This window comes from Sphingomonas melonis DAPP-PG 224 (assembly GCF_000379045.1).
Taxonomy (GTDB): domain Bacteria; phylum Pseudomonadota; class Alphaproteobacteria; order Sphingomonadales; family Sphingomonadaceae; genus Sphingomonas; species Sphingomonas aquatilis.
Genome location: NZ_KB900605.1, coordinates 566,643 through 618,741, shown reverse-complemented (window position 1 = coordinate 618,741; position 52,099 = coordinate 566,643). Strand labels below are relative to the sequence as shown.

65 protein-coding genes and 1 tRNA gene (2 of these 66 only partly in view) are annotated in these 52,099 nt (G+C 67.3%); 39 read left to right on the top strand and 27 right to left on the bottom strand.

The window, feature by feature from the left end:
• The 4 genes in view from SPHME3_RS0103060 to SPHME3_RS0103045 are tightly spaced (at most 31 nt apart) and all read right to left on the bottom strand, a layout consistent with a single transcriptional unit that may run on beyond the window.
• On the bottom strand, positions 1–387 hold the 5' portion of the coding sequence (locus SPHME3_RS0103060) for a PH domain-containing protein (RefSeq protein ID WP_017977317.1). Its footprint begins 78 nt before the window's first position; the window shows 387 of its 465 coding nt (coding positions 1–387); it begins with the start codon at positions 385–387; its stop codon lies beyond the left edge, outside the window.
• Positions 388–418: 31 nt separating this feature from the next.
• Positions 419–1,786, bottom strand: a complete 1,368-nt coding sequence (pgmG, locus tag SPHME3_RS0103055; RefSeq protein WP_017977318.1) for a phosphoglucomutase/phosphomannomutase PgmG — start codon at positions 1,784–1,786, stop codon at positions 419–421.
• The gene (locus SPHME3_RS0103050; protein ID WP_017977319.1) at positions 1,783–2,046 is read right to left on the bottom strand and encodes a J domain-containing protein; all 264 of its coding nucleotides are present in this window, start codon (positions 2,044–2,046) and stop codon (positions 1,783–1,785) included. Before SPHME3_RS0103050 ends, pgmG begins: the two co-directional genes overlap by 4 nt.
• Positions 2,043–2,876: a division plane positioning ATPase MipZ gene (locus SPHME3_RS0103045; protein ID WP_017977320.1), complete on the bottom strand. Its 834-nt coding sequence runs from the start codon at positions 2,874–2,876 to the stop codon at positions 2,043–2,045. The genes SPHME3_RS0103050 and SPHME3_RS0103045 overlap by 4 nt, the downstream gene beginning before the upstream one ends.
• Positions 2,877–2,964: 88 nt before the next feature.
• Between SPHME3_RS0103045 and panC the strand changes: the two genes are divergently transcribed.
• Entirely contained in the window at positions 2,965–3,810 is an 846-nt protein-coding gene (gene panC / locus SPHME3_RS0103040; protein ID WP_024310422.1) for a pantoate--beta-alanine ligase, read from the top strand.
• Between the two features lie 79 nt (positions 3,811–3,889).
• Positions 3,890–4,186: an SEL1-like repeat protein gene (locus SPHME3_RS0103035; protein ID WP_018250550.1), complete on the top strand. Its 297-nt coding sequence runs from the start codon at positions 3,890–3,892 to the stop codon at positions 4,184–4,186.
• 272 nt (positions 4,187–4,458) lie between these two features.
• Here SPHME3_RS0103035 and topA read toward each other — a convergent pair whose 3' ends face one another.
• A complete protein-coding gene (topA, locus tag SPHME3_RS0103030) occupies positions 4,459–7,032 on the bottom strand; it encodes a type I DNA topoisomerase (RefSeq protein ID WP_018250549.1) in 2,574 nt (857 codons plus the stop codon).
• Between the two features lie 116 nt (positions 7,033–7,148).
• Here topA and SPHME3_RS0103025 point away from each other — a divergent pair, with 116 nt between their 5' ends.
• A complete protein-coding gene (locus SPHME3_RS0103025) occupies positions 7,149–7,796 on the top strand; it encodes a TMEM175 family protein (protein WP_017977324.1) in 648 nt (215 codons plus the stop codon).
• A 23-nt stretch (positions 7,797–7,819) separates the two neighbouring features.
• On the opposite strand, the gene SPHME3_RS0103020 is transcribed toward SPHME3_RS0103025, so the two are convergent.
• From SPHME3_RS0103020 to plsY, 4 genes are read right to left on the bottom strand one after another with little or no spacing between them, the layout of a single operon-like run.
• Positions 7,820–8,152, bottom strand: coding sequence for a type II toxin-antitoxin system RelE/ParE family toxin (locus SPHME3_RS0103020; protein ID WP_017977325.1), 333 nt, complete (start codon positions 8,150–8,152; stop codon positions 7,820–7,822).
• 5 nt (positions 8,153–8,157) lie between these two features.
• A complete protein-coding gene (locus tag SPHME3_RS0103015; RefSeq protein ID WP_017977326.1) occupies positions 8,158–8,424 on the bottom strand; it encodes a type II toxin-antitoxin system Phd/YefM family antitoxin in 267 nt (88 codons plus the stop codon).
• A gap of 42 nt (positions 8,425–8,466) precedes the next feature.
• On the bottom strand, positions 8,467–9,546 hold the full coding sequence (dprA, locus tag SPHME3_RS0103010; protein ID WP_017977327.1) for a DNA-processing protein DprA: 1,080 nt from the start codon (positions 9,544–9,546) through the stop codon (positions 8,467–8,469).
• Between the two features lie 2 nt (positions 9,547–9,548).
• The gene (gene plsY, locus SPHME3_RS0103005) at positions 9,549–10,160 is read right to left on the bottom strand and encodes a glycerol-3-phosphate 1-O-acyltransferase PlsY (protein WP_017977328.1); all 612 of its coding nucleotides are present in this window, start codon (positions 10,158–10,160) and stop codon (positions 9,549–9,551) included.
• 122 nt (positions 10,161–10,282) lie between these two features.
• Between plsY and murI the strand changes: the two genes are divergently transcribed.
• Both murI and hemA read left to right on the top strand, forming a co-directional pair.
• Positions 10,283–11,077, top strand: coding sequence for a glutamate racemase (murI, locus tag SPHME3_RS0103000; protein WP_017977329.1), 795 nt, complete (start codon positions 10,283–10,285; stop codon positions 11,075–11,077).
• Positions 11,078–11,326: 249 nt separating this feature from the next.
• Positions 11,327–12,568: a 5-aminolevulinate synthase gene (gene hemA / locus SPHME3_RS0102995; protein ID WP_017977330.1), complete on the top strand. Its 1,242-nt coding sequence runs from the start codon at positions 11,327–11,329 to the stop codon at positions 12,566–12,568.
• A gap of 131 nt (positions 12,569–12,699) precedes the next feature.
• On the opposite strand, the gene SPHME3_RS0102990 is transcribed toward hemA, so the two are convergent.
• The gene (locus SPHME3_RS0102990) at positions 12,700–13,218 is read right to left on the bottom strand and encodes a DUF3429 domain-containing protein (protein WP_017977331.1); all 519 of its coding nucleotides are present in this window, start codon (positions 13,216–13,218) and stop codon (positions 12,700–12,702) included.
• A gap of 207 nt (positions 13,219–13,425) precedes the next feature.
• Between SPHME3_RS0102990 and rpiB the strand changes: the two genes are divergently transcribed.
• The 5 genes from rpiB to SPHME3_RS0102965 are packed head-to-tail and all read left to right on the top strand — an operon-like array spanning position 13,426 to position 16,582.
• A complete protein-coding gene (gene rpiB / locus SPHME3_RS0102985) occupies positions 13,426–13,860 on the top strand; it encodes a ribose 5-phosphate isomerase B (RefSeq protein ID WP_017977332.1) in 435 nt (144 codons plus the stop codon).
• Positions 13,861–13,864: 4 nt separating this feature from the next.
• The gene (gene glyA / locus SPHME3_RS0102980; RefSeq protein ID WP_017977333.1) at positions 13,865–15,175 is read left to right on the top strand and encodes a serine hydroxymethyltransferase; all 1,311 of its coding nucleotides are present in this window, start codon (positions 13,865–13,867) and stop codon (positions 15,173–15,175) included.
• 3 nt (positions 15,176–15,178) lie between these two features.
• A complete protein-coding gene (locus tag SPHME3_RS21265; RefSeq protein ID WP_017977334.1) occupies positions 15,179–15,355 on the top strand; it encodes a small multi-drug export protein in 177 nt (58 codons plus the stop codon).
• A gap of 19 nt (positions 15,356–15,374) precedes the next feature.
• Positions 15,375–15,851, top strand: coding sequence for a transcriptional regulator NrdR (gene nrdR / locus SPHME3_RS0102970; RefSeq protein WP_017977335.1), 477 nt, complete (start codon positions 15,375–15,377; stop codon positions 15,849–15,851).
• A complete protein-coding gene (locus SPHME3_RS0102965; protein ID WP_017977336.1) occupies positions 15,848–16,582 on the top strand; it encodes an RNA methyltransferase in 735 nt (244 codons plus the stop codon). Before nrdR ends, SPHME3_RS0102965 begins: the two co-directional genes overlap by 4 nt.
• A 517-nt stretch (positions 16,583–17,099) precedes the next feature.
• Here SPHME3_RS0102965 and SPHME3_RS0102960 read toward each other — a convergent pair.
• Positions 17,100–17,429, bottom strand: a complete 330-nt coding sequence (locus SPHME3_RS0102960; RefSeq protein ID WP_018250547.1) for a chorismate mutase — start codon at positions 17,427–17,429, stop codon at positions 17,100–17,102.
• A gap of 105 nt (positions 17,430–17,534) precedes the next feature.
• Between SPHME3_RS0102960 and SPHME3_RS19950 the strand changes: the two genes are divergently transcribed.
• The 6 genes from SPHME3_RS19950 to aguB all read left to right on the top strand — a co-directional run bounded on the left by SPHME3_RS19950 (position 17,535) and on the right by aguB (position 22,828).
• A complete protein-coding gene (locus SPHME3_RS19950; protein WP_018250546.1) occupies positions 17,535–17,771 on the top strand; it encodes a hypothetical protein in 237 nt (78 codons plus the stop codon).
• Positions 17,772–17,979: 208 nt separating this feature from the next.
• Positions 17,980–18,594 carry a 30S ribosomal protein S4 gene (gene rpsD, locus SPHME3_RS0102950; RefSeq protein ID WP_017977340.1) on the top strand — a complete coding sequence of 205 codons (615 nt, stop codon included), beginning with the start codon at positions 17,980–17,982 and terminating at the stop codon, positions 18,592–18,594.
• A 395-nt stretch (positions 18,595–18,989) separates the two neighbouring features.
• The gene (locus SPHME3_RS0102945) at positions 18,990–20,636 is read left to right on the top strand and encodes a M28 family metallopeptidase (RefSeq protein WP_017977341.1); all 1,647 of its coding nucleotides are present in this window, start codon (positions 18,990–18,992) and stop codon (positions 20,634–20,636) included.
• Positions 20,633–21,604 (top strand): agmatine deiminase family protein, encoded by a 972-nt coding sequence (locus SPHME3_RS0102940; RefSeq protein ID WP_017977342.1) that lies wholly within the window; start codon positions 20,633–20,635, stop codon positions 21,602–21,604. Before SPHME3_RS0102945 ends, SPHME3_RS0102940 begins: the two co-directional genes overlap by 4 nt.
• A 4-nt stretch (positions 21,605–21,608) precedes the next feature.
• Positions 21,609–21,959 carry a DUF3147 family protein gene (locus tag SPHME3_RS0102935; protein WP_017977343.1) on the top strand — a complete coding sequence of 117 codons (351 nt, stop codon included), beginning with the start codon at positions 21,609–21,611 and terminating at the stop codon, positions 21,957–21,959.
• An 8-nt stretch (positions 21,960–21,967) separates the two neighbouring features.
• A complete protein-coding gene (gene aguB / locus SPHME3_RS0102930) occupies positions 21,968–22,828 on the top strand; it encodes an N-carbamoylputrescine amidase (RefSeq protein WP_018250545.1) in 861 nt (286 codons plus the stop codon).
• On the opposite strand, the gene SPHME3_RS0102925 is transcribed toward aguB, so the two are convergent.
• Entirely contained in the window at positions 22,816–23,514 is a 699-nt protein-coding gene (locus SPHME3_RS0102925; protein WP_018250544.1) for a uracil-DNA glycosylase, read from the bottom strand. The two genes, aguB and SPHME3_RS0102925, sit on opposite strands and share 13 nt — an antisense overlap.
• 22 nt (positions 23,515–23,536) lie before the next feature.
• Here SPHME3_RS0102925 and folK point away from each other — a divergent pair, with 22 nt between their 5' ends.
• The 3 genes from folK (at position 23,537) to SPHME3_RS0102910 (ending at position 24,555) form a co-directional block, all read left to right on the top strand.
• Positions 23,537–24,013 (top strand): 2-amino-4-hydroxy-6-hydroxymethyldihydropteridine diphosphokinase, encoded by a 477-nt coding sequence (gene folK, locus SPHME3_RS0102920; RefSeq protein ID WP_017977346.1) that lies wholly within the window; start codon positions 23,537–23,539, stop codon positions 24,011–24,013.
• Positions 24,014–24,033: 20 nt separating this feature from the next.
• Positions 24,034–24,109: transfer RNA gene (locus SPHME3_RS0102915), tRNA-Lys, on the top strand.
• 182 nt (positions 24,110–24,291) lie between these two features.
• Positions 24,292–24,555, top strand: coding sequence for a hypothetical protein (locus tag SPHME3_RS0102910; RefSeq protein WP_017977347.1), 264 nt, complete (start codon positions 24,292–24,294; stop codon positions 24,553–24,555).
• A gap of 5 nt (positions 24,556–24,560) precedes the next feature.
• Here SPHME3_RS0102910 and SPHME3_RS0102905 read toward each other — a convergent pair whose 3' ends face one another.
• A complete protein-coding gene (locus SPHME3_RS0102905) occupies positions 24,561–24,746 on the bottom strand; it encodes a hypothetical protein (RefSeq protein ID WP_017977348.1) in 186 nt (61 codons plus the stop codon).
• Positions 24,747–25,031: 285 nt separating this feature from the next.
• Here SPHME3_RS0102905 and SPHME3_RS0102900 point away from each other — a divergent pair, with 285 nt between their 5' ends.
• Positions 25,032–25,259: a hypothetical protein gene (locus SPHME3_RS0102900; RefSeq protein ID WP_020486340.1), complete on the top strand. Its 228-nt coding sequence runs from the start codon at positions 25,032–25,034 to the stop codon at positions 25,257–25,259.
• A 57-nt stretch (positions 25,260–25,316) separates the two neighbouring features.
• On the opposite strand, the gene SPHME3_RS21665 is transcribed toward SPHME3_RS0102900, so the two are convergent.
• Positions 25,317–25,451, bottom strand: coding sequence for a hypothetical protein (locus tag SPHME3_RS21665; RefSeq protein WP_017977350.1), 135 nt, complete (start codon positions 25,449–25,451; stop codon positions 25,317–25,319).
• Positions 25,452–25,525: 74 nt separating this feature from the next.
• Between SPHME3_RS21665 and SPHME3_RS0102890 the strand changes: the two genes are divergently transcribed.
• A complete protein-coding gene (locus tag SPHME3_RS0102890; RefSeq protein ID WP_020486341.1) occupies positions 25,526–25,981 on the top strand; it encodes a hypothetical protein in 456 nt (151 codons plus the stop codon).
• Positions 25,982–26,099: 118 nt separating this feature from the next.
• On the opposite strand, the gene SPHME3_RS0102885 is transcribed toward SPHME3_RS0102890, so the two are convergent.
• Both SPHME3_RS0102885 and SPHME3_RS0102880 read right to left on the bottom strand, forming a co-directional pair.
• Entirely contained in the window at positions 26,100–28,442 is a 2,343-nt protein-coding gene (locus SPHME3_RS0102885) for a bifunctional diguanylate cyclase/phosphodiesterase (protein ID WP_017977352.1), read from the bottom strand.
• Between the two features lie 231 nt (positions 28,443–28,673).
• Positions 28,674–28,874: a hypothetical protein gene (locus SPHME3_RS0102880; protein ID WP_017977353.1), complete on the bottom strand. Its 201-nt coding sequence runs from the start codon at positions 28,872–28,874 to the stop codon at positions 28,674–28,676.
• A gap of 212 nt (positions 28,875–29,086) precedes the next feature.
• On the opposite strand from SPHME3_RS0102880, the gene SPHME3_RS0102875 reads away from it, so the two are divergent.
• The 3 genes from SPHME3_RS0102875 to SPHME3_RS0102865 all read left to right on the top strand — a co-directional run bounded on the left by SPHME3_RS0102875 (position 29,087) and on the right by SPHME3_RS0102865 (position 30,888).
• The gene (locus SPHME3_RS0102875) at positions 29,087–29,488 is read left to right on the top strand and encodes a hypothetical protein (RefSeq protein ID WP_017977354.1); all 402 of its coding nucleotides are present in this window, start codon (positions 29,087–29,089) and stop codon (positions 29,486–29,488) included.
• Entirely contained in the window at positions 29,485–30,627 is a 1,143-nt protein-coding gene (locus tag SPHME3_RS0102870) for a glutathionylspermidine synthase family protein (RefSeq protein ID WP_017977355.1), read from the top strand. The genes SPHME3_RS0102875 and SPHME3_RS0102870 overlap by 4 nt, the downstream gene beginning before the upstream one ends.
• A 78-nt stretch (positions 30,628–30,705) precedes the next feature.
• Positions 30,706–30,888, top strand: a complete 183-nt coding sequence (locus SPHME3_RS0102865) for a hypothetical protein (protein ID WP_017977356.1) — start codon at positions 30,706–30,708, stop codon at positions 30,886–30,888.
• A 6-nt stretch (positions 30,889–30,894) separates the two neighbouring features.
• Here the strand turns inward: SPHME3_RS0102865 and SPHME3_RS0102860 are convergent, their stop codons facing one another.
• The gene (locus SPHME3_RS0102860; RefSeq protein ID WP_231372490.1) at positions 30,895–31,161 is read right to left on the bottom strand and encodes a hypothetical protein; all 267 of its coding nucleotides are present in this window, start codon (positions 31,159–31,161) and stop codon (positions 30,895–30,897) included.
• Between the two features lie 230 nt (positions 31,162–31,391).
• Here SPHME3_RS0102860 and SPHME3_RS0102850 point away from each other — a divergent pair, with 230 nt between their 5' ends.
• Positions 31,392–32,057, top strand: coding sequence for a phosphatase PAP2 family protein (locus SPHME3_RS0102850; protein ID WP_231291963.1), 666 nt, complete (start codon positions 31,392–31,394; stop codon positions 32,055–32,057).
• A gap of 267 nt (positions 32,058–32,324) precedes the next feature.
• Here SPHME3_RS0102850 and galE read toward each other — a convergent pair whose 3' ends face one another.
• On the bottom strand, positions 32,325–33,323 hold the full coding sequence (galE, locus tag SPHME3_RS0102845) for a UDP-glucose 4-epimerase GalE (protein WP_018250542.1): 999 nt from the start codon (positions 33,321–33,323) through the stop codon (positions 32,325–32,327).
• Between the two features lie 67 nt (positions 33,324–33,390).
• On the opposite strand from galE, the gene msrA reads away from it, so the two are divergent.
• The gene (gene msrA, locus SPHME3_RS0102840) at positions 33,391–33,927 is read left to right on the top strand and encodes a peptide-methionine (S)-S-oxide reductase MsrA (protein WP_017977361.1); all 537 of its coding nucleotides are present in this window, start codon (positions 33,391–33,393) and stop codon (positions 33,925–33,927) included.
• Positions 33,928–34,086: 159 nt separating this feature from the next.
• On the opposite strand, the gene SPHME3_RS0102835 is transcribed toward msrA, so the two are convergent.
• From SPHME3_RS0102835 to SPHME3_RS0102800, 8 genes are all read right to left on the bottom strand, one after another.
• A complete protein-coding gene (locus SPHME3_RS0102835) occupies positions 34,087–34,866 on the bottom strand; it encodes a sigma-70 family RNA polymerase sigma factor (RefSeq protein WP_017977362.1) in 780 nt (259 codons plus the stop codon).
• Positions 34,863–36,935, bottom strand: coding sequence for a flagellar biosynthesis protein FlhA (gene flhA / locus SPHME3_RS0102830; protein WP_017977363.1), 2,073 nt, complete (start codon positions 36,933–36,935; stop codon positions 34,863–34,865). Before flhA ends, SPHME3_RS0102835 begins: the two co-directional genes overlap by 4 nt.
• Position 36,936: 1 nt before the next feature.
• Positions 36,937–37,800 (bottom strand): hypothetical protein, encoded by an 864-nt coding sequence (locus tag SPHME3_RS0102825; protein ID WP_017977364.1) that lies wholly within the window; start codon positions 37,798–37,800, stop codon positions 36,937–36,939.
• Positions 37,801–38,029: 229 nt separating this feature from the next.
• The gene (locus tag SPHME3_RS0102820; RefSeq protein WP_018250541.1) at positions 38,030–38,344 is read right to left on the bottom strand and encodes a hypothetical protein; all 315 of its coding nucleotides are present in this window, start codon (positions 38,342–38,344) and stop codon (positions 38,030–38,032) included.
• Entirely contained in the window at positions 38,331–38,642 is a 312-nt protein-coding gene (flgM, locus tag SPHME3_RS0102815) for a flagellar biosynthesis anti-sigma factor FlgM (RefSeq protein WP_017977366.1), read from the bottom strand. Before flgM ends, SPHME3_RS0102820 begins: the two co-directional genes overlap by 14 nt.
• A gap of 96 nt (positions 38,643–38,738) precedes the next feature.
• A complete protein-coding gene (locus SPHME3_RS0102810; protein WP_017977367.1) occupies positions 38,739–39,257 on the bottom strand; it encodes a flagella basal body P-ring formation protein FlgA in 519 nt (172 codons plus the stop codon).
• The gene (locus tag SPHME3_RS0102805; protein ID WP_024310424.1) at positions 39,254–39,820 is read right to left on the bottom strand and encodes a hypothetical protein; all 567 of its coding nucleotides are present in this window, start codon (positions 39,818–39,820) and stop codon (positions 39,254–39,256) included. Before SPHME3_RS0102805 ends, SPHME3_RS0102810 begins: the two co-directional genes overlap by 4 nt.
• Entirely contained in the window at positions 39,817–40,461 is a 645-nt protein-coding gene (locus tag SPHME3_RS0102800; protein WP_017977369.1) for a motility protein A, read from the bottom strand. Before SPHME3_RS0102800 ends, SPHME3_RS0102805 begins: the two co-directional genes overlap by 4 nt.
• Positions 40,462–40,917: 456 nt before the next feature.
• Here SPHME3_RS0102800 and flgB point away from each other — a divergent pair, with 456 nt between their 5' ends.
• The 13 genes from flgB to SPHME3_RS0102735 all read left to right on the top strand — a co-directional run bounded on the left by flgB (position 40,918) and on the right by SPHME3_RS0102735 (position 51,741).
• Positions 40,918–41,265 carry a flagellar basal body rod protein FlgB gene (flgB, locus tag SPHME3_RS0102795; protein ID WP_024310425.1) on the top strand — a complete coding sequence of 116 codons (348 nt, stop codon included), beginning with the start codon at positions 40,918–40,920 and terminating at the stop codon, positions 41,263–41,265.
• Between the two features lie 4 nt (positions 41,266–41,269).
• Positions 41,270–41,677, top strand: a complete 408-nt coding sequence (gene flgC / locus SPHME3_RS0102790) for a flagellar basal body rod protein FlgC (protein ID WP_017977371.1) — start codon at positions 41,270–41,272, stop codon at positions 41,675–41,677.
• 3 nt (positions 41,678–41,680) lie between these two features.
• Positions 41,681–42,409 carry a flagellar hook assembly protein FlgD gene (locus SPHME3_RS0102785; protein WP_017977372.1) on the top strand — a complete coding sequence of 243 codons (729 nt, stop codon included), beginning with the start codon at positions 41,681–41,683 and terminating at the stop codon, positions 42,407–42,409.
• Between the two features lie 36 nt (positions 42,410–42,445).
• Positions 42,446–43,714, top strand: coding sequence for a flagellar hook protein FlgE (locus SPHME3_RS0102780; RefSeq protein WP_017977373.1), 1,269 nt, complete (start codon positions 42,446–42,448; stop codon positions 43,712–43,714).
• Positions 43,715–43,743: 29 nt separating this feature from the next.
• Positions 43,744–44,496, top strand: a complete 753-nt coding sequence (locus SPHME3_RS0102775) for a flagellar basal body rod protein FlgF (RefSeq protein WP_017977374.1) — start codon at positions 43,744–43,746, stop codon at positions 44,494–44,496.
• 12 nt (positions 44,497–44,508) lie between these two features.
• Positions 44,509–45,297 (top strand): flagellar basal-body rod protein FlgG, encoded by a 789-nt coding sequence (gene flgG / locus SPHME3_RS0102770; protein ID WP_024310426.1) that lies wholly within the window; start codon positions 44,509–44,511, stop codon positions 45,295–45,297.
• Between the two features lies 1 nt (position 45,298).
• Positions 45,299–46,036, top strand: coding sequence for a flagellar basal body L-ring protein FlgH (locus SPHME3_RS0102765; RefSeq protein ID WP_017977376.1), 738 nt, complete (start codon positions 45,299–45,301; stop codon positions 46,034–46,036).
• Between the two features lie 48 nt (positions 46,037–46,084).
• Entirely contained in the window at positions 46,085–47,185 is a 1,101-nt protein-coding gene (locus SPHME3_RS0102760; RefSeq protein ID WP_017977377.1) for a flagellar basal body P-ring protein FlgI, read from the top strand.
• Positions 47,182–47,514 (top strand): rod-binding protein, encoded by a 333-nt coding sequence (locus SPHME3_RS0102755; RefSeq protein ID WP_017977378.1) that lies wholly within the window; start codon positions 47,182–47,184, stop codon positions 47,512–47,514. Before SPHME3_RS0102760 ends, SPHME3_RS0102755 begins: the two co-directional genes overlap by 4 nt.
• Positions 47,511–48,854, top strand: a complete 1,344-nt coding sequence (gene flgK / locus SPHME3_RS0102750; RefSeq protein ID WP_017977379.1) for a flagellar hook-associated protein FlgK — start codon at positions 47,511–47,513, stop codon at positions 48,852–48,854. The genes SPHME3_RS0102755 and flgK overlap by 4 nt, the downstream gene beginning before the upstream one ends.
• Positions 48,855–48,862: 8 nt before the next feature.
• Positions 48,863–49,765 carry a flagellar hook-associated protein FlgL gene (gene flgL / locus SPHME3_RS0102745; protein ID WP_017977380.1) on the top strand — a complete coding sequence of 301 codons (903 nt, stop codon included), beginning with the start codon at positions 48,863–48,865 and terminating at the stop codon, positions 49,763–49,765.
• Positions 49,766–49,968: 203 nt separating this feature from the next.
• Complete coding sequence (motA, locus tag SPHME3_RS0102740; protein ID WP_020486342.1) at positions 49,969–50,832, top strand: flagellar motor stator protein MotA; 864 nt, start codon at positions 49,969–49,971, stop codon at positions 50,830–50,832.
• Between the two features lie 6 nt (positions 50,833–50,838).
• Positions 50,839–51,741 (top strand): flagellar motor protein MotB, encoded by a 903-nt coding sequence (locus SPHME3_RS0102735; protein WP_017977382.1) that lies wholly within the window; start codon positions 50,839–50,841, stop codon positions 51,739–51,741.
• A gap of 115 nt (positions 51,742–51,856) precedes the next feature.
• Here the strand turns inward: SPHME3_RS0102735 and SPHME3_RS0102730 are convergent, their stop codons facing one another.
• On the bottom strand, positions 51,857–52,099 hold the 3' portion of the coding sequence (locus tag SPHME3_RS0102730) for a MucR family transcriptional regulator (RefSeq protein ID WP_017977383.1). It continues 249 nt past the right edge of the window; 243 of the gene's 492 nt are visible here — the last part of the coding sequence; its start codon lies off the right edge, out of view — the gene reads right to left on this strand; it ends in the stop codon at positions 51,857–51,859.

The following is a 52,099-nucleotide window of genomic DNA, read 5'->3' as shown; positions in this document are numbered from 1 at the left end:
GCCTTCGCGGCGTTCGCGGGCGGCGGGGATGTCGCGCAGGACGAACTGCATATTCTGCGTCGTCCGGTCCGACGAGGTGATGGTGATCGTGCCGATATCCGCGATCTGATTGATGACCGAGAAGTCGACGCGCACGTCCTTGATCCGGTAGAGTTCGATCTCGTCGATCGATTTCATGACGAGGCCGCGCTTCACGATCAGCCGCTGGTCGGTGATCTCATAGGCGGCGGACATGTTCTGCAACCAGCGGACCGCGATGATGACGAGGCCGACGCCGATCGCGCAGCTGAGGATCGTCAGCCAGCCGGTGAAGCTGCCGAGCAGCCAGCGATTGGTGCTCGAGCGGAAGCTGTCGACGGCGCGTTCGGCACTGTAGGACCCAGACATGACACCGACCCTATCGGGCACGGCATGTCTGTCAATCGCGGGCGATGCCGCAGGCGGCCAGGTGCGCATCGACCTCGGCGAGCAAGGCGTCGAGCGCCGCCTGGGAGCGGGCTTCGGCGCGCAGCGTCAGCATGTCCTGCGTGTTCGAGGCGCGCAGCAGCCACCAGCCCGCGGCCGTCGTGACGCGGACGCCGTCGATCGCGACGACGGGCGTGCGGGTCGCCTCGACCCGCGCACGCACCGCATCGATCACCCCGGCCTTGCGCGCCGGATCGATGGCGAAGCGCAGGTCGGGCGTGCTGACGAACGGCGGCATCGCGTCGTGCAACGTGGTGAGCGACTGGCCAGAGCCATGCACTGCGCCGATCAGCTGCACCGCGGCGTACAGCGCGTCGTCGAAGCCGTACCACTCGTGCCCGAAGAAGATGTGGCCCGACAATTCGCCCGCGATCGGCGCGGCGTGGGCGAGCATCGCTTCCTTCATTGGGCTGTGGCCGGTCGCACCCATCACTGCGATGCCGCCCAGTTCTGCGATACGATCGAAGACGTAGGCCGAGGATTTGACGTCGGCGACGACGGTGGCGCCGGGACAGGCGGCCAGGACGGGCGCGATCAGCAGGCCGAGCAGCTGGTCGCCCCACAGCACGCGGCCCTTGCCGTCGACCGCGCCGATCCGGTCGCCGTCGCCGTCGAAGGCGATGCCGAAGTCGAGGCCCTTCTCCCGCACCAGCGCCTTGAGGTCGGCGAGATTGGCTTCCTCGGTCGGGTCGGGGTGATGGTTGGGGAAGCGGCCGTCGACGAGGGTGTGGAGCAGATGATGCTCGCCGGGCAGCTGCGCGACGAGCCGCTCCACCGCGGGGCCGGCGGCGCCGTTGCCGCAATCCCAGCCGATGCGGAACGCGCCGCCGGCATAGCCCGCGAGCAGGCGCGCGACATAAGCGGGAAGGACGTCGTGGTGGGTGACGCTGCCGGTGCCCTCGCTCCACGCGCCGGTGGCGGCGAGGCGGGCGAGATCGACCACATCCGCGCCGTAGAAGGAGCGGTGGCCCAGCACCATCTTGAAGCCATTGTCGTCGCGCGGATTGTGGCTGCCCGTCACATGGATGCCGGCGTCGACGCCCAGCGTCGCTTCGGCGAAATACAGCATCGGCGTGGGGCCGAGGCCGATGCGCACGACGTCGACGCCGCCTGCCACGAGGCCGGCGACCAGCGCGGTTTCGAGGTCGGGCGAGGACAGGCGCCCGTCGCGCCCTACGGCAACACGCGTGCCGCCCGCGGCGCGGATGCGGGTGGCGAAGCTGCGGCCGATCGCGGTCGCGTCGGCGGGGGCGAGGTTGCGCCCCACGGTGCCGCGAATGTCATATTCCCGCAGGATCGTGGGCGAGAGGACATGGCTCATGCGGGGCGGCGCAGGCCCTCGATCAGCAAGTCACGCGCCGCGTTGATCTCACGCGTCGCCGATTCCGACCCGCCGCGATCGGGGTGGAATTCGGCGAGCAGGCGGCGGTGCGCGGCGCGGATCTCCGCCTCGTCCGCCTCTGCCGCGACGCCCAGGATGCGGCGCGCGCGCTGCTGCGGGCTGACCGCGGGGCGCTTCGGCTTTCGGCCCAGATAGTGCCATGCGAGCCAGATCAGCCCGATGACGATCAGCCATTTCATGCGGCGATATCGGGGGTCGGCTCGGCGGCCTGCGACTCGGACGGCTGAGAGTCGGAGGGCTGGGCGGGTTCAGGCAATTGCAGCGCCGCCATCATCTCGCGCAATTCCTGGCGCGAGGCGACATGGCCCAGGCCCATCGCGCCGAATTCCTTGGCATCGATCATGGTGAGGCCGGTCGGGAACAGCTCGCGATAGATGACGCGTTCGCCCAGGCCCGGAATGATGCGGAAGCCGACGCGCTTCGACAGCTGGGTCAGCGCATCCGATACCCGGCGCATGTTGCGCGCCTCGATATGCTGCAGGCGGTTGCGCAGCACGACCCAGTCGATCTGCGTGCCATCGGCACGGGCGCGCTGCTTGCGCGCGTCCCAGATCAGCTCCGAATAGAAGCTGGGCTTGGTGACGTTGAACGTCTCGGGATCGACCTGGCCGATCAGGTCGAAATCGACGAAGCTGTCGTTCATCGGCGTGACGAGCGTGTTGGACAGCGCCGCCGCGGTGCGCGCGAAATAATCGTCGCGGCCGGGGGTGTCGACGATCAGGAAGTCGGCGCCTTCGGACAGGCGATGCCACTTTTCCTCGAAGACGTCCTCGTTCGTGCCGTCGTGCGTGTCGTGGACGGGCATGGGCAGCGCGCTGCCCTTGCGCTGCATCGTCGCGGCGCGATTGTCGAGGTAGCGGCCGACGGTGCGCTGCCGGTGATCGAGGTCGAAACAGGCGACCTTGGCGCCCTTCGCGGCGAGCGCGATGGCGACGTGGACCGCCGTCGTCGACTTGCCGGTGCCGCCCTTTTCATTGGCGAAGACGATGACATGAGGCCCTGCGGGCACGGCTTTTTCCCCAAATCCATTCTTCCGGGTTGCCCGGTTGCTGCCCTCTTCATAGAAGCCGCGCGCTCATTGTTCGAGGGGGTAAACGGTGCAGACAGTTCGAGACCTGGCCGGCTTGCGCGACGCGGTCGCCGCATTCCGCGCCGAAGGGGCGACCATCGCGCTGGTGCCGACGATGGGCGCGCTGCACGCGGGCCATATGGCGCTGATCGAGGCGGCGCGGCGCCCGGGCACGAAGGTGATCGCATCGATCTTCGTCAACCCCAAGCAATTCGGCCCGAACGAAGACCTTGCCCGCTATCCCCGGCGCGAGGCGGCGGACGCGCGGCTGCTCGCCGACCATGGCTGCGACCTGTTGTGGGCGCCGCCGGTCGAGGTGATGTACCCCGAAGGCTTTGCGACGAACGTCAGCGTCACCGGCGTCAGCGACGGGCTGGACGGCGCGGCGCGGCCGGGGCATTTCGATGGCGTCGCGACCGTCGTCACCAAGCTGTTCAATCAGACGCGCGCCGACATCGCTTATTTCGGCGAGAAGGATTTCCAGCAGCTCGCCGTGATCCGCCGCTTCGTCGTGGACCTCGACATGGCCATCGAGATCGTCGGCGTGCCGACGCAGCGCGACGATGACGGCCTCGCGCTGTCGTCGCGCAACATCTACCTCGACGAGGAGCAGCGCGCGAAGGCCATCGCTCTGCCGCGCGCGCTGGGCGTCGCGGCGCGCGGCATCGCGCGCGGCGACGATCCCGAAGGCGCGCTGGCCGAGGCGCGCGGCGCGCTGGTCGCGGCGGGGTTCGAGGTCGATTATGTCGCGCTGGCCGATGCTGAAACGCTGGCCGAATCGCCGGCGGCGGACCGGCCGCGGCGGCTGCTCGCGGCGGCGCGGATGGGGACGACGCGGCTGATCGACAATGTCGCGGTCGAGGCAACGCCCTGACGGATATGGTGTTTTTCGCGTTAACCATTTCGTAGCGGTCGGCGCGCCATGGTGGCCCCATGAAAAATAGGGGCGATCCATGGCTAACAGTCTCAAGAGTGCGCAGTTTCTTTTAGAAAGCCGCATCGCCGACGCGATGCGCGGCCGGCCCGAGGCGCTGTTCGACCTCGGCGTGTGCTATCAGACCGGGACCGCGGGGGCGGGGATCGATCTGATCGAGGCGCACAAATGGTTCAATCTCGCCGCCGTGGCGGGCCTTGAGGACGCGGTGGATGCCCGCGCCGACGTGGCCGAGGACATGACCGCGCGCGAGATCGCCGAAGCGCAGCGCCAGGCGCGCGCCTGGCTGATGATGACGCAGCGCCGGGCGGCGTAAGCGACGGTCTTCTCCGTCGCGGACGGCCTTTTCCATCGTCATCCCGGCGCAGGCCGGGATCCATGGACGCGCCGCCGCCGATGGTTCGCGCATCACAGGCCTCCCGCCGCCATGGATCCCGGCGTTCGCCGGGATGACGAGGGGAGGACGGTGCTCTTTCCACTACCGTCATTCCCGCGAAGGCGGGAATCCAGAACCTCTGACCTTTTAGCAAGAAGCGTGACGGTAGCGCATCTGGATTCCCGCCTGCGCGGGAATGACGAACGTGCGGATCAGTCCGCCTTCTTCTTCGCCGGCGCCTTTTTCGCGGCCGGTTTCTTGGCGGCTGCATCCTTCGCCGCCGGCTTCTTCGCCGCGGCTTTCTTGGCCGGCGCCTTCTTCTTTTTCGCCGGGGCCGCCGCCGCGCGGGCATCGATCAGCGAGGCGGCTTCCTCCAGCGTCAGCGCCTCGGGCGTGATCGACTTGGGCAGCGTCGCGTTCGTCTCGCCGTCGGTGACATAGGGGCCGTAGCGCCCTTCCATTAGCTTGATCTCCGCCTCGGTGCGCGGATGCTTGCCGAGCTCCTTGAGCGGCGCCCGCGCGGCGCCACGCGCCGGACGGCCACCGCCGGCTGCCGCTTCGGCGAGCTTGACCACCGCGGCGTTCATTCCCGTTTCGAACACGTCGGCGGTCGATTGCAGCCGTGCGTACTTGCCGCTGTGCGCCAGATAGGGGCCGTAACGGCCGATCGAGGCGGTGATCGGCTCGCCTGTCTCCGGGTGATTGCCGATCGTACGCGGCAGGCTCAAAAGCTTCAGCGCCCATTCCAGGTCGAGCTCGCCCGGCAGGTCCTTGGGGATCGAGGCGCGCTTGGCGTCCTTGCCCTCGCCGAGCTGGATGTACGGCCCGAACCGCCCCGACTTGCGCTCGACCTCCAGCCCCGTGACCGGGTCCTTGCCCAGGCCCTCGGGACCGCTGTCCTCGCCCGCCTCGGCGCCGGCCTGCGCGAAGCGGCGGGTGTATTTGCACTCCGGATAGTTGGAGCAGGCGATGAACGCGCCGAACCGGCCGCCGCGCAGCGCGAGCTTGCCTGCCTCGCACTTGGGGCAGAGCCTGGGATCGCTGCCGTCCGCCTTGTCGGGGAACAGATAGGGCGCGAGGAACTGGTCGAGCTCCGCGGTGATCGCCGAGGGCTGTTGCTCCATCACCTCGCTGGTGCGCGGCTTGAAGTCGCGCCAGAAGGCTTCCAGCACCGCCTGCCATTGCGCACGGCCGCCGGACACGTCGTCCAGCTCTTCCTCCAGCTCGGCGGTGTAATCGAAGCCGACGTACTTTTCGAAGAAGCGTTCGAGGAACGCCGTCACCAACCGCCCCGATTCCTCGGCGAAGAAGCGGTTCTTCTCGACGCGGACGTAATTGCGGTCCTTCAGCGTCTTGATGATCGAGGCATAGGTCGACGGGCGGCCGATGCCGAGCTCTTCCATCCGCTTCACCAGCGAGGCTTCGGAGAAGCGCGGCGGCGGCTGGGTGAAATGCTGTTCGGCGGCGACGTCCTTCTTGGCCGGCGCATCGCCGTCGCGCAGGCGTGGCAGGCGGCGCGCTTCCTCGTCCTGGCTGTCGTCCTGCCCTTCCTCGTACAGCGCGAGGAAGCCGGGGAAGAGCACGACCTGGCCGGTCGCGCGCAGCACGTTGCGCCCCGTGCCGTCCGCCATCTCGACCGTGGTGCGCTCCATGCGCGCCGAGGCCATCTGGCTGGCGAGCGCGCGCTTCCAAATGAGGTCGTACAGGCGCGCGTGATCGCCGCCGCCGACGCGGTCCTTGCTGAAGTCGGTCGGGCGGATCGCCTCGTGCGCTTCCTGCGCGTTCTTCGCCTTGGTCTGGTACTGGCGCGGCGAATCGGGGACGTAGCCGCCGTCGTAACGCTCGGCGATCGCCTTGCGCGCGGCCGAAATGGCGCTGCCGTCCATCTGCACGCCGTCGGTCCGCATGTAGGTGATCGCGCCATCCTCATACAGGCCCTGCGCGATCCGCATCGTATGGTCGGCCGAGAAGCCGAGCTTGCGCGCCGCCTCCTGCTGCAACGTCGAGGTGGTGAAGGGCGGCGGCGGGTTGCGCGTCGCCGGCTTGGTCTCGACCGACTGGACCGAGAAGCGCCCTGCCTCGACTGCGGCCTTCGCCTTCTCCGCGTCGCCTTGATTGCCGATCGACAGGCGGTCGAGCTTCTTGCCGTCCCACTGGACGAGGCGCGCGGTGAAGGGCGTGCCGTCCTGTTCCATGCTTGCGGTGACCGACCAATATTCCTGCGCGCGGAACGCCTCGATCTCGCGCTCGCGATCGACGATCAGGCGCAGCGCGACCGACTGGACACGGCCCGCCGATTTGGCGCCGGGCAGCTTGCGCCACAGCACCGGCGACAGCGTGAAGCCGACCAGATAGTCGAGCGCGCGACGGGCGCGATACGCGTCGATCAAATCGGTATCGAGCTCGCGCGGGTTCGCCATCGCGGTGGTCACCGCCGCCTTGGTGATCGCGTTGAACGTCACGCGCTGGACGTCCTTGGGCAGCGCCTTGCGGCCCTTGAGCACCTCCTGCACGTGCCAGCTGATCGCCTCGCCCTCGCGATCGGGGTCGGTCGCCAGGATCAGGCGGTCGGCGGTCTTCGACAGATCGGCGATGGCTTTGAGCTGCTTCGTCTTGTCCGCGTAATTCTCCCACTCCATCGCGAAGCCCTCGTCGGGATTCACCGACCCGTCCTTCGCCGGCAGGTCGCGGACGTGGCCGTAGGAGGCGAGCACCCGGTAATCCGAGCCGAGGTATTTTTCGATGGTCTTCGCTTTGGCGGGCGATTCGACGATGACGAGCTGCATGGCGGCGATTACGGTCCTTACGTGTACGCGCGAGGGTGGAAAGCCGCCGGGGCGACTGTCAACAGGGGGATGACACCGATGTGGGGATCGACGGGCGTCGAGGACAAGGCGTGGACATGAGCAGCGCAGGCGTCGACCATCGCCGCGCGCACCGGGCGCGCGTGCAGCTGGAACGGATGACCTTCTTTTCGGACGCGATCTTCGCGATCGCGATGACGCTGCTCGTGGTCGAGGTGAAGCTGCCCGCGCTGCACCATCCGACCGGGCCGGAACTGGGACAGGCGCTGTGGGTGCTGCTGCCCAATTATGTGGGCTTCCTCGTCAGCTTTCTGGTGCTGGGCCGCTTCTGGATCATCCATCACGACGTGATGGGGTTGCTCCGCGCCGCCAGCCCTCGACTGGTGATGGCGAACCTGCTGCTGCTGCTCGGCGTCGCCTTCATGCCGTTCCCGACTGCGATCATCAGCGAATATGTGAATTTGCGCGTCGGCATCGGCTTCTACACAGGCTGGCTGATCCTGCTGGGGCTGCTCAACCGCCATCTGATCCAGGTCATCGCCCGCTCGCCCGATCTACTCGACGACGACATCGGGGCGCATGAGATCACGCCGCTGCTGCACCGCAGCTGGATCCCCGTCATGATCGGCGTCTGCGCCTTCGCCGCCGGCATGGTGACCTGGGTCGCGGCCCTGGTCGTGCTCGTGGTGGTGAGCCCGATCATCAGCATCGTCGTCGGCCGCTGGGCGGCACGGGCGGGCGGCTGAATCGAAGCGGTCGGTCTGTCCCCCTAGCGGGCGAGCAGTCGCCGTTCGAGCAACGTCGCCATGTCGCGCCGCCCGTCCGCGATCACGACGACGAAGACGGTCGTCTCGATCGGCCGATAGATGATCCGATAGGGTGCGCTGACGATCTGGCGATAGTCGCGCATGCCGATCGTCTGCAGTTCGGGCGGCACGGCGCCGCGATCCGGGAAGTGGCGCAGCGCGTCGATCCGCCCGACCAATGTGTCGAGTAACGCGTCCGCCGCGGCCCGTCCGCCATGCGCCAGCCGATAGCCGTGGATGTGCCGTAGATCCTGTTCCGCACCGCGCGTCAGGCGGACGGCGAAGGGCGCCGTCATCGCGATCAGCCGGCGCGGATCGCGGCGGCGACGTCCTCCAGCGCGCGGGTGTCGCCATGTTCGATGTCGATCGTTCCAAGCGCGAGCAGCTTGAGTAACGCCAACGTCTCTCGCGTTTCGTCATAGGACGCGACGTCCTGAAGGACCGCCTTCACTTCGCCGTTCTGCGTGATCGCAAGAGGTTCGCGGGTTGCGGCAAGCTCAGTCAGCACGTCGGCCGCGTGCGCCTTGACGTAGCTGATCGGTTTGACCCGTTCCGCAAAGCCCATCATTGCCTCCAAACCAAATACGGACCGAATATGGTTCGTCTCGATTCAAAGGGCAAGGCTGACGCGGCCGCCGGCGTGGCGTTCCAGCCGGCCGGCGAGTTCCAGTTCGAGCAACACGGTCTGGAGGATCGCGGGGGCGATGCCGCTTTGGCGGATCAGTTCGTCGACCGTCACTGGGACCGGGCCTAACAACGCGGTTACGCGGCGGCGATCGGTGTCGTCGGCGTCCGCGGGGGGCGGGCTGCCATAGCTGGAGGAGGGCGTGCGGACGCTGCGCGGGTCGATCGGGCGCAATTGTTCGAGGACGTCGGCGGCGGTCTGGATCAGCGTCGCGCCGTCGCGGATCAGCAGATTACAACCTTGCGCGCGGGGATCGAGCGGGCTGCCGGGGACGGCCATGACCTCGCGCCCCGCCTCGCCCGCCAGTCGCGCGGTGATGAGCGAGCCCGAGCGGGGCGCCGCCTCCACCACCACCGTACCGAGCGACAGGCCGGCGATGATGCGGTTGCGCGAGGGGAAGTTGCGCGCGAGCGGCTGCGTGCCGGGCGGCTGTTCGGCGACCAGCAGCGCGCGGGCCGCGACCTCTTCCTGTAAGTCCCGGTTTTCCGGCGGGAAGGTGACGTCGATACCGCTGGCGATGACGCCGATGGTGCGGGGAAGCGCGCCGACGTGCGCGGCGGTGTCGATGCCGCGCGCGAGGCCGGAAACGACCGTCGCCCCTTCGGCGGCGAGATCGTGCGCGAGGCTGCGGGCGAAGCGGCAGGCGGCGGCCGAGGCGTTGCGCGCGCCCACGATCGCGACGCACAGGCGGCTGGCCAGGGTCAGGTCGCCGCGGACGATCAGCGCGGGCGGCGCGGTGTCGATCTCGGCGAGCAGCGGCGGATAGTCGACATCGTCGAGGAAGACGTGGCGCGCGCCGAGTTTGGCCGTCGTCCCCAGCTCCCGTTCGACCAGTCCCGCGTCGGCGACCCGCGGCGCGTTGCCGCCACCGCGCCGGGCGAGCGTCGGCAGCATGTCGAGCGCGGCTTCGGGCGTGCCGAAGCGGGCGATCAACTGGCGATAGGTGACGGGGCCGACCCCCGCGGTTCGGATCAGGCGAAGGCGCGCGAGATCGCGCTCGGCCACGTTCAGTCGTCCTGCGGGCCGTCTGCCGCGGCGCGCTTGCCGCCGCCGATGCGCGGTTCGGTGCCGTTGGCGATCCGCTCGATATTCTCGCGATGCTTCCACAGCACGATGGCGGCGAGCGCGAGCAGCAGCATGACGAGATCGAACCGGCCGAAGATCGCGCCGCTGACCGGCGCGCTGATCGCCGCGGCCATGCCCGCGACCGACGAGATGCGCACCGTGGCGAGCATTCCCAGCCAGACGACGGCATAGACCAGCCCCATCGGCCAGTGCAGCGCCAGTACGATCCCCATCAGCGTCGCGACGCCCTTGCCACCACGGAAACGCAGCCAGACCGGATAGCAATGGCCGACGAAGGCGGCGGCCGCGGCGACCATCTGTTCGCCCGGGAACAGCCAGCTGACGAGCCAGACGGCGGCGGCGCCCTTCAGCAGGTCGAGCAGCAGCGTCGCCGCGGCGAGGCCCTTGCGTCCGGTCCGCAGCACGTTGGTCGCGCCGATATTGCCCGATCCGATCGTGCGCAGGTCGCCCGCGCCGCCGAGCCGCGTCAGGATCACCCCGAACGGAATCGAGCCCAGCAGATAGCCGAGCACCAGCGCCGCGGTCGGTGCCATCCAGAGGATTTCTGTCTGCAAGTGTGCCCCTTCGTGACTGGCCCCATCATAGCGGCATCGGACCGGCTTGGCCAAGGGGGGCGGACTTGCGGCGAGCGGTGCGGCGGCTATGCACGCGGGCGATGGATATGCGTCCGATCCTGTTCTTCGATTCCGGTGTCGGCGGCCTGTCGGTGGTCGCACCGACGCAGGCACTGCTGCCGTTCGCACCGATCGTCTATGCGGCCGATTCGGCGGGCTTCCCCTATGGCACGAAGAGCGAGGCCGAGATCGCGGCGCGGGTGCCGGCGCTGCTCGGGCGGCTGGTCGAACGCTATCGCCCGCGGCTGGTGGTGATCGCGTGCAACACAGCCTCGACGATCGCGCTGCCGGTGGTGCGCGCGGCGCTCGACGTGCCGGTGGTGGGGACGGTGCCGGCGATCAAGCCCGCCGCTGCGATGAGCGCGACGCGCGTCATCGGCGTGCTCGGGACGCAGGCGACGGTGCGGCAGGCCTATGTCGACGATCTGGCGGCGCGCTTTGCCGGCGATTGCACGGTGTTGCGCCATGGATCGGCGGCGCTGGTCGAGCTGGCGGAGGAAAAACTGGCCGGGAAGGCACCCGCGTCTGAGCGGTTCGCGGCGGCGCTCGCCGGGCTGATCGAGCAGCCGGGGGGCGAGCGAATCGACGTGATCGTCAACGCCTGCACGCACTTCCCGCTGGTCGAGGCGGAGCTGGCGGCGGTGGCACCTGCGGGCGTGCGCTTCATCGATGGCGGGCCGGGAATCGCGCGGCGGATCGCGGCGCTGTCCGACGGGCAGGACTGGCCGGCGGGGGCGCCGATGCATCGCGCGGTGTTCACGCGGCTGGGCGCGGCGGAGCGGGCGCTGGAGCCGGCGTTGGCGCGGTACGGGATTGGGGTGGTGGAGGCGTTGTAAGGGTTGCGCTCGCCCCATTCCCTCCGTCACCCCGGACTTGGTCCGGGGTCCACTCTGCGGCGAGGGGGACGGCTGGAGGCCTGGAGCATCCCCCCGCGGCCCGGTGTACCCCGGAACACGTCCGGGGTGACGGGGGATTTTGAGGCGGGGCGGCCGCCCACCCCTTGGACAAAATGCCCAACCCTTCGATCACCCTGACCTGTTTTATCCGCTGGCAACACCGCCGCGCGCGCGATACACGAGCATCCCATGAACAGCGACGGCACGGACACGCGCGTGGACTATTCGCGCGTTTTCACCCAGGCGATCGACCGCCTTCATGCCGAGGGACGCTACCGCGTCTTCATCGACATCCTCCGCAACAAGGGGATGTTCCCCAATGCGCGCTGTTTCGCGGGGCATAATGGCCCCAAGCCGATCACGGTCTGGTGTTCGAACGACTATCTGGCGATGGGCCAGCATCCCGATGTGATCGCCGCGATGGAAGAGGCGCTGCACGACGTCGGTGCCGGATCGGGCGGCACGCGCAACATCGGCGGCAACACGCATTATCACGTCGATCTGGAGGGCGAGCTCGCCGACCTGCACGGCAAGGAAGGCGCATTGCTGTTCACCAGCGGCTATGTGTCGAACGAGGCGACGTTGTCGACGCTCGCCAAGATCCTGCCCGGCTGCGTGATCTTTTCGGACGAACTGAACCACGCCTCGATGATCGCCGGCATTCGCAACGCCGGCTGCGAGAAGCGGATCTTCCGCCATAACGACCTCGCGCACCTCGAAGAGCTGCTGGCGGCCGAAGACCCGGCGGTGCCGAAGCTGATCGCGTTCGAGAGCGTCTATTCGATGGAAGCCGACATCGCGCCGATCGCCGCGATCTGCGACCTCGCCGACAAATATAACGCGTTGACCTATCTCGACGAAGTGCATGCGGTCGGCATGTACGGCGCGCGCGGCGGCGGCATTTCCGAGGCTGAAGGCGTCGCGCACCGGCTGACGATCATCGAGGGCACGCTCGGCAAGGCGTTCGGCGTGATGGGCGGCTATATCGCTGCGGACCAGACGATCATCGACGTCATCCGCTCTTACGCGCCGGGCTTCATCTTCACCACCAGCCTGTCGCCGGTGCTGGTCGCGGGCGTGCTGGCGAGCGTGCGCCACCTGAAGGCCTCCAGCGTCGAGCGCGAGGGGCAGCAGGCATCGGCGGCGCTACTCAAGACGATGCTGAGCGAGGCCGGTTTGCCGGTGATGCTGGGCGACACGCATATCGTGCCGGTGCTGGTCGGCGACCCGGTGAAGGCGAAGCGGATCAGCGACATCCTGCTCGCCGAATATGGCGTGTACGTCCAACCGATCAATTATCCGACCGTCCCACGCGGCACCGAGCGCCTGCGCTTCACGCCGGGCCCGAGCCATACGCCCGAGATGATGCGGGAGCTGACCGACGCCTTGGTCGAGATCTGGGGCCGGCTCGAACTGCGCAAGGCCGCTTGAGGCGCCTCCCAATTCGACAATCCCGTAGACCCAGCGAAGGCTGAGGCCTCTATCGGCTCCTGACGGTCTCGATCACGCAAAGATCCCAGCCTTCGCTGGGATGACCTAGGGTTCGACGAAGGGGATAGCGCTCAGGCCGCCAATACCCCGCACAGGGCACCGATGATGATTGAGAGGCTGCCCAGGCCCAGCGACAGCGGCACGCGTAACGCCATCCAGCCGCTGGGCGTGATCCCCTGTGCGGTGAGCCGGCGGTCGATCAGCAGCGTCAGCAGCACCGCCACGCCCAACAGGACGAGCGCCAGCGCCAGCGAGATAACGCCGCCGACCGACAGCAGGATCAGGCCGGCCGCGACGATCGAGGGCGCGACCGCCAGACAGGCGATCTCGCCCTGCCGCACGCCGGCGCACATCGCGAAACCCCACCAGATGCCGCCGAGGAAGCTGAGGATCAGCGCGGCATAGCCGAAGGCGAACATACCACCCGTTTGCGTCGTCTGGTCGAAGGCGCAGGTGGCGGCGGCGGCGATCTGCGGCAGCAGGCCGGCATAGCCGAGGATCATCGCCGATTCGCCGACGGTGCCGATCATGCCCGGGCTGGCGGCATCGCTGCCGATCGCCTCGGCGCTGGCGGAGTGGCGCTCAGGCATCGGATCGCCAGCGGGATCGCAGGTGGACGAAGCGGCTGCTCGGGGTGCGATCTTGATGCATGTTGTCCAAGCGCGTGACCGGCGCGGGCGTTCCCACGCGCCATCGTGTCCTGATGCCTTTCCCCGCATCGGCTGTGGCATTTGCGTGACGGTGGCGCTAAGGCGCCGCGCATCGCTTCCTCATCACAGCCGGGACGCCGCTTCGCCTTGCGCATTGCCTTCGCCTCCGATCACGCCGCCGTCGCGCTGAAGGCGCTGCTGGTCGAGCACGCCGCCACGCTGGGTCACGAGGTGGTTGACCTGGGTCCGGAGACCGACGCGCGCGTCGACTATCCCGATTACGGCTACAAGCTGGCCGATGCGGTCGCGCGCGGCGAAGCGGCGTTGGGCGTGGCGCTGTGCGGATCGGGGATCGGCATCTCGATCGCGGTCAATCGCAACCCGGCGTGCCGCTGCGCGCTGGTCACCGAACCGCTCGCCGCCGCGCTCGCGCGCAACCACAACGACGCCAACGTCATCGCGATGGGCGCCCGGCTGATCGGGCCGGACCTTGCGAAGGCGTGCCTCGAAGCCTTTCTCGCCGCTCCGTTCGAGGGCGGTCGTCACCAGGCCCGTGTCGACAAACTGTCGCAGAAGGATTGATCCCATGAGCACCCAGCCGAACGATCTCAGTGACATCCGCTCCAGCGGCTTCTTCACGCAAGGGTTGGCGGATGCCGATCCCGCCGTGTTCGGCGGCGTGGCCCACGAACTCACCCGCGAACAGACGCAGATCGAGCTGATCGCGTCGGAAAACATCGTGTCGAAGGCGGTGCTCGAGGCGCAGGGGTCGGTCTTCACCAACAAATATGCCGAGGGCTATCCGGGCAAGCGCTATTACCAGGGCTGCGCGCCGTCGGACGAGGTCGAGAGCCTCGCGATCGAGCGTGCCAAGCAGATCTTCGGCTGCGGTTTCGTCAACGTGCAGCCGCATTCGGGCGCGCAGGCGAACGGCGCGGTGATGCTGGCGCTGGTCAAGCCGGGCGAGACGATCCTGGGCATGAGCCTGGATGCCGGCGGCCACCTGACGCACGGCGCCAAGGCGGCGATGAGCGGCAAGTGGTTCAACGCGGTCCAATACGGCGTCGACCCCGACACGCATCTGATCGACTATGACGCGGTCGAGGCCCTCGCGGTCGAGCATCAGCCGAAACTCATCATCGCGGGCGGCTCGGCCTATCCGCGCGTCATCGACTTCGCCCGCTTCCGCGCGATTGCGGACAAGGTCGGCGCGTATTTCATGGTCGACATGGCGCACTTCGCCGGCATCGTCGCCGCCGGCCTGCACCCGACGCCGTTCGGCCATGCTCATGTCGTCACCACCACGACGCACAAGACGCTGCGCGGCCCCCGCGGCGGCATGATCATGACCGACGACGAGGCCATTGCGAAGAAGATCAATTCGGCGGTCTTCCCCGGCCTGCAGGGTGGCCCGCTGATGCACGTCATCGCCGCCAAGGCGGTCGCCTTCGGCGAGGCGCTGCGCCCCGAATACAAGAGCTACATCGCTGCGGTGGTCGAGAACGCCAAGGTGCTCGCCGCCACGCTGAAGGAGCGCGGCGCCGACGTGATCGCGGGCGGCACCGATACGCACCTCGCGCTCATTGACCTGCGCCCGCTCGGCATCACCGGCAAGGACGCGGACGAGGCGCTGGAGCGCGCGGGCATCACCTGTAACAAGAACGGCATCCCCAACGATCCGCTGCCGCCGATGAAGACCAGCGGCATCCGCGTCGGCTCGCCCGCCGGCACCACGCGCGGCTTCGGCCCGGCGGAGTTCCGCGAGATCGGCAACATGGTCGCCGACGTCCTCGACGGTCTTGCAAAGAAGGGCGAACACGGGGACCCCGACGTCGAGGCGAACGTTCGGGACCGTGTGCGCAACCTCTGCGCGCGCTTCCCCATCTACGAAGGATAACAGATGTCGAAGATCGACGAGGTGCAGAGCACCGTGAAGAACACGCCCGGCCTGGGCAAGAAGATGGCCAAATACGGTGCGATCGGCGCCGTGGTGGCGATTCCCGTGCCGTTCGTCGGCCCGGTGCTGGGTGCGCTGGTCGGCGCCGGCGTCGCCTACGCCCGCCGCAACAAGATCTGAAGGACGCGTTCGACTATTTATGCGTTGCCCGTTCTGCGGCCATGAAGACAGCCAGGTAAAGGACAGCCGCCCCACCGAAGACGGGGCGGCGATCCGGCGCCGGCGCCAGTGCGAAGGGTGCGCCGCGCGTTTCACGACGTTCGAGCGCATCCAGCTACGCGACCTGTGGGTCGTGAAGAGCGCGGGCGACGGCGGGTCGCGCCGCGAGCCGTTCGAGCGCGAGAAGCTGCAACGCTCGATCGCGATCGCGACGCGCAAGCGGCCGATCGAACCGGTGCGCATCGAAAAGCTGATCAGCGGGATCCAGCGCCAGCTGGAAACGCTGGGCGAGAGCGAAGTGTCGTCGAAGCGGATCGGCGAACTGGTGATGGAGGGGCTGAAGGGCCTCGATTCGGTCGCCTATATCCGCTTCGCCAGCGTCTATCGCGACTTCAGCGAGGCGCGCGATTTCGAGGAGTTCGCCGGGTCGGTCGAACAGGCAGGACGCGGCGCATGAGCGACACCAATCTCCCCGCGATCGTTCTGGTCCGCCCGCAGCTTGGCGAGAATATCGGCAAGGCCGCGCGCGCGATGCTCAACTTCGGGCTGACCGACATGCGCCTCGTCGCCCCGCGCGACGGCTGGCCCAACCCCAAGGCGGGTCCGGCGGCGAGCGGCGCCGACCTCGTGCTAGAACGCGCGCGCGTCTACGAGACGGTTCAGGACGCGATCGCGGATTGCGCCCACGTCTATGCGACGACGGTGAGGAAGCGCGGCATCACCAAGCCGGTGGTGACGCCCGAAGTCGCCGCGAAGGCCATCCACGGCGCGGGCGAACGCTCGGCCATCCTGTTCGGGCCGGAGCGGTCGGGGCTGGAAACCGACGACGTGGCGCTCGCCCGCACGATCATCACCGTGCCGATCAATCCCGAATTCGGCAGCCTCAACCTCGCGCAGGCGGTCATCCTGGTCGCCTACGAATGGTCGAAGGGCGTCAGCCTCGCGCAGCCGTCGCTGACCGAGATCGACGCCCCGGCACCGCAGACCGAACTGGACGGCATGATCGCGCAGCTCGACGACATGCTGGAACGGGCGAACTTCTTCTTCCCGCCCGACCGCGTGCCCGCGACGCGGCGGACGCTCAGGACGCTGCTCACCAAGCCCGGCTGGTCGTCGCAGGAAGTGCGCACACTGCGCGGTGTCCTGTCGGCGCTGGATGGCGCCAAGGAACGGCGCAGCGAGCGATAGGGCGGCGGTCGGTCGGCCTCCCTCTCTGCTCGTCATCCCCGCGAAGGCGGGGATCCAGACACGCTACCCTCGCAGAAGGAACCGGAAGGCCAGCCCGCCTGCATTGCCGCCAACGCGGAAACGACGCCCGATGGTCGGGATGGGGCGTCGCCCCAATCTCCCCGTCACCCCGGACTCGTTCCGGGGTCCACTCTGCGGCGAGGGGGGAGTCTGGAGGCTCGAACGTTGCCCCAGCGGCCCAGTGGACCCCGGACCAAGTCCGGGGTGACAAAGAGTGTGGGAGCCGTCCTTCCTCCAGCTGCGCCGCGCGTGTTGGATCGAAAGCCGCGCCTTGCCATCAAAACTGCAGGTCAAGTCACTGTAAGAAAAAGACGATCCGAGGCCGCGCTTTTCCCCACTGTCCTACACGCCACGCCATAGTCTAGGGGCCGCAACACGCGATATGCCGATGTACGGCGATGGCGCACTCTCTGTCAGTGGTGCAAGCACCGAAACGATAGACCCCGAACGTGTCCGTTCAGGTGCCCATATTGTCCATGTTCGCCGCGCGCGCGTCGAACTGCGTCAGCTCATAGGCGATCGAGGCTTCGACCAGCTGTTCCCACAGATCCGCGATCACGTCGCCGGGCAACCCCGCCGCCTCCGCCGCCGCACGGGCGTTGGCGATCACCTGTGCCTTGCGGCCTTCGTCGCGCACCGCACCGCGCTCCGGCTTGATGCGGGCGGCGGCGTCCATATAGGCGAAGCGGCGGGCGAGTAGCGCGACCAGCTCGCGATCGACCTGGTCGACGCCCGCGCGGACCTCGGTCATGGTGGTGCAATCGGGGCCGGGCAGGGTCGTCGTCATGCGCGCTTCTGTAGCGGGGCTACGGGACTTGTCGAGCATCGGCGCTTTCCCAAGCGGCGGAATTGCGTCATGACTTCTGCCTCTTTTGCCCCGGAGGCTTTGCCCATGTCCCTGATCGCCCTCGCCTTGATTGCCACGGCGGCGCAAACGCCAGACCCGGCGCCGACGCCCGCGGCGGACAAGCCGATCTGCCGCCGCGAGCTGCCGATCGGGTCGTACCTGCCCGTGCGCACCTGCCACACCAAGGCGCAATGGGCGCAGATCGACGAAGCGAACGGTCGTGCCGCCAGCGACGCACGTCGCGCCAACGATGCGCGCAGCGGCACGATCCCCAATCGCTGATCCCGACCGCCGACGGACGCCCGCGCCTCCACCCGCGATTGACAGCGCGCCGCCCCTCGGCTAGGCGCGCGCCTTCGCAACAGCCCCCGCACCCCGGTGAAGCGGTGGGCCTGCCTTCCTTCGGGATCAGCAGCGCGAAACCGGGATCAGCCCCGATCGTGATTCGTCGCGCTCGGGATCACGTCGTTACAGTTGCCAAGGAACTATCATGTCGAAGCGCCATAGCGCCAAGCACAAGCTCGACCGTCGTCTCGGCGAGAACATCTGGGGCCGTCCGAAGTCGCCGGTCAACAAGCGTGAATACGGCCCGGGCCAGCACGGCCAGCGCCGCAAGGGCAAGGTGTCGGACTACGGCATCCAGCTGCGCGCCAAGCAGAAGCTCAAGGGCTATTACGGCGACGTCACGGAAAAGCAGTTCCGTGCGTGCTACCATGAAGCCGCCCGCATGAAGGGCGACACCAGCCAGAACCTGATCGGCCTGCTCGAGCAGCGTCTCGACATGATCGTCTATCGCGCCAAGTATGCGCCGACGATCTTCGCGGCGCGCCAGCTGGTCAGCCACGGCCACGTCCGCGTCAACGGCGTGAAGTGCAACGTCGCGTCGCGTCGCTGCTTCGTCGGCGACGAGATCACGCTGGGCACCAAGGCCAAGGAAATGGCGCTGGTGCTCGAGGCGCAGAACCTCGCCGAGCGTGAAATCCCCGATTACGTCGCGCCGGACGGCAACGCCAAGGTGACCTTCGTCCGCGTGCCGACGCTGGACGAGGTGCCCTATCCGGTGAAGATGGAGCCGAACCTGGTCGTCGAGTTCTACTCGCGTTAAGTCGAGCGTCAGCGAGACCGGCCGGTGGGGCTAACAGCCCCGTCCGACGACGCGGGATTAATTCCCGCGTCGGTCGGGAGGCACAAAAAGGGCGGTCCCGCGGGGCCGCCCTTTTTCGTTGGCGACGACTCCCCTCGTCACCCCGGCCGAAGAGCCGGGGTCCCGCTTCTTCCCACGTTGCGCCAAAAAAGCGGGACCCCGGTCAAGCCCGGGGTGACGAACCAGAAGGTGGGCCGGGTCACGGCGTGCGCCGCCTATCTCCCCCTCCACCATTCGGCTGATGCCGAACGGTCCCCCTCCCCCTGGCGGGGGAGGAATGCGCCATCCGCCCCCGTGGACAAGCCGCGCCCCCCACGCCACAAGGCGCAGCAACGCTGACCTTGCCGGAGCTTCCCTTGCGCCGCTTTTTCCTGCCCGCCCTACTCGCTGCCGTCGCGACCCCGGCCATCGCCCAGACCGCGCCCGACATCTCCGTCGACACGATGAAGGCGGTCACCAAGACGCTCTCGTCCGATGCGTTCGAAGGCCGCGCGCCCGGCAGTGCGGGCGAGACCAAGACGCTCGCCTACCTGCAACAGCAGTTCGCCAAGGCGGGGCTGAAGCCGGGCAACAAGGGCCAATGGCTGCAGGACGTGCCACTGGTCGAAATCACCGCAAAGAACGTCACGCCGCTAACGATCACCGGCGGCAAGACGCCGCTCAGCTTCGCCTACGGCCCGGACATGGTGGTCGGCACCTATCGCGTCACGCCGCATATCGACGTGACGAACAGCGACGTCGTCTTCGCCGGCTATGGCATCGTTGCGCCGGAGAAGGGTTGGAACGATTATGCCGGGCTGGACGTGAAGGGGAAGACCGTCGTCGTCCTGATCAACGATCCCGACTGGCAGACGCCGGAGGCCAAGGGTCTCTTCAACGGCCGCGCGATGACCTATTACGGGCGGTGGACGTACAAATATGAAGAGGCCGCGCGACAGGGCGCCGCTGCGGTCCTGATCGTCCACCAGACCGAACCCGCCGCCTACGGCTGGAACGTCGTGCGCTCCAGCAATACCGGCGCCGAACATGTCGCCGACGCCGCCGACGGGCACATGACGGACAGTGCCGCGCATGGCTGGATCCAGCTCGACGCGGCGCGCAAGCTGTTCGCCAGCGCGGGCAAGGACTTCGACGCGCTCGCCGCCGCGGCGAAGGTGAAGGGCTTCAAGCCCGTCGACCTGGGGCTGAAGGCGTCGGTCAGCTTCGACAACACGATCGCCAAGCAGGTATCGCACAATGTCGTCGGCATCCTGCCCGGCCGCGAGGCGCCCGACGAATATGTGCTGCTGTCGGCGCATTGGGATCATTTGGGCCGCTGCACGCCGGTGAACGGCGACGACATCTGCAACGGCGCGGTCGACAATGCCGATGGCGTCGCGGCGCTGGTGGCGCTGGCGCAGGCCAATGCCAAGGCGGGGCCGGCGCGCCGATCGATGGTGTTCGTCGCGCTGACCGCTGAGGAATCGGGGCTGCTCGGCTCGGCCTATTATGGCGAGAACCCGGTCTATCCGCTGGCGAAGACGGTGGGCGGCGCCAACATGGATGCGCTCGCCATGTACGGGCCGGCCAAGGACGTGATCGTGATCGGGCCGGGCAAGTCGGAGCTCGACAATTATCTGAACGCCGCGCTGAAGCGGCAGGGCCGGCATGCGACCCCTGAGCCGACGCCGGAAAAGGGCTTCTACTACCGCTCCGACCATTTCAGCCTCGCGAAGCATGGCGTGCCGATGGTCTATTTCGAAACGGGGCAGGACCTCGTGAAGGGCGGACTTGCCGCCGGCCGCGCCGCCGCCAAGGATTATGAGGAGCACCGCTACCACGCGCCGTCCGACGAATATGATCCGAACTGGGACTGGAGCGGGGTGCAGCAGGACGTCGCGCTCTATTATATGCTGAGCCGCGATCTCGCGGAGAGCCGCGCCTGGCCGAACTGGCTGCCCGGCGATGAATTCCGCAGCATCCGCGACAAGAGCCGTGCCACCGTAACCGGAGTAGCCAAGTGACGACTATCGCCCCGCCGCCCGCCGAATGGGCGCCGCATTCGGCCGTGTGGATCGGCTTCCCGAGCCACGCCGACCTGTGGGTCGAGGATCTGGAGCCGGCGCGCGAGGAGGTCGTTGCCTTCGCCCGTGCCGTCCACGCCGAGGGGCGGGGCGAGAAGGTAATCCTGGTCGCCGCCGATGCCGAAGCGGGCGACACCGCCATGACCATGGCCCCCTTTGCCGAGGTGGTGGTCGAACCGTTCGGCGACATCTGGCTGCGCGACACCGCGCCGATCCTGCTGAACAGCGAAGAGGCGCGCGACTTCGACTTTAACGGCTGGGGCGGCAAATACGATCTGGAGGGCGACGACACGATCGGGCTACGGCTCGGCAAGTCGATCGGGGCGAAGGTCGGCTATTGCAACTGGGTGCTGGAAGGCGGCGCGATCGACGGTGACGGTGCCGGCACGGTGGTGACGACCGAACAATGCCTGCTCAATCCCAATCGCAACCCGACGATGACCAAGGCCGATATCGAGCGCCGGCTGCGCGAGGATCTGGGCTATACGCGTGTCGTCTGGCTGGGTGACGGCCTGCTGAACGACCATACCGATGGCCATGTCGACAACCTCGCCCGCTTCGTCGGCGAAGGGCGCGTCGCTTTGCCCAAGGCGGCGGAGAACGACCCCAATTGGCAGGTCTTCCAGCATGCCGAGCGCGATGCACGCGCCGCGGGGCTGGAGGTGGTGCTGATCCCGTCGCCCGGCCGCGTGCTGCGCGACGAAGAGGTCGTGCCGGCGAGCTACATGAACTTCTACATCGGCAATGCCGCGGTGGTCGTGCCGCTGTACGGTAGCGAGAACGATGCCGCGGCGGTGGCCGCGATCCAGGCGATCTTCCCCGACCGCGAGGTGGTGGGCCTGCACGCAGACCATATCCTGACCGGCGGCGGCAGCTTCCACTGCATCAGCCAGCAGATCCCGGCCTGATCGCATGGCGGCTCTGCTGGTCCGGGCCGGCGTGTCGGGTATCATCGTCGCACTCGTGGCGCTGATCGCGCGGCGCAGCCCGGCGGCGGGCGCTCTCGTGGCGTCGCTGCCGCTCGTCTCTGTGCTCGGCATGATCTGGCTGTGGCACGATACGGGTGACCCCGTTCGACTGGCGGACCATGCGCAGGCGACGCTGTGGTATGTGCTGCCCTCGCTGCCGATGTTCCTCGTGATCCCGGCGTTGCTGCGGCACGGTGTCGGCTTCTGGCCCGCGCTCGCCAGCGGTTGCGCTGTCACCGTTGCGCTCTATCTCGCCACCGTTGCGGTCGCCGCGCGATTCGGCGTCACCCTGTAGGAACCGTCATGACCGAGATCACCGTCGCTGCGCTGCAGCTTGCCTTTTCGAACGACATCGACGCGAACATCGCCAATGTGTCGCGCCTGGTGCGTGAGGCGGCGGGGCAGGGCGCGAGCGTGATCCTGCCGCCGGAATTGTTCGAGGGCGAATATTTCTGCCGCGTCGAGGACGAGGGCCTGTTCGCCAACGCCGCCCCCGTCGGCGAGCATAAGGCGGTGCTCGCCATGCAGGCGCTGGCCGAAGCGCTGAAGGTGACGATCCCGACCAGCTTCTTCGAGGCGGACGGGCCGCATTATTACAACAGCCTCGCGATGATCGGCCCCGATGGCGAAGTGCAGGGCGTCTATCGCAAGAGCCACATTCCCGACGGTCCGGGTTACGAGGAGAAGTTCTACTTCCGCCCCGGCAATACCGGGTTCAAGGTGTGGCCGGCGCCGCAGACCGCGCCCGGCTGGACGCTGGGCGTCGGCGTGTGCTGGGACCAATGGTATCCCGAAACCGCGCGCGCGATGATGCTGATGGGGGCCGAACTGCTGTTCTACCCGACCGCGATCGGCAGCGAGCCGCATGATACCAGCCTGGACACCGCGCGGCTGTGGCGACGTGCGATGGTGGGCCATGCGGTCAGTAACGTCGTGCCGATCGTTGCCTCCAACCGCGTCGGTGTGGAGCATGACCAGACCTTCTACGGCACCAGCTTTATTGCCGATGAGCGCGGCGACATCCTTGCCGAGCTGGACCGCGAGGAGGAGGGCGTGATCGTCGCGACGCTCGACCTTGCCCGTATCCGCCGCCACCGCGCCGCCTTTGGCTTCTTCCGCGACCGCCGGCCGGAGCTGTACGGTCGCCTCGTTCAGGACATCTGAGCGAGCGCCACCGCGCGGGCGAAGACGGCCTCGAACATCTCGTCGTCGACGCGGCCGGTGTTCTGATTGTAGCGCGACGGGTGGTAGCTATCGACCAGCATCCGCCCGTCCGGCATGCGATGTTCGGCGCCATGGCCGAACGTCGCCTTGGGCAGCCGGCCGCCCAGCACCTTCACCGCCGACTGATGCGCGATCTGGCCGAGTGCGACGACGACGCGCAGGTTGGGAAGCGCTGCGATCTCGGCGTCGAGATACTGGCGGCAGGTGCGGATTTCCTCCGGCGTCGGCTTGTTGGCGGGCGGCAGGCACTTCACCGCGTTGAGGATGATCGCGCCGGTGAGGGCGATATCGTCGGTCGGGCGGTTGGCGAAAGTGCCGGTGGCGAGGCCAACCTTCACCAGCGTCGCGAACAGCAGCGTTCCCGAATGGTCGCCGGTGAAGGCGCGGCCGGTGCGGTTGGCGCCGTGCAGACCGGGCGCAAGGCCGACAATCGCGATCGTCGCGTCCGGATCGCCGAAGGCGGGCACCGGGGCGTTCCACCACGTCGGGTTCTGTTCGCGCAATGCCTCGCGCGCCGCGACGAGGCGGGGGCAGAGCGGGCAATCCCGCGGCGGCTCCACGGGAAAAAGGGCCGTGGGTGGGGCGGCGTCTAGGCTCTCGGGGAGGCTATCGGATGCGATCGTCATCGGCATCGCCTAAGGCGTGGGAATGGCAACGGCAATCTATGCGATCGGGATCGGATCGAATCGGCGGGGGCGACATGGCGGTCCGGCGGACGAGGTGCGCGCCGCGATCGCAGCGATCGGCGGGGTCGTCGCCACGTCCCCGATCATCGCGACGGCGCCGCTCGGCCCCTCGATCCGCCGTTTCGCCAATGCGGCGATCCTGATCGAAAGCGATGAGGCCCCGCCAGTGCTGCTCGCGCGGCTGAAGCGAATCGAGGCAGCCTTCGGGCGCCGGCGCGGGCGGCGCTGGGGGGCGCGGGTGATCGACCTCGATATCCTGTTGTGGTCGGGTGGCGTCTGGCGGAGCGCCGGGCTGACGGTGCCGCATGTCGCGCTCGCCGAGCGGGGTTTCGTGCTCGCCCCACTGCGGCACATCGCGCCGGGCTGGCGAATGCCGGGCGCGATGCGGACGATCCGCCAATTGGCGCACACGGTTGACCGGCCGCGTCGCCGCCCCTAGGTGCCCCCAATCGATGGCGGGGGTCCGTAGCTCAGTCGGTAGAGCAAGCGACTTTTAATCGAGAGGTCCCGGGTTCGAGCCCCGGCGGACCCACCATCGACGCTTTCCGGGGGCATCTACCCGGTCCCCGATCAGTTCATAAGCCGCAACATCCGCCAATTGCGCACTGCGCGGTAGCCCTGTGATCTCGCCAAAGCACGCGCACACCACCAGCTGTCCACGCTTGATATGTCGGTATTGCTGACGCATGATCCGGCGCGAACAAGAGGGGGGGGCCAATGAAGCGCATCTGGACGGTAGCAATCGTGGCGATCGTGGCCTGTACGGCGCCTGCCGTCGCGCAGTCCGCGGATAGCCAGGCCAAGCCGGCCGAGAAGAAGACCTGCCGCAGGCTGACGCCGACGGGATCGTTCATGGCGACCCGCGTCTGCAATACCGAGGCAGGATGGCGTCAGTTCGACGGGATCACGCAGCAGGGCGTGAGCGACTTCCGCCGCTCGTTGAACATGAGCGGCACCAACGAGCGCGCTGGCGAAAAGTAAGTCGGTTACGCGGCTGCCCGCCACGCGGTGGGCGCCGCGATCCGCTTTTCTGGATTCGGCTCGCGCCAGGTTACGGCATTCAGGCTGAGCTCGATCGCGACGAGGCACTCACCCCTGCCATAGTCGGCGCGCTCGATCAGCCGAAGAGGCGGCTCCAGAACGACGGCTGCGCCGACCGGGACGCCTGCCATTGCGCGCGCGCGTCTGCTGCCCGCTGGTGGAGAGCGCGGATGCACTCGTCGCGGGGGAGGTCGGAAAGCCGCTGCGGAGGGATGGACTGGCCCATAACGCATTGATGAATCGCACGATGAAGCGTGCTTTGGCAACGACGATGCGACGAATTGCAGTCGATCGTTGCAAAAGCCTGGAAAAGCTTCCCGACTCTACGGCGCATCGATCGTGCCCATCATGCGCCGCCCCTGAGCCGAATGCGCGGTCGTGCGTTCATCACCACCAGATCCACGCAGGAGAGCGACATGGCCGATGTGACCGATCCGACCCACGAACCCGAGAGCTACACCGATCTGCCGATGCAGCCGACCGGGTCCGGCCCCGCCGACCTCGAGGTCGCGTACGAGCAGATGCGCCTTGCCGAGGAGGCCGAAGGCACCACTGGTGGCGTGCCCGCTGCGGCAGTGGCGGATGCGGCCGTGCCTGTCAGCGACGCAGGCGCCATCGCCGAAAACGAAGCGCATCTGAGCTGAGGCGGGCGAGGGGGGCGCCGAGCGCCTCCCCCTTCCCACTCATGTCATGAGGACGTGTCAGCGGTGGGTGGACCGCCGGTTGACCGGCACCAGAGACAGCTGGCCCGCGCGCGATGGACCCCGGCGCATTTCGAACCCGATGAGCGCGAGGTTCGCGGCGATGAATGCGGACATGGTGACGTAGAAGGCCATGGATCGTCTCTCTGCGGCATCGGCCTTGCGGCCTGTGAGGAGCAGATCGTTGGCGTTGCAAAGGTTTACCGCAGGTGAGCGCGGCCGCGATCGTGGCCGATTGCGCGACGGTCCGAGCCGGCGTTACGGCGAGCGCCTGCTGGTGGCCGCAGGACGGTGCCTATGCTCGGCACCGCCCAGGCCGTCCATCAACGGCAGACGCGGACGCGGCGGTGATGACGATAGACGATACGGCAGTGTTCGCGGCGATCACGGCCCCAATGGTGGCCGCGGTCGCGGCGGTTGCGGTCATACCCACGATGGTCGCGGTGATCGCGCTGGTCGTAATGGGGACGGCCGCGATCGTGGCGCTGGGCATCGGCCGTACCGGCGAGACCAGCGGTGCCTGCCATCATGGCCACGGCAGCGAACAGCATCTTGAGCGTCATATACCCTCCTTCGTCAGCGCCATTGCGGCACGTGAGGGGGATTACGCAGGCGACACGGCATCGTTCCTGACCTTTTTCGGAAGCATACGATCGGTGATTTGATCCTGACGGGAGCGTGTTGGGAATCGGACGAAGACGGGATCGTGCAGGTGGCAGGCCTGCCGAATGTCACGAGCCCGCACCGCGCTGCCACGCGATGATCGCCCGCCCGGCTTTGGTCTCAACCGGTCGCGCGCATCATCATCGGTCGGGCTGTGCCATCCCGACCGATGGGAGCCGGCCGTCCCAGCAGGAACCCCTGCGCTTCGTCGCAGCCTTGTTGGCGCAGGAATTCGAGTTGCTCCGCGGTTTCGACGCCTTCCGCCAGCACGGGGATCGAGAGGCTTTCCCCAAGGGCCAGCACCGCACGGATGATGGCGGCGGACTGCGGACCGCAGTCCAGATCGAGCATGAAGGACTTGTCGAGCTTGATCTTGTCGAACGGGAAGGAGCGCAGCGTCGACAGCGACGAATAGCCGGTTCCGAAATCATCCATGGCGACCGATACGCCGAGCGCCTTCAACTGGCGGAGGACGTGGGTCGTGCGTGCGTGATCCTCGATCATCGCGGTTTCGGTGATCTCGAGTTCGAGGCGCGACGCGGGCAGACCCGTTTCCAGCAGGATCTGATGAACGAGACTGGGAAGATCGACGTGGCCGAGTTGCACCGGTGACAGGTTGACCGCGATCTTGTGCGGTTCTGCCCACACCGCCGCTTCGGCGCATGCGGTCCGTAACACCCATTCGCCGATCGGCAGGATCAGCCCCGATTGTTCGGCGAGCGGGATAAAGTCGGATGGCGACACGCAGGTGCCGTCCGCCTTCGTCCACCGCAGCAGGGCTTCATAGCCGGTGGTTCTGCCGGTGCGAACGTCGCCCTGTACCTGCCAGTGGAGAGCGAGTTCGTCGTGGTCGAGCGCGTGGCGCAGTTCCTGCACCATGCGCCGACGATCGCGAACGGCGCGATCCATCTCCTCTTCGTAAAAGCAGACGTGCGACGCGATCGACCCCTTGGCCCGGTACATCGCAAGATCGGCATTGTTGATGAGCGCCGAGACATCGTCGGCGTCTTGCGGCCATAGCGCGATGCCGACACTGGCGCCGCAACTCGCCTCGCTGTGATCCAGCGCGACCGGTTCCATGATCGCGGCGCGCAGCCGTTCAGCAAGGGCGAGCGCATCGGCCGCTTCGCTGACCGGCTGGACCGCCACGAATTCGTCGCCGCCAAGGCGCGCGACGAATTCGCCCGGCATCATCGCCGCCTTCATGCGCTCGCCGATCGTGATCAGCAGATGGTCGCCCGCGGCATGGCCGTGGATATCGTTGACCTCTTTGAAGCGGTCGAGATCGATCGATAGCAGAGCGACGGCAGCATGCCCGCTGGCGGGCGACGCCTGTTTCGTCAGCCATTCCAGGAAGGACGTCCGGTTCGGCAGGCCGGTCAGACTGTCGTTGCGCGCGAGATGCGTGATCCGGCGTTCCTGCGCGAGCCGAGCCCTGAGATCGCGAATGGAGTAGATCGTATGGGGTTCGACGCCACGCGCATCGACGCGGACCGCGATTTCGATCGGGATGATATTGCCGTCCATGCCGGTCATCGTCGATTGCGTCAGCCGGTCGGCGTCGATTGTCGTGGCGCCGGCGATCCAGCGCTCGATCGGCTGGCCCATGATGTCGGCGGGCGAGAGGCCTGCCAGCGTCGCGAAGGCCGCGTTGGCGGCCACGACGCAGCCGGCGCTGGTGACGACCATGCCATCCACATTGCCCTCCAGCACCTCGTCCAGCCGCCGTTTCGATTCTGCGCTGGCCTGGGCGTCGAGGACATAGGTCGACAGACCCGTGCCGAGCACCAGCATACCGACGCCGGCGACGGCGAATGCCATGATAATCGCGGCATCGTCCGATCCCGCCTGACCCGCTTCGGCTGCGAAGGGGATGATTGCCATCGCGGCCATGCCGGTGAAGTGCAGCACCACGATGGAACCGACCATCAGCCCTGTCGCGAACCAGCCCCCGGCAAACCGCCTGTGCGCGAGGGCTCGATCGAAGGCCGCGGCACCAAGCAGAACGACGCCAACGATCGAAACCGTGACATAGTCAGGCGCCCAGCTGATGAAGCCCTGCGCCGCGAATGCACGCATTCCGGTGTAATGCATGATCGTGACCGCCAGCCCGAACAGCGCGCCGCCGCAGGCCGGCATCCAACGCCCCTTCATCGTCGCCGCCTTGAGCGCGATGGCGCTGCCCGCGATCGCGAAGAGCAGGGACACTCCGGTCAGGCGCGGTTCGTAGCTGACGCGGACGCCAGGCTGATAGGCGATCATCGCAATGAAGTGCGTGCACCAGATCGTCGCGCCGGTCGAAACGCCGCCCATGAAGATCCAAGCCAGCCGAGTCCGGGGCTCAGCCTGACGGATGCGCCCCAGAAGCTGAATCGTGATCGCCGACCCGACCAGGCAGAACAGCGCCGCCAGGCCGACCAGCCAGAGGTTGTGATCCTGCGTGAGACAGGTGAGGAAGCGCATCCAGCGTGGTCCTTTTTTCGGACCATTCTCATTCAAATATCAAATTTGTTTTAATTACAGTTGGTTTTGGGCCACCTTGCCGGCAGCCCCATCCCTATTGCGTCGCTAGATTGACGTCCGTTTGGCGCCACCTGTTGCCCTGCAATTATCACCCAAAATGCGTTCGATCGTCGTCGATCACGCCCGTGATGCTGCCCGAGCGGCCTTGCGGTCGACGGCGGGCGCTATGGATTACGCCGCCAGGTCGAGGCCCAGCATCGCAACCGTCGCCATGAGCGTATCACCAGCGACGAGGCATGCCAGCTGCGATCGGTACAGGCTGGCGAGATCGCGGTGCATGGCGCGGACCGCATCGTCGGTCGCCAGCGCGGCCAAGGCCATCTGATCCTCGATGCGGCGATGCAGTATCTCGCGGGTGAGGCCTGTGTCCATCCATCGCCTCTCCGCCCCGAAGCGTTACGCGGCGATGCATCAGATTGGTTAATCCTCCCGGGTCCGTGCATCGAAGCGGGTGACCATCAGCGGCCCCATGCGCGATGAGCGTGGACGTCGAGCCCATGTGCCGGCACGTCGCATCATGTCATGGTGGCTGCCGTGATCCTGTCCTATGGTGTGCGCCGTTTCGGTGGCTGTGAGGGAAGGGCATGAGGACCGATCTGAGGATCACGACGGCGATCGCCGCGGCGCTGCTGGCGTCGGGGTGTGGCCGGTCGGAACCCGAGCCGGATGGCTGGACCGCGCAGACCGACACCGCGATCTGCACCGATCGCGAGGGGCGGCGCGTCGCCGACGACCAATGCCCGCGGCAGGCGCTGGCGAGCGGCTATCATGGCGGGGGCGGCAGCAACGCGTTCCTATGGTATTTCCTGGGGCGCAACAGCGTGATCCCGCCCTATGGCGAGACGGCGCGCGGCGGATCGTTCAGCCGCGCGGGCGGCGTCAGCTATGCGCGGGCGCCGGCCAATACCTTCGTCAGCCGATCGGGCGCGATCAGCCGCGGCGGGTTCGGCGCGTCGGCGCATAGTTTCGGCAGCGGCCGGGCATGATCCGCGTCGCGACCGATCCACGCCCCGACTGGCAGGCGAAGGTCGAGGCGGAGGGGCTGGTCTGGCACAGCGTCGATGGCCGCCCCTATTGGGACGAGAGCGTCCATTACCGCTTTTCCACCGCGCAGATCGCCGAGATCGAGGGGGCGACGGCGGAGCTGTACCGACTGTTCCTCGCCGCCGGGCAGGCGATCGTCGACGATCCCGCGCTGCTGGACCGGTTCGGCATCCCGGCGCCCTTTCATGAGGCGATTCGCGATGCGTGGGAGGCGGAGGCGCCGGCGCTGAATTACGGGCGGTTCGATCTGGGGTATGACGGTGCCGGCCCGCCCAAATTGTTCGAATTCAATTGCGATACGCCGACGTCGCTGCTGGAAGCCGCGGTGATCCAGTGGAGCTGGAAAGAGGAACGCTTCCCGCACCTCGACCAATATACCAGCCTGCACGAGCGGCTGGTCGCCAAGTGGCGCGACATCGCGCCGCTGCTGCCGCCGGTCGTCCATTTCGCGCATGTCTCGGACGAGGCGGGCGAGGATATCGTCACGACATCCTATCTGCGCGACACGGCGGAGGCGGCGGGGATCACGACCGTGCCGATCCTGGTCGACGATCTGGGCTGGGACCATGACCGGCGCTGCTTCGTCGATCTGGCCGAGCAGCGGATCGAGGCGCTGTTCAAGCTGTATCCGTGGGAATGGCTGACCGCGGAGGCGTTTGCGGCGTCGCTGCTCGAGAGCCTCGACGATACGCTGTGGATCGAACCGATCTGGAAGATGATCTGGTCGAACAAGGCGATCCTCGCGATCCTGTGGCAGCTGTTTCCCGGGCATCCCAATCTGCTGCCCGCCAGCTTCGACATCCCGGAGGGCGACGCCGTCGCCAAGCCGCTGCTGGCGCGCGAGGGCGCGAACGTGTCGATCCGGCAGAACGGGCGCGTCGTCGCCGAAGCGGCGGGGGATTATGGCGACGAGGGCTATGTCTACCAGGCGTTGTACCGGCTGCCCGAGACCGCGCCCGGATGTTTCCCCGTGATCGGCAGCTGGCTGGTCGATGGCGAGCCCGCCGGGATCGGCATTCGCGAGGACGGCCTGATCACCGGCAACACCGCGCGCTTCGTGCCGCACGTGATCGACGGGTAAGCCGGAACCGGTGGGTGCAGTGCGGCATTGATGCGGGCAGCGCGCGGGAATGATCCCGCTGCCCTGTCCGAGGAATCTATGAGCCGTACCACGCTGGGCCTGTTCGGTGCCGCCCGTCCCCGTCCCGTCGCACAGGATCGCCTGATCGCGACGAGCGATACCGCTGCGGATGCGTATCGGGCGGAACGGCTCTCGGGCCTGACCCCGGTGGAGCGAGCGCTGGCCGAACCCAAGGGTTCGGCCGCAGCGCTGATCGCCTGATACACCTCAGCGCGCCGCCAGTTCGGGGCGGCCGGCGTGATGGATTAAGACCCTTTCGTCGGCCCAGCGCTCGCGGCTCCGGCACGTGATCGCACTGCGCCCGGGATGGGGATCGGCGGCGAGGGCATCCGAGAAGAAGCGGATGCAATAGACATCGCGGTTGGCATCGTACCGGACCGTATAGGCGCGCGGCGCGGCCTTCGGCTGTTCGACGGTGGTGTCGGGCGTCGCAGCCAGAGCGGCGAGGGCGAGCAAAGACGGTATCATGGACATGGCGTTCCTCCCGATCGTCCGTTCGACACGATGTCGTGCGGGTCGGCGGGCGCCATGCGATAAGTGTGCCATTTAAATAACACACCGGACTTGCGTGCGTTTCCTATAGACCCGGTGTCGTACACCGGGCGTGAGGCGCCAAAAGTTGGCGGATTGGGCGATGCGGATTGACGATCCGGGCCCGGCGCGCGTCCTTTTCGTCCCGAAGGCGTTGGCGCGGGATGATATGGATGTCTGATCGAGCCGGCGGGCGCAGGCTGCCGCCCTTATTGGTGGGACTCGCGCTGATCGCGGCGGGGCTGGCGGTGCTGCTGATCGGCGCAGTGGCGACCAGTCGTTATCCGTTCGCCTTCGACAGGGCGATCATCGTCGGTCTGCGCCACTGGAGCGGCCCCGCGTGGTTGCCGAAGGTGGCGGCGGACATCACCGATCTGGGCGGCGGCGTGGTGCTGACGCTGATCGTGACGCTTGTCGTCGGGTTCCTGCTGGTGCAGCGCCTGTGGTTGACCGCGCTCGCTACCGCGCTGGCGACGCTGACCGGTGGCTGGGTGATCGAGCTGGTGAAGGGCATGGTGCTGCGCGCGCGGCCGGAGCTGGTGCCGCACCTTGTCTCCGCCAACGGCTACAGCTTTCCGAGCGGGCACGCGACGGCGAGCGCCGTCTGCTATCTGACGCTGGCCGCGCTTGCCGGGCAGGTGACGCCCGACCGCGCGGCGCGATTGTACCTGCTGGTGGCCGCGGTGCTGCTGGTCGGCGCGATCGGGTGCAGCCGCGTGTATCTGGGCGTGCATTGGCCGAGCGACGTGCTGGCCGGCTGGAGCTTTGGGACGCTCTGGGCGCTGGGTTGGTGGACCGCCACGGCGCGGGCGCGTGTGGCGATCGGCGGGGAGCGCTAGTCTTGGTCAAGGTTCGAGTGGTCGTCAGTCTTCCCCCGCCAGGGGGAGGAGTGAATCGGTTTCGTCGAATGTCGAACGACCCATGGTTGCTTGGCGAACATAGACAACATGAACACCTTGGCGAAAACGATCGCGGTCCATCGTCTCTGTATCTTCACCAATTCAAAGAGCGCAATCCATTGGCCCGGAGAATGGCGGGCAGCGGGCGTGTAGGGCCGAATCGGTGCGATTTCGCCGTGATCACAGTATCTTGTCGGCGCTGCGATCCTATTGGCGTTCGCTGAGCTTGCGTTCCCAGGCGAGCGCGTCCTTGACGATCGTGTCGAGGTCGTCGCGCTGCGGGCGCCAGGGGAGCGCGGCGAGGATCGCGCGATTGTCGGCGACGAGCGCGGCGGGATCGCCCGCACGGCGCCCTTCGTAGCGGCGCTCGATCGTCATGTTGGTGACGCGATCGACTGCGTCGAGCACTTCGTTGACCGAGAAGCCGCGGTTGTAACCGGCGTTGAGGGTGTGGCTTTGCGTGGGTTCGGCGACCAGCAGTTCGAGCGCGGCGACGTGCGCGGCGGCCAAATCGCTGACGTGGATATAGTCGCGCACGCCCGTGCCGTCGGGCGTGTCGAAGTCGGTGCCGAAGACCGAGACGGCGGCGCGCTTGCCGGTTGCCGCCTCGACCGCGATCTTGATGAGGTGCGTCGCGCCCACCGTCGACTGGCCCGAGCGGCCCTGCGGATCGGCGCCGGCGACGTTGAAATAGCGTAAGCAGCAATAGTTCATCGGATGCGCCGCGGCGACGTCGCGCAGCATCGCCTCGGTCATCAGCTTCGACATGCCGTACGGATTGATCGGCGCGGTCGGATCGGTCTCCTCGATCGGCACCTTGACCGGCGTGCCATACGTCGCGGCGGTCGAGGAAAAGATGAAGTGCGGCACGCTCTCCGTCACTGCGCTTTCGATCAGCGAGCGCGTCGCGGCGGTGTTGTTGCGATAATATTTGAGCGGGTCGCTGACCGATTCCGGCACGATGATCGATCCGGCAAAATGCATGATCGCGCGGACGTTGTGGTCGCGGATCGCGGCACGGACGGCGATGTCGTCGGCGACGTTCGCCTCGACCAGGGTCGCGCGGGGATCGACCGCCCAAGCGAAGCCGGTGACGAGATTGTCGACGACGACAACATCATAGCCCGCGTCGCACAAGGCCAGCACTGCATGGCTGCCGATATAGCCGGCCCCGCCCGTCACCATCACCTTGCCGTTCAATGCCATGCGTCGCGTCCTTCGTCTTTTGCGCGGCCTAGCGCCTTCCTACATGGGCTGCAAAGGAGACTTCAGCATGACGGATTATGTAACGCTGGCGGGCGGCTGCTTCTGGTGTACCGAGGCGGTGTTCAAGGACGTGATCGGCGTGGAGAGCGTCGAGAGCGGCTATATCGGCGGCAACGTGCCCAACCCGACGTACAAGCAGGTGTGCGGCGGCGATACCGGCCACGCCGAGGCGATCCGCATCGGCTACGACCCCGAGCAGCTGGCGCTGGGCGACCTGCTCGACATCTTCTTCGCGACGCATGACCCGACGCAGTTGAACCGCCAGGGCAATGACGTCGGTACGCAATATCGCTCGGCGGTGTTCCCGGCGGACGAGGCCCAGGAGGCGGAGATGCGTGCGGCGATCGAGCGGGCGCAGGCGGGGCTGGACAAGCCGATCGTGACGACGGTGGAGCCGATGGCGGATTGGTATCCCGCGGAGGATTACCATCAGGATTATTGGGAAACCTCGGGCCGGTCGAACCCCTATTGCATGGCGGTGATCCCGCCGAAGCTGCAGAAACTGCGCAAGAGCTTCGCCGCGCGGTCGAAGGCGGTGGCGTAATCTAAGCCTCAATTCCTCCCCTGCGCACGTAGGGGAGGAGGACCGCGCCTCGCAGAGGCGTGGTGGAGGGGCAGCCCCATGCGACACCGCCTGCGGCGGCCCCTCCACCACTCGCCTTCGGCGAGCGGTCCCCCTCCCCGCAGAGCGGGGAGGAATTGTTTAGACCTTCCTCGCCAGCGCCTTTTTCAACTTAGCATGGGCGGCGGCCTTGATCTGGCAGACTCTTGCCGAGCCGACGCCGAGCACCTGGCCGATTTCCTCGAGGTTCAATTCCTCGACATAATAGAGCTGGATCACCAGCGCCTCGCGTTCGGGCAGGGCGCCGATTGCGGCGATCAGCGTGTCGCGCAGGTCGCTTTCGGCGAGCTGTTCGAAGGCGTCGGGCGTGTCATCGGCGAACCAGGGCAGGTCGTCGGCATAGACTTCGTCCATCGATTCGAACCGCACCGTGTCGGCGGTCTCATACTCTGCGCGCAGCCGTTCGATCGTGACGCCGAGTTCGGCGGCGAGCGTGGCTTCGTCGGGGGCGCGGCCGGTTCGTGCCGTGACAGCGGCAATGGCGGCCTGATATTGCCGGCGCCGCCGCATCGCACCGCGCGTCGTCGTCGCCTGTCGCCGGAGTTCGTCGATCATCGCGCCGCGCAGGCGGGTTTGCAGATAGGCCTTGAACTGCGCACCCTGTTCCGCGGCTTGTCCGACCGCCTCGACCAAAGCGACGAGGCCGATTTGCACGAGGTCCTCGACATCGACGATGGTGCTCATCGATCCGTGGACATGCCACGCGATGCGGCGGACCATGGGGAGATGCTGGCGGATCAGCGCCTCGCTGTCGCCGCCGGGACGCTGGCGAGGCGAATAGGTGAGGGGGCCCTGCGGCACCATGGCTTGCGGCGCGGGCTGGGCGCCGGCGAAGGCGCCGCTCATCGGTTCGGCGCTCATGCCGCCAGCGCCTGCTGCTGCGGTGCGCCGATGACCGCGACGACCTCGACCGCCTTTTCTTCGGGCACTTCGAAGAACGAGAGGACGGGCGTGTCGGGCAGCACGGTCTTCACCAGCTTGCGGATCGCGATGCGGATCGCGGGCTGGACGACGAGCGCGAAGGGCTTGGCCTCTGCGATCAGCGGCTGGGCGGCCTGTTGCAGCGCCTCGACGATGCGGCGGCCGAGATCGGGCTCGATGACGTGGCGGCGCGAGGCGTCGGCGCGTGCGGCTTGGCCGAGCAGTCCTTCCAGCTGGCCCTCCAGCGTCATCACGCGCAGCGGCTCGCGCACGCCACACAGCTTCTGGATGATCAGCGGGCCAAGCTCCGGACGGATCAGTTCGATGATCTCCTCGGCATCGGCGCTGCGCGTGGCGGCGACCGCAATCGCCTGCGCGATACGACGGAACTCCTTCAAGGGGATGTTCTCCGCGAGCAGGCCCTTCAGGACCTGGGTGAGGGTGGTGAGCGGCAACGGGTTGGGGGTGAGGCTGGCGACGAGCTGCGCGGCGCGTTCCTTCAGCCCGTCGAGCAGCGACTGGACCTCGTCGGGGCCGAGCAAATCGGTCGCGTTGGCGCCGAGTAGGTGGTTGAGGTGCGTCGCCATGACGGTGCCGGCATCGACGACGAGGAAGCCCGCGCCGGTTGCGGCATCGGCATCGCCCGCAGGGATCCAGGTGGCGTCGAGCCCGAAGGTCGGATCCTTCGCCTTTTTGCCGTGCAGCTCGCCGAACGCCTGACCGGTGTCGAGCGCCAGCATCTCGTCGGGGCTGACCTGATCTTCGCCGACGCAGACCCCGTTGATCATGATGCGATAGGTGTAGGGCGCGAGGTTGATGTCGTCGCGTACGCGGCATTGCGGCACGACGAAGCCGAGGTCGCGCGAGAGCTGGCGGCGGACGCCGGTGATGCGGCCCATCAGCGGCGCGCCGCGGCGCTGGTCGACCAGCGGCACCAGGCCATAGCCGATGTCGAGGTTGACCTGCATGCCTTCGGTCACTTCGTCCCAACCGATCTTCGACGGATCGACGGGTTCCTCGGCGGCCTTGGGCGCTTCGACGACGGGGCGCTTCTCGATCTGGCGCAGTTTCCACGCGGTGAAGCCGGCGATGCCGGCGGCCGGCAGCATGATGAGGTGCGGCATGCCGGGGAAGGCGCCGAGCAGGCCGAGGATCACCGCGACCGGAGTCCAGGTGCGCGGGGAGCCGAACTGGCTGCCGATCTGGCCGGCGAGGTCCTTGTCCGAATTGACGCGGGTGACGATCGCGGCGGCGGCGATCGAGAGCATCAGCGCCGGCAGCTGCGCGACGAGCGCGTCGCCGATCGCGAGCAGGATGTAGCTCTTGGCGGCGGCGGCGATCGTCATGCCGTGGCTGACGGGGCCGAGGATCAGACCGCCGATGACGTTGGCGGCGAGGATCAGCATCGCGGCGACCGCGTCGCCCTTCACGAACTTCGACGAACCGTCCATCGAACCGTAGAAATCGGCTTCGGTCGCGACCTCGACGCGGCGCTTCTTGGCGTCGTCGGGCGTGATGAGGCCGGCGTTCAGATCGGCGTCGATCGCCATCTGCTTGCCGGGCAAGGCGTCCAGGGTGAAGCGAGCCGAAACTTCCGACACGCGACCCGCGCCCTTGGTGACGACGATCAGGTTGATGATCATCAGGATCGCGAAGACGAAGATGCCGACGACATAGTCGCCGCCGATCAGGAAGCTGCCGAACGCCTCGATGACATGGCCCGCGGCGCTTTCGCCCTCGTGACCGTGGACCAGCACGATGCGGGTCGAGGCGACGTTGAGGCCGAGGCGGAACAGGGTCGCGAACAGGAGGACGGTCGGGAAGGCGCTGAAGTCCAGCGGCTTCTGCGCGTTCAGCGACACCATCAGCACGGCGAGGCTGATCGCGATATTGGCGACGAAGAAGACGTCGAGCAGGAAGGCCGGGATCGGCACGACCATCACGACGACGAGCAGCAGGATGGCGAGCGGCAGTGCGGCGCCGCGGCCCTGGCTGAGCAGCTTGTTCACGTCAGCGGCCCCCCATGCTGGCGAGCATCATATAGGCGAGCTGCGCATTCTGCGGCGACGGGCGCAGCAGGCTGTTCGCGGCATCGACGGCGCGGCTGCCGAAGCGGCCGCCGGCCTGGGTCAGCGCCTGCGTCGCCCAATTGAGCGCATCTTCGGGCGTCTGGTTGTTGCCGGTGACGACGGTGGAATCGCCCATCGCCAGGGCCTGCGCGGCAAAGGCGAGATTGGCGCTGCGGGTTTCGCTGACGCTGTCCGACGCGGCGTTCAGCTTGTCGCTGAAGCGCTGATAGATCGCCGACAGCGACCGCGGCTGGCCGTTCGAGGCATAGAAGATCGAGCGGTTGGCACCGGCGGCCTGCGGGAACAGCGAGGCGGCGGAGGCGCCGGGATTGTTCGCCATCGCCGACAGGAATTTCTTGGCGCCGCCGATGCCGAGGAAGTGCGCCATATAGAGATCGGTGCCGTTGGCGTCGCGGCCCAGCGAACCCTCGAGCGCGCTCTTATTGTCGGAGGCGTGTTCGGCGGCCATCAGCGAGGCGACGTCGGGGTCGTTGCGCAGCGCGAGGATGGCGGAGCGGGTCGCGCCGTCGCTGACCGAGAAACGGCCGCCGGCGGTCTGGCCGATGCTGTCGGCGGCCCAGCCGAGGCCGTGTTCGGCGCCGTGCTTCTTGACGACCGCGAGCCAGCTCTGCTCGACGAACTGGTACAGGCCCGTCGCCGACGACGTGCCCGAGCGCGCGCGTGCGTTCAGCCCGCTTTCGATCTTCGCCTGGCCGAGCAGATAGTCGAAATCCACACCCGTCTTGCTGCTCGCAAGCTGGATGGCGGATTGGACGCGCCCGGCAGAAATCGGATTGACGGTCATTGCTACGAAAACACACCCCTGTTGCCGGGTGGCTTTCAGCAAGAGCCGTGCCAGTTGTGGTTAAGAGCGGGTGTCAGCGGCGATTCCCGTCACCCCGGACGTGTTCCGGGGTCCGCCAAGCCGCACGGGGACGGCAGGAGGCTGGAGCCATCCCCCTCGCCGCAGAGTGGACCCCGGACCAAGTCCGGGGTGACGATCGACCTGGGGAAAGGGCGTCAGCCCCAAAGCCTCAGGCGTAGGCCTGGATCAGCGAGGGGCGGTAGCCGTGGCCGGCATCGCCGGTCAGAATTTGCAGGCGGCGGCGGACATTTGCCGCCATCAGGTTGACGTAGATGCGGCAGGTTTCGTTGAGGCGGTTCGCCTCGTCGGCCAGTTCGCGGATCTCGTCGCCGGCGGGGCCGGTGCCCATCGCGGCAATCTCTTCAATGCCGGCAAGCTTGTCCTGCGTCGCACGTTCCAGCGCGGCGCAGTCGTTGGTCTTCAGCGCTTCGATTTCGGCGTGGAGCGCGTCGATGACGCGGATGAGGGCATCACGCCGATTCATGGCCATCCCAGTTCAGCTTGAGGGCGAGCAGTCGGTCGGCGATGGTCGCCGGCAGAATGGGGAAGGTGCCGGTGGCGATCGCCTTCTTGATCTCGCCGACGCGGTCGCTGTCGACCGGGGCCGACGCGGCCATCGATTTGGCAAGGCCGCTCAGCTGCGTCGCCGGCGCTGCCGCGACGGGCTGGCGCGTCGTCGCCTGCTGTACCACTGGCTGCACCGTCGGCGCGGCCGCGGGTGCGGCGACGCGCGATACGCTTCCACTTGCCTGCTGCGGCTTTGCGCCGATTGAGTCCACCATGTCCGCACCTGTGTATGTTGCCTGACAGGCGACTAAACGGCCGTCTGCGAGCGCGCTTTAGCAAAAAAGATTCGCCCGCGAAAAAAGAAGCCTGCCTCAGTCGGTCCAGCCGGGCAGCGTGGCGCGGCCCGCTTCCACCGCGACCGCCTGTACGGGCGTGTTACTGCCATCGACCTTGATCATCACGCGGCCGCCCGGCGGTGCGTCACCGACGGCGACGCCTTCGCGACTGATCGAAAAGCCGGGGGAGCCGGCCTCGATCAGTACCGGATCGCCGCGGCGGATCACCGGCTCTGCCTTGGTGGGCGCGAGCATGGCGGGCACCGCGCGCGCGGCGGGCGCGTCGGCGGGGCGGATCACGGGGACGAAGATGCGCCAGTCCGGTCCGGTGCAGGACACGACGACCGCGTCATGCGCGTCGCTGCGCCAGGCGAGCGAAACGGTGGGGCATTGCGCGAGACGCAGCCGCGCATCGATCGCGGTGCGCGCGCCGCCCTCCGCCCCGATCGGGCGGCTGGTGAAGGCGGCGACCGCGCGGTCAAGCCCGCCGGTGTCCTGGAACACAGGCAGCGTGCCCATCGGCGCGGCGGCAAGGAGCAGGGGCAGGAGGATCATGGCTGATGTCCGTGTTGAGGGTCGGTGCGGGGGCCGCTCGTGGTCGGAGCGTCTCCGGCAAAGGCGAGCGTGACGATCGCGGCGCGGCGTCCGGGCCGCGGCGCGGTGGTAACGGTGATGCGGCGGCTGACCGGCGCCAGCAGCGCCGCGAGCGCGCGGGCACGGTCGGTGGCGAGGATCGCGGCGCTGCCGGTCGCGGCATCGACGTCGGCGGGGTTGCCGTCGGTCGATCCGGTGACGGTGAGCGCGACGCGCGGGTCGCGCGCCGCCTCTTTGGCCCAGGCGATGACGGCCGCGGAACCGCCGGGCAGCGCCGCCGATCCAGGGGCGAAATCGAACAGACCCGCGGCCATGACCGGCATCGGCGGGGGCGGGGGGGCGTGCAGCGCCGCCTCTCCCCCGAAGCTGCGCCGGAGCGCATCGGTGACGGCGCGGGGCTTCTCGCTTGCCTGCAACAGGACGAAGAAGCCGACGAGGAGCAGTGCGAGATCGGCGAGCGTCACCAGCCACACGGGCCGGGAGGGCGCCGGTTCAGGCCAACTGGGAAGCGCGGGGGCGGTCATGCGACGCTGTGCAACTGGTGGCGCGGCGTTTCGCGCAGCGCGAGCGCGACGAGCGGGGCTTCGATCCGGGCGCGTTCGAACGCCTCGATCTTGCCCGCGGCGCGCAGGCGGTGGCAGACCGGCATGAAGAGGAGGTTGGCGAACAGCGCGCCGTACAGCGTCGCGAGCAGCGCCACCGCCATCGCGCCGCCGATCGCCTGCGGGTCGGTCATCTGCGCGAACATGCCGGCAAGGCCGATCAGCGTGCCGACCATGCCCATCGCCGGCGCGGCCTCGGCGGCGCCGGACCAGACGTCGGCGGCGGCAGCCTGTCGGTCGATCCGTTTCTGCCGGTGGAAGCGCAGCAGCGCCTCGACCTCGCGGGCGACCGCTCCGTCGACGATGGCGGCGATGGCGTCGGCGACATCGGGATCGGCGATGACCGATTTGTCGAGCGCGACGACGCCGTGGCGCTTGGCGATCCGGTCCTGCGCGGCAATCTGTTCGAGCAGCGGATCGGCGGAGAAGGCGCGACGCGGCAGGACGCGGAGCGCCACCACCGCGCGGCCGACGTCGCGGAGCGGCGCACGGAGCAGCGTGGCGACGAGCGTGCCGCCGCCGACGATGGCGAATGCGATCGGATCGAAGAGCTGGGCGATCATGCGCGGATATAATGCAAGGGGTGGGCCAGTTGGCTTCGGGGAGCGTCTGTTCGGCTGCACGCCCCCTTCGTCATCCCGGCGCACGCCGGGATCCATGGATACGATGCGGCGGCCGTTGACGTGCGCCATTGGCCTCATCGCCTCCATGGATCCCGGCGTGCGCCGGGATGACGAAAGCGGCGGACAAGCTGTATCTACGACGAACGCGACAAGCCGTCCCCTTGCGGCCCGGTGGACCCCGGACCAAGTCCGGGGTGACGAAGAAGGGGAAGGGGGCGGCAAGCCTTGCCGTCCGCCCGGCAAATACCGGCAAGCGGTTGCCGCCCGGGTTGCCGCCCGCCCGGCAACGGGGTGAAATCGCGAAAAAACCGGACCCCCGCCCTCCTGCTGCAAAAAACTGGCACGGCGGTTGCTTACCGTCTCGGCAGCGCAATGGTGCGCCGGAGATTTGGCCCGATGGCCGCTGACAGTCTGTTCGGAATTCACGGATCCGCCCTGGAAGTGCGTTCGCAGCGCATGGGCGTGCTCGCGTCGAATATTGCCAACGCCTCGACCCCCGGGTTCAAGGCGAAGGATATCGATTTCAAGTCGGCGCTTGCGTCGATGGAGAGCGATATCGGCGAAAAGGGCATCGCCGCCGCGACCAAATATCGCGTGCCGGTGCAGACCTCGATGGATGGCAACACCGTCGAGCTGAATCAGGAACAGACCGCCTTCGCCGAAAATGCCGTCCAGTATCAGACGACGCTGTCGTTCCTGAACGGACGCATCGGCCAGATCACCCGCGCGCTGAAGGGGGAGTAAGGCCATGGCCGATCCGATGAGCGTCTTTCAGGTGGCAGGCCGCGCGATGAGCGCGCAGCTCGTCCGCCTGAACACGACCGCATCCAACCTTGCCAATGCCGGCGGTACGACCGGGTCGGCGGACACCGCCTACAAGACGATGAAGCCGGTGTTCCGCACCAGCTTCGACGCCGCGAGCGGTCTTGCCACCGTCGACGTCGAAAAGATCGTCACCGCGGGCGAAGCGCCGACCAAGATCTACGACCCCAATAACCCGGTCGCGGACAAGGACGGCAATATCTACCAGGCCGCCGTCGATGAAAGCCGCGAGTTCGTCGACATGATGGAGACGGCGCGTTCGTACCAGAACAACGTCGAGGTGCTGAACACTGCCAAGCAGCTCACCATCGATACCCTCAAGCTGGGCCGCTAACCCATGACCACCACGACCTCCACATCGGGTTCGTCGTTCGACACGACGCTCGCCAACCTCGGCATCAAGCGCGCCGCGAGCAACACCGGCACGACGACCGCCAGCGGTGCATCGACCGTTACCGGCGTGACCAAGACGACGCTGGACCAGTCCGACTTCCTGACGCTGCTGACCACGCAGCTGAAGAACCAGGACCCGTTCGCGCCGATGGACAACACGCAGATGGTCGCTCAGATGGCGCAATTCTCGTCCGTCGCCGGCATCAGCGAGATGAACAAGTCGCTGACCGGCATCTCGAACAAGCTTGGCTCGACCAGCGCAAGCGATGCGATGAGCTACGTCGGCAAGACCGTGCTGACCGAAGGATCGACCGCCTATCCGCGCTCGTCCGGCGGGATCGACGGCGCGGTGGAGCTGGACGACGATGCGACGCAGGTCACCGTGTCGATCAGCGACGCCAACGGCGGCATGCTGCGCCAGCTCGACCTCGGCGCGCAGAAGAAGGGTTCGATCGCCTTCGACTGGGACGGCAAGGACGGCTCGGGTCAGGACGCGGGCAAGGGTCCCTTCACGATCAGTGCCTTCGCCACCGGTGGCGACAAGACGATCACCAGCCGCACGCTCGTCTGGGCGCCGGTCGAATCCGTGTCCCTGCCATCCAGCGGCAAGCCCGTTCTGAAGGTCGTCGGCGTCGGTGACGTCGATCCGTCCAACGTCCGTTCCGCCGCCTGATCTTCCCCCCGTTTTCCGAATTCCAGGAGAAACCCAATGTCCTTCTTCACCTCGCTGTCCGGTCTTCAGGCTTCGCAGACCGACATGGACACCATCTCGCACAACCTCGCCAACGTCTCGACCACGGGCTTCAAGAAGAGCCGCGTCGAGTTTTCGGACGTCATCGCATCGAGCGTGTCGACCGATCCGCGCAAGATGGTGGGATCGGGCGTCATCGTGAAGGCGACGCAGCAGCAGTTCAAGAACGGCAATTTGCAGGGCACGACCAACGCGCTCGACCTCGCGGTCATGGGCGAAGGCTTCTTCACCGTGAAGACGACCGGCGCCAGCGACGCGATCGCCTATACCCGCAACGGTTCGTTCTCGGTCGACGCCAGCCGCAACGTCGTCGACAGCCAGGGCAGCTTCCTGATGGTCTATCCGGTCGACGGCGACGGCAACGTCACCGCCACCGGTGAAGATGGCCTGACCAACCTGCAGCTGCAGCAGACCAGCGGTACGCCGAAGGCGACGCAGTCCGTATCGACCGCGATCAACCTGTCGGGCACGACGACCGTCAACAAGAAGACGTTCGATCGCACCGACACGACGACCTACAACAACTCGGTCGCGACGCGCGTCTATGACGCGAACGGCAATCCGATGACGATGACCAGCTATTATGTGCGCACCGCGGTGCCCGATGCCACCAAGGGCACGGACAGCACGTGGGCGGTCTATACGTTCGTCGGCGACAAGCAGCTGGAAGTCGGCGGCAAGAAGGATCCCGTCCAAATCACCTTTGCCAACACTGGTGCGATCAAGACGCCTGCGACCCCGATCCAGTACGACACGTTCATCCCGCTGTCGGGCGCTGCGGCGCAGAACCTGACGCTGAACCTCGGCAACTCGACGCAGCTGGCGTCGGCCTTCGCGGTCAACAGCAAGAGCCAGGACGGCGTGCCCGTCGGCCAGCTGGCCGGCGTGACGGTGACGTCGGAAGGCCTGATCCAGGCGAGCTTCTCGAACGGCGACATCGTGCCGCTGGGCAAGGTGGCGCTGGCGAAGTTCTCGACGCCGACCGGCCTCCGCCAGATCGGCAACAGCTATTGGTCGGCGACGGGTCTGTCGGGCACCGCGACGATGGGGTCGGCGGCCGCCGACGGCTTCGGCTCGCTGATGTCGGGCCAGATCGAAGGATCGAACGTCGACATCACCGAAGAGCTGGTCAACCTGATCGCCGCACAGCGCAACTTCCAGGCGAACTCGAAGGCGCTCGATACCGCGAACCAGGTCTCGCAGACCATCATCCAGATCCGCGGCTAAACGAGTCGGTGGGGACGCGGGAGCGCTAGATGGACAAACTGGTCTACACGGCGGCGACGGGTCTGCGCGCGCACATGCAGGCGCAGGCTGCGATCGCCAACAATATGGCGAACGCGTCCACCACGGGCTTTCGCGCCGATCGCGTCATCTTCGACCGGATCGAGCTGAAGGGCGGTGGCGCGCAGTTGGAGGCGCGTGCGCCGACCAGCGAGGAAGTCACCGACGCCGATCGCGCGCCGGGTGCCATCCAGCATACCGGCCGCGCGCTCGACGTCGCCGTCACCGGCGTCAACGACTGGCTGGCGGTGCAGGCGAGCGACGGCAGCGAGGCCTATACCCGCCGCGGCGACCTGGAGGTCGCGCCGTCGGGCGTGTTGCAGACCGGCGACGGCTTCATCGTGCAGGGTCAGAACGGCCCGATCACGCTGCCGCCGTACACCAGCCTGACGATCGCCGGCGACGGGACGATCAGCATCATCCCGCAAGGGGGCGATGCCGCCAACCCACAGGTGGTCGACCGGCTGAAGATCGTCGACACCAAGGGGTCGCAGACGGTCAAGGGCCTCGACAACCTGCTGCGCGTCAAGGGCGGCGGCACGCTGCCCGCGAACCTCGACGCCAAGGTGCAGGGCGGCGCGCTGGAGGGCTCCAACGTCAATATGACGCAGGTGCTCGTCGATATGCTGGAAAACCAGCGCAGCTACGAAATTCAGGCCAATCTGATGAAGTCGGCCAAGGAACTGGACGAAGGCGGCTCATCCGTGATGCGCCTGCCGAGCTAAGGGACGAAGAGCATGTCATCCTCCGCCATGCATATCGCGCGCACCGGGCTCGACGCCCAGGATACGCGCATGCGAGTCATTTCGAACAACCTCGCGAACGTCAACACGACGGCGTTCAAGAAGGATCGCGCCGCGTTCGAGACGCTGGCCTATCAGACGGTCACGGCGCCGGGGTCCCAGTCGACCGCGGAAACCAAATATGCGACCGGCCTCAACCTCGGCACCGGTGTGCGCGTGCAGGGCACGGCGCGGATCGACACGCAGGGGTCGCTGACGCAGACCGGCAACAGCTTCGACTTGGCGCTGGATGGCGACGGCTATTTCCAGATCCAGATGCCGGGTGGCCAGCTGGGCTATACGCGCGCGGGCAATTTCAACCGCAGCCCGGAAGGCCTGCTGGTGACGTCGGAGGGCTATCAGGTCCAGCCGGGCATCACCGTGCCGGCGAACGCGACCTCGGTGTCGATCGGCACGGACGGCACCGTCACCGCGCAGATCCCGGGGCAGACGACGGGCAGCACGCTGGGCCAGATCCAGATCGCAAGCTTCCCCAATCCCACCGGCCTGCAATCGACCGGCGACAATTACCTGCGCGAAACCGCCTCGTCGGGTGCCGCCAACCTCGGCATCGCCGGGCAGGACGGCCGTGGCAACGTGCGCCAGGGCAGCCTGGAAGCGTCGAACGTCAACGTCGTCGAGGAACTCGTCGACATGATCGAGACGCAGCGCGCCTATGAGGTCAATTCCAAGATGATCTCGTCCTCCGACGAAATGCTCAAATACGTGAACCAGAACCTGTAACATGGCCTCCGCACCCAACCCCTTCCGCCCCGGCGCCTTCGTCGTCAGCCACTGGGCCGAGATCGCCCTCGCCGCGGCGTCCAGCCTGCTCGTGCTCGCCGCGCTTACGCCCGGCGAGGCGAACGCCAGCATCTTCGGCAAGAAGAAGCCGGCAGAGGACTTCACCGTCGTGCGCGCGCCGATGACGCCGCCGCCGGCCCCGGCCAATGGCGCGATCTTCCAGGCGAGCGACGGCTATGCGCCGCTGTACGAAGGCTGGCGCGCGCGCCGCGTCGGCGATCCGCTGACCATCGTGCTGGTCGAGAACACGGCCGCCTCCAAATCGTCGAGCTCGAAGCTCGATTCGAGCGGGCAGGGCGGCATCACGCCGCCGACCACCGGGCCGCTGAGCCTGTTCGGTGCGACCGATGCGTCGATGAGCGGCACGCGCGGCTTCAACGGACAGGGGCAGGCGAACCAGGCCAATTCGCTGTCGGGCGAAGTCTCGGTAACGGTTGCGGCGGTCTATCCCAACGGCACGATGCTGGTGCAGGGGCAGAAGCGCGTGACGCTGAACCGCGGCGACGAATTCGTGCGGATCAAGGGGCTGGTGCGCAGCGCCGATATCAGCGCCGACAATCGCGTGCTGTCGACCCGCGTCGCCGATGCGCAGATCTCCTACACCGGCAAGGGCGACGTCGCGCGCGCCGGGCGGCAGGGCTGGCTGGGCCGCTTCTTCTCCGTCGTGTCGCCGTTCTGACGGCCGTCTTGACGCGTTGTTAACCATAGGAAGTGCAGGCTGCTGCCCATGTTCCGCCGTCTGATCCTCTCGCTCGCCGCCGCTCTGGCCTTCGTCGCTGCGCCTGCGCAGGCCGACCGGATCAAGGATCTGGGCGGTTTCCAGGGCATCCGTTCGAACCAGCTGACCGGCTATGGCGTGGTCGTCGGCCTGCCCGGCACGGGTGACGACAATCTCGAATATACCGTCCAGTCGCTCAAAGCCGTCGCGTCGCGCTTTGGCCTGCAGCTGCCGCCGGGGGCCAATCCGGGGATGAAGAACGCGGCGGTCGTGATGATCACCGCCGACCTGCCGCCCTTCGCCAAGCCGGGACAGAAGCTCGACATCACCGTCGCTTCGATGGGCAAGGCCAAGTCCCTGCGCGGCGGCAGCCTGGTGCTGACGCCGCTGCTGGGTGCGGATAACCAGATCTATGCGATGGCGCAGGGCAACCTTGCCGTTGGCGGTCTGGGTGCCGAGGGCGCGGACGGATCGAAGATCGTCGTCAACGTGCCCTCCGCCGGGCGCATTCCCGATGGGGCCACCGTCGAACGTGCGGTCGCGACCGGCTTCGATTCGACGCCGAACCTCACCTTCAACCTCGCGCGGGCCGATTTCACCACCGCGCAGAACGTCGCGCAGGCGATCAATGCGAAGCTCGGCTTCGGCACCGCCGAGGCGATCGACGGCGTGTCGATCGCGGTGCGCGCGCCGCCGGGCGCCGATGTGCGCGCGACGCTGATGTCGACGATCGAGAACCTCGACGTCGTGTCGGCCGAGCCGCCGGCAAAAGTAATTGTAAATGCACGCACCGGAACGGTCGTTATCAATTCTGCGGTCAGGGTGGGTCCGGCCGCGGTGACGCACGGCAAGCTGACCGTGCGCATCGACGAGAACCAGCGGATCAGCCAGCCTGCTCCGTTCAGCCAGGGCCAGACCGCGCTGGAGCGCAAGTCCAACGTGTCGGTCGAGGAGGAGAAGAAGCCGATGTTCCTGCTCACGCCCGGGCCGAAGCTCGCCGATGTGGTGAAGGCGGTGAACGCGATCGGTGCGTCTCCGGCAGACCTCGTCGCGATCCTGGAGGCGCTGAAGGAAGCCGGCAGCCTGAAGGCGGAGTTGATCGTCCTGTGACGGGGCCCTCGATCTCGAATGGCGTCGCCGGTGCCGGGGGCATCTCGACCGATACGTCGCGCCTCAAGACCGCGGACAACCTGAAGAAGGCGGGCCAGCAGTTCGAAGCGGTTTTCACCGGCATGATGCTGAAAAGCATGCGGCAGGCGAAGCTGGCCGATCCGCTGTTCGATTCGAAGGCGATCGATACCTTCACCGAGATGCAGGACGCCCGCGTCGCGCAGACGATGTCGGAGACGACGCCGCTCGGCATCGGCAAGGCGATGACCGCCTTCCTCGCCAAGAAGCAATCGGATCTTAACGACTCCACGGCAGATCCGCCCAAATGAGCGATATGCTGTCGATCGGCGCGTCCGGCGTCCGCGCGTATCAAACCGCGCTTGCGACCGTTGGCGAGAACATCGCCAACGTGAATTCGGCCGGCTACACGCGTCGACAAGTCGCGCTGAACGAAGTGGCCGGCGTCGGCACGACCTTCGCCTATGCCGCGGGCAACGGCGTCACGCTGACCGGCGTTACGCGATCGACCGACATCTATTCCAGCCGCGCGCTGCGCGCCGCGAACAGCGACCTGTCGCGCACGACCAGCGGTGCGGCCTGGCTGGATCGTATCCAGGGCGCGCTGACCGGCAATGCGCTGACGTCGCGCGTCACCAATTTCTTCGGCGCGGCGCAGGCGCTCGCCGCCGAGCCTGATTCGACCGCGCTGCGCACCGGTATGGTCAGCGCCGCGACCTCCGCCGCGATCGCTTTCACCGCGACGGGAAAGGCGTTCGACCAGATCGATGCCGATATCGATACCGCCGGCAATCAGGCCGCGCAGGATCTGACGTCGCTCGGCGTGTCGCTGTCCAAGATCAACGAAGGCATCAGTCGTTCGCAGCCGGGCAGCACCGCGGCTGCGCAGCTGATGGACCAGCGCGACGACGTCCTGTCACAGATGAGCAACCTCAGCGACATCACCACGACGTTCGATTCGATCGGGCGGGCGACGGTCAACCTGGGCGGATCGAGCGGCGCGCCGTTCGTGCGCGGCACCGGTGCCGGCACCGTCACCTATGCGCGCGACGACACCGGCAAGATCGCCTTCAGCATCACGGTGGGGATCGAGAAGACGCAGATCACCCCCGGCGGCGGCACGCTGGGCGGTCTGGTGGACGGCGCGCAGCGGGCCTCGTCGATCCGCGACGTGCTCAATTCGGTCGCGGGGCAGTTCGTCAAGACGGTCAACGACAACCAGGCAGCGGGCAAGGACCAGAACAACCAGACCGGCGCGGCGATGTTCGTCATCGACCAGACGCGGCCAGCGACCGAGATGAGCGTCGCCACCGGTTTCGTCGGCAGCCAAATCGCGGCGGGCACCGGGGGCGGATCGCGCGATGCGTCGAACCTCGCCGCGCTGGAAGCGACGCGCAACAGCAAGGGTTATGAGGCGCAGCTGACGACGCTCGTCACCGACAATGCCACCGCCTACAAGCAGAAGAACACGATCGCAGACGCGCAGACATCGATCCGCGACGGCGCGGCGACGGCGCTGTCGTCTTCGACCGGTGTCAATCTCGATTCGGAGGCGGTCGATCTCATTCGATTCCAACAGGCCTATGCCGCCTCGAGCCGCGTGATCCAGGTCGCGCGCGAGACGATGCAGACGCTTCTGGATATGCGGTAGGATTGCCCATGCAGATTTCGACCAGCCTGTTCTACAGTAACGCCTCCAGCCGCTTAACCAAGATGAGCGACAAGGCGCAGGAACTGCAGACGCAGATCGCGACCGGCAAGAAGCTGATCAAGCCGTCCGACGACCCCGCCGGCGCGCAGCAGCTCGCCGAACTCGATCGTCGCGACGCCGATGCGGCGGTGTACGGCACCAATCTAACGCTGGCGAGCTCGCTGCTCGATCAGGCGGATGGTGTGCTCAAGCAGATCACCGCACAGCTGACGCGCGCGACCGAACTCGCGACACAGGCGGCGACCGGGACGCAGACCGACGCCGCGCGCAAGAGCATCGCGACCGAAATCACCTCGGTCGTCCAGTCGCTGGTCACGCTCGCCAATTCGCGCAACGTGCGCGGCCAGCCGCTGTTCGGCACCGTCGACGGCACCAAGGCGGTGACCGACAATGGCAACGGCACCTTCACCTTCCCGGCGAACAACACGCTCGTGTCCGAAGTGCCGATCGCCGATGGGCAGACGATCCAGGCGACCGAGAGCGCCAAGACGATCTTCGACCTGGGCAATGGCGACAACACGCTGGCGATGCTGAGCCGCATGGCGGCGACGCTGAACGGCGGCGGCGACGTGTCGTCGTCGATGAGCACGGCGCTCGATTCGCTGAGCCAGGCCGTCGACCAGGTCGCCAACGTGCAGGCCTCAGTCGGGTCGCGGTCGGCGCGCGTCGATCTGCAACAGCAATTGCTGACCACGGCGAACACTGATCGCGCCGATCTGCGCGGCAAGCTGGAGCAGGTCGACGTCACCGACGCGATCGTCCAGTTGCAGCAGATGATGACCGCGCTGTCGGCGTCGCAGGCGAGCTTCACCAAGCTCTCGCAGCTCTCACTGTTCGATTACCTGAAGTAACGTAGGCCAAGGCCGACGCAGGTAAAGTCCCGTCGCCGCGCGAGCGGCGGTCGTGGCCGCGTGCCGTTCGCGCGGCAGGGCGTTGCCACAGGTTTTTGTCCGGAACGGCCAAATCCGGGGCATGGTAACCACTTGTCTAGGAAATGCGGTTAACCCGGTAAGCCACAAGAGTCGGCATCGCCGGCTAAACGGGGGTTCCCACAGTGTTTCCTGCGATCGGTCTCGTCGTTCTACTCGGCATGGTGTTCGGCGGTTTCGCCATCACCGGCGGTGCCCTTGGCCCCGTGTTCGAGGCGATCCCGCACGAGATGCTCATCATCGGCGGCGCCGCAGCGGGCGCGCTGATTATCGGCAACTCGGGCGCCGAGTTGAAGGCGATGGGCGGCGGCCTCGCCAAGGTGTTCAAGGGGCCCAAGTACAAGAAGCAGGACTATCTCGACGTCATCTTCCTCGTCAGCAAGCTGATGAAGATGCTGCGCATGGATGGCCCGATCGCGCTCGAACCGCATGTCGAGGACCCCAAGTCGTCGTCGGTGTTCAGCGAATATCCGCGCCTGCTCGCCGACCATACGCTGGTCAATCTGATCGCCGATACGCTGCGTCTGGTCGTCGTGTCGTCGGGTACGCTCGACGTGCATGCGGTGGAAGAGGTGATGGACCATGCGATCAAGTCGCACCATCACGAGGTCGAGGGGCCGGAGCATACGCTAACCAGCCTCGCCGATTCGCTGCCCGCGCTCGGCATCGTCGCCGCGGTGCTCGGCATCGTGAAGACGATGGGCTCGATCGACAAGCCACCGTCGGTGCTGGGCGGCATGATCGGCTCGGCGCTGGTCGGTACGTTCATGGGCGTGTTGCTGGCGTACGGCATCGTCAATCCGCTCGCCGGGCGCCTGAAGCAGATCATCCATGCCGACGCCGCCATCTATCACGTCGTCAAGCAGATCATCATCGCCTCGCTGCACGGCCACCCGCAGCCGCTGGTGATCGAGGCCGCGCGAAGCGGCATCGCGCACAAGAACCAGCCCGGCTTTGCCGAGGTGTTCGACGGCTTGCGCGGCAAGTAAGATCCGATGGCGCGCGCAGCACCGCACGGCAACAACCAGCCGCCCAAGATCGTCATCGTCAAGAAGATCACCATCGCCGGTGGTGGTCACCATGGCGGTGCGTGGAAGGTCGCCTATGCCGACTTCGTGACCGCGATGATGGCGTTCTTCCTGCTCCTGTGGCTGCTCGGCGCGACCACGGAGAAGCAGCGCAAGGGCATCGCCGACTATTTCGCGCCGACCCTGATCGACAAGAAGTCGTTGGGCCTGGGCGGCAATGGCGTGCTGGGCGGCGAATCGATCCTCAGCAACAACAAGCTGGGTCCGAAGGCGGCGGCGGCGCCGATCGCGTCGATCGGCGTGCCGATCATGCAGACCGGCGGCGACCGCAGCGGCACGGGCGACAAGGGATCGCTGCGCAATCCGACCGCGACCGCGCTCGACCAGAAGGCGTTCGAGGCGATCAAGCAGGAGATCGAGAAGCAGATAATGAGTTCGAAGAGCCTGTCGAAGCTCGCGAGCCATATCCGCTTCGTGCCGACGCAGGACGGGCTGCGCATCGATCTGGTCGACGATGCCGATTATTCGATGTTCGCGCTGGGCACGACGGCGCTGGATTCGCGGGCGTCGGACCTGATCGGGATGATCGCCGGCACGATCGCGGGGACGCCCAACACGATCATGATCCGCGGCCATACCGACAGCGTGCCCTATGGCGACCCCAGGGCGATGAACAACTGGATGCTGTCGTCCGGCCGCGCGGAATCGACGCGGCGGCGGCTGGCGCTGGGCGGCATTCCGGAATCGCGCTTCGAGCGGATCGAGGGGGTGGCGGATCGCGAGCCGATCGTCGTCAACGATCCCGGTGATCCGCGCAATCGCCGCGTCGCGATCACCCTGCTGTATCGCAAGGGCGCCTTCGGCCAATAGCGGCCCCTCGTCATCGCCGGATACGAAAGACCCGCGCGGAAGGCATCCCTTCCGCGCGGGTCTTGCGTTCGTCCCCTCCAGCGCCGTGGGGGCGGCGGCGGAGGGGCGTGGCCGATCAGGCCTCGACGGCGTCCGCCGGCTTGCGACCGCGCTTGGCAGCGGCGGCGCCGTCGCCCTTGCGCGCGCCGGGCTTGCGGCCGAGACCGATCTTCTTGGCCATCGCGCGGCGGCTTTCCGAATAGGTTTCGGCGACCATCGGGTAATCCGGCTTCAGGCCATAACGTTCGCGATATTCGGCCGGCGTCATGCCATGGGTGGCGAGGTGACGACGCAAGGTCTTGTACGGCTTGCCGTCGAT

What these genes read in the sequence shown, in the direction of transcription:
- pgmG (WP_017977318.1), bottom strand. Translation starts at nt 1,786, where the DNA reads ATGAGCCATGTCCTCTCGCCCACGATCCTGCGGGAATATGACATTCGC.
- SPHME3_RS0103050 (WP_017977319.1), bottom strand. Translation starts at nt 2,046, where the DNA reads ATGAAATGGCTGATCGTCATCGGGCTGATCTGGCTCGCATGGCACTAT.
- SPHME3_RS0103035 (WP_018250550.1), top strand. Translation starts at nt 3,890, where the DNA reads ATGGCTAACAGTCTCAAGAGTGCGCAGTTTCTTTTAGAAAGCCGCATC.
- topA (WP_018250549.1), bottom strand. Translation starts at nt 7,032, where the DNA reads ATGCAGCTCGTCATCGTCGAATCGCCCGCCAAAGCGAAGACCATCGAA.
- SPHME3_RS0103025 (WP_017977324.1), top strand. Translation starts at nt 7,149, where the DNA reads ATGAGCAGCGCAGGCGTCGACCATCGCCGCGCGCACCGGGCGCGCGTG.
- SPHME3_RS0103020 (WP_017977325.1), bottom strand. Translation starts at nt 8,152, where the DNA reads ATGACGGCGCCCTTCGCCGTCCGCCTGACGCGCGGTGCGGAACAGGAT.
- SPHME3_RS0103015 (WP_017977326.1), bottom strand. Translation starts at nt 8,424, where the DNA reads ATGATGGGCTTTGCGGAACGGGTCAAACCGATCAGCTACGTCAAGGCG.
- plsY (WP_017977328.1), bottom strand. Translation starts at nt 10,160, where the DNA reads ATGGCACCGACCGCGGCGCTGGTGCTCGGCTATCTGCTGGGCTCGATT.
- murI (WP_017977329.1), top strand. Translation starts at nt 10,283, where the DNA reads ATGGATATGCGTCCGATCCTGTTCTTCGATTCCGGTGTCGGCGGCCTG.
- hemA (WP_017977330.1), top strand. Translation starts at nt 11,327, where the DNA reads ATGAACAGCGACGGCACGGACACGCGCGTGGACTATTCGCGCGTTTTC.
- SPHME3_RS0102990 (WP_017977331.1), bottom strand. Translation starts at nt 13,218, where the DNA reads ATGCCTGAGCGCCACTCCGCCAGCGCCGAGGCGATCGGCAGCGATGCC.
- glyA (WP_017977333.1), top strand. Translation starts at nt 13,865, where the DNA reads ATGAGCACCCAGCCGAACGATCTCAGTGACATCCGCTCCAGCGGCTTC.
- SPHME3_RS21265 (WP_017977334.1), top strand. Translation starts at nt 15,179, where the DNA reads ATGTCGAAGATCGACGAGGTGCAGAGCACCGTGAAGAACACGCCCGGC.
- nrdR (WP_017977335.1), top strand. Translation starts at nt 15,375, where the DNA reads ATGCGTTGCCCGTTCTGCGGCCATGAAGACAGCCAGGTAAAGGACAGC.
- SPHME3_RS0102965 (WP_017977336.1), top strand. Translation starts at nt 15,848, where the DNA reads ATGAGCGACACCAATCTCCCCGCGATCGTTCTGGTCCGCCCGCAGCTT.
- SPHME3_RS0102960 (WP_018250547.1), bottom strand. Translation starts at nt 17,429, where the DNA reads ATGACGACGACCCTGCCCGGCCCCGATTGCACCACCATGACCGAGGTC.
- SPHME3_RS19950 (WP_018250546.1), top strand. Translation starts at nt 17,535, where the DNA reads ATGTCCCTGATCGCCCTCGCCTTGATTGCCACGGCGGCGCAAACGCCA.
- rpsD (WP_017977340.1), top strand. Translation starts at nt 17,980, where the DNA reads ATGTCGAAGCGCCATAGCGCCAAGCACAAGCTCGACCGTCGTCTCGGC.
- SPHME3_RS0102935 (WP_017977343.1), top strand. Translation starts at nt 21,609, where the DNA reads ATGGCGGCTCTGCTGGTCCGGGCCGGCGTGTCGGGTATCATCGTCGCA.
- aguB (WP_018250545.1), top strand. Translation starts at nt 21,968, where the DNA reads ATGACCGAGATCACCGTCGCTGCGCTGCAGCTTGCCTTTTCGAACGAC.
- SPHME3_RS0102925 (WP_018250544.1), bottom strand. Translation starts at nt 23,514, where the DNA reads ATGACGATCGCATCCGATAGCCTCCCCGAGAGCCTAGACGCCGCCCCA.
- folK (WP_017977346.1), top strand. Translation starts at nt 23,537, where the DNA reads ATGGCAACGGCAATCTATGCGATCGGGATCGGATCGAATCGGCGGGGG.
- SPHME3_RS0102910 (WP_017977347.1), top strand. Translation starts at nt 24,292, where the DNA reads ATGAAGCGCATCTGGACGGTAGCAATCGTGGCGATCGTGGCCTGTACG.
- SPHME3_RS0102905 (WP_017977348.1), bottom strand. Translation starts at nt 24,746, where the DNA reads ATGGCAGGCGTCCCGGTCGGCGCAGCCGTCGTTCTGGAGCCGCCTCTT.
- SPHME3_RS0102900 (WP_020486340.1), top strand. Translation starts at nt 25,032, where the DNA reads ATGGCCGATGTGACCGATCCGACCCACGAACCCGAGAGCTACACCGAT.
- SPHME3_RS21665 (WP_017977350.1), bottom strand. Translation starts at nt 25,451, where the DNA reads ATGGCCTTCTACGTCACCATGTCCGCATTCATCGCCGCGAACCTCGCG.
- SPHME3_RS0102885 (WP_017977352.1), bottom strand. Translation starts at nt 28,442, where the DNA reads ATGCGCTTCCTCACCTGTCTCACGCAGGATCACAACCTCTGGCTGGTC.
- SPHME3_RS0102880 (WP_017977353.1), bottom strand. Translation starts at nt 28,874, where the DNA reads ATGGACACAGGCCTCACCCGCGAGATACTGCATCGCCGCATCGAGGAT.
- SPHME3_RS0102875 (WP_017977354.1), top strand. Translation starts at nt 29,087, where the DNA reads ATGAGGACCGATCTGAGGATCACGACGGCGATCGCCGCGGCGCTGCTG.
- SPHME3_RS0102870 (WP_017977355.1), top strand. Translation starts at nt 29,485, where the DNA reads ATGATCCGCGTCGCGACCGATCCACGCCCCGACTGGCAGGCGAAGGTC.
- SPHME3_RS0102865 (WP_017977356.1), top strand. Translation starts at nt 30,706, where the DNA reads ATGAGCCGTACCACGCTGGGCCTGTTCGGTGCCGCCCGTCCCCGTCCC.
- SPHME3_RS0102860 (WP_231372490.1), bottom strand. Translation starts at nt 31,161, where the DNA reads ATGTCCATGATACCGTCTTTGCTCGCCCTCGCCGCTCTGGCTGCGACG.
- SPHME3_RS0102850 (WP_231291963.1), top strand. Translation starts at nt 31,392, where the DNA reads ATGTCTGATCGAGCCGGCGGGCGCAGGCTGCCGCCCTTATTGGTGGGA.
- galE (WP_018250542.1), bottom strand. Translation starts at nt 33,323, where the DNA reads ATGGCATTGAACGGCAAGGTGATGGTGACGGGCGGGGCCGGCTATATC.
- msrA (WP_017977361.1), top strand. Translation starts at nt 33,391, where the DNA reads ATGACGGATTATGTAACGCTGGCGGGCGGCTGCTTCTGGTGTACCGAG.
- SPHME3_RS0102835 (WP_017977362.1), bottom strand. Translation starts at nt 34,866, where the DNA reads ATGAGCGCCGAACCGATGAGCGGCGCCTTCGCCGGCGCCCAGCCCGCG.
- SPHME3_RS0102825 (WP_017977364.1), bottom strand. Translation starts at nt 37,800, where the DNA reads ATGACCGTCAATCCGATTTCTGCCGGGCGCGTCCAATCCGCCATCCAG.
- SPHME3_RS0102820 (WP_018250541.1), bottom strand. Translation starts at nt 38,344, where the DNA reads ATGAATCGGCGTGATGCCCTCATCCGCGTCATCGACGCGCTCCACGCC.
- flgM (WP_017977366.1), bottom strand. Translation starts at nt 38,642, where the DNA reads ATGGTGGACTCAATCGGCGCAAAGCCGCAGCAGGCAAGTGGAAGCGTA.
- SPHME3_RS0102810 (WP_017977367.1), bottom strand. Translation starts at nt 39,257, where the DNA reads ATGATCCTCCTGCCCCTGCTCCTTGCCGCCGCGCCGATGGGCACGCTG.
- SPHME3_RS0102805 (WP_024310424.1), bottom strand. Translation starts at nt 39,820, where the DNA reads ATGACCGCCCCCGCGCTTCCCAGTTGGCCTGAACCGGCGCCCTCCCGG.
- SPHME3_RS0102800 (WP_017977369.1), bottom strand. Translation starts at nt 40,461, where the DNA reads ATGATCGCCCAGCTCTTCGATCCGATCGCATTCGCCATCGTCGGCGGC.
- flgB (WP_024310425.1), top strand. Translation starts at nt 40,918, where the DNA reads ATGGCCGCTGACAGTCTGTTCGGAATTCACGGATCCGCCCTGGAAGTG.
- flgC (WP_017977371.1), top strand. Translation starts at nt 41,270, where the DNA reads ATGGCCGATCCGATGAGCGTCTTTCAGGTGGCAGGCCGCGCGATGAGC.
- SPHME3_RS0102785 (WP_017977372.1), top strand. Translation starts at nt 41,681, where the DNA reads ATGACCACCACGACCTCCACATCGGGTTCGTCGTTCGACACGACGCTC.
- SPHME3_RS0102780 (WP_017977373.1), top strand. Translation starts at nt 42,446, where the DNA reads ATGTCCTTCTTCACCTCGCTGTCCGGTCTTCAGGCTTCGCAGACCGAC.
- SPHME3_RS0102775 (WP_017977374.1), top strand. Translation starts at nt 43,744, where the DNA reads ATGGACAAACTGGTCTACACGGCGGCGACGGGTCTGCGCGCGCACATG.
- flgG (WP_024310426.1), top strand. Translation starts at nt 44,509, where the DNA reads ATGTCATCCTCCGCCATGCATATCGCGCGCACCGGGCTCGACGCCCAG.
- SPHME3_RS0102765 (WP_017977376.1), top strand. Translation starts at nt 45,299, where the DNA reads ATGGCCTCCGCACCCAACCCCTTCCGCCCCGGCGCCTTCGTCGTCAGC.
- SPHME3_RS0102760 (WP_017977377.1), top strand. Translation starts at nt 46,085, where the DNA reads ATGTTCCGCCGTCTGATCCTCTCGCTCGCCGCCGCTCTGGCCTTCGTC.
- flgK (WP_017977379.1), top strand. Translation starts at nt 47,511, where the DNA reads ATGAGCGATATGCTGTCGATCGGCGCGTCCGGCGTCCGCGCGTATCAA.
- flgL (WP_017977380.1), top strand. Translation starts at nt 48,863, where the DNA reads ATGCAGATTTCGACCAGCCTGTTCTACAGTAACGCCTCCAGCCGCTTA.
- SPHME3_RS0102735 (WP_017977382.1), top strand. Translation starts at nt 50,839, where the DNA reads ATGGCGCGCGCAGCACCGCACGGCAACAACCAGCCGCCCAAGATCGTC.